34 protein-coding genes and 9 pseudogenes (1 of these 43 only partly in view) are annotated in these 57,671 nt (G+C 46.4%); 13 read left to right on the top strand and 30 right to left on the bottom strand.

Going from position 1 to position 57,671, the window contains the following annotated elements; translation table 11 throughout:
- Positions 1-2,114, top strand: partial view of a siderophore salmochelin receptor IroN gene (gene iroN / locus A31E_RS21150; RefSeq protein ID WP_001259003.1) — the 3' portion only. Its footprint begins 64 nt before the window's first position; 2,114 of the gene's 2,178 nt are visible here — the last part of the coding sequence; the start codon falls outside the window, past its left edge; the stop codon is at positions 2,112-2,114.
- Between the two features lie 44 nt (positions 2,115-2,158).
- Here the strand turns inward: iroN and iroE are convergent, their stop codons facing one another.
- From iroE to A31E_RS23720, 5 genes and pseudogenes are all read right to left on the bottom strand, one after another.
- Positions 2,159-3,115 (bottom strand): catecholate siderophore esterase IroE, encoded by a 957-nt coding sequence (gene iroE / locus A31E_RS21155; protein WP_016233124.1) that lies wholly within the window; start codon positions 3,113-3,115, stop codon positions 2,159-2,161.
- Positions 3,116-3,199: 84 nt separating this feature from the next.
- Entirely contained in the window at positions 3,200-4,429 is a 1,230-nt protein-coding gene (gene iroD / locus A31E_RS21160; protein ID WP_000933675.1) for a catecholate siderophore esterase IroD, read from the bottom strand.
- A gap of 103 nt (positions 4,430-4,532) precedes the next feature.
- Positions 4,533-8,192, bottom strand: coding sequence for a salmochelin/enterobactin export ABC transporter IroC (iroC, locus tag A31E_RS21165; RefSeq protein ID WP_016248308.1), 3,660 nt, complete (start codon positions 8,190-8,192; stop codon positions 4,533-4,535).
- A 139-nt stretch (positions 8,193-8,331) separates the two neighbouring features.
- Positions 8,332-9,447 (bottom strand): salmochelin biosynthesis C-glycosyltransferase IroB, encoded by a 1,116-nt coding sequence (gene iroB, locus A31E_RS21170; RefSeq protein WP_001318220.1) that lies wholly within the window; start codon positions 9,445-9,447, stop codon positions 8,332-8,334.
- A gap of 1,310 nt (positions 9,448-10,757) precedes the next feature.
- A pseudogene (locus A31E_RS23720) lies at positions 10,758-11,775 on the bottom strand (DDE-type integrase/transposase/recombinase); the annotation flags it as partial.
- A 559-nt stretch (positions 11,776-12,334) separates the two neighbouring features.
- Between A31E_RS23720 and A31E_RS23710 the strand changes: the two are divergent.
- Positions 12,335-12,534 (top strand): annotated as a pseudogene (locus A31E_RS23710) (lysis protein); the annotation flags it as partial.
- 57 nt (positions 12,535-12,591) lie between these two features.
- Here A31E_RS23710 and iss read toward each other — a convergent pair.
- Complete coding sequence (gene iss, locus A31E_RS21185; RefSeq protein ID WP_000738422.1) at positions 12,592-12,885, bottom strand: increased serum survival lipoprotein Iss; 294 nt, start codon at positions 12,883-12,885, stop codon at positions 12,592-12,594.
- Positions 12,886-14,644: 1,759 nt separating this feature from the next.
- Between iss and A31E_RS21190 the strand changes: the two genes are divergently transcribed.
- The 3 genes and pseudogenes from A31E_RS21190 to A31E_RS0122015 all read left to right on the top strand — a co-directional run bounded on the left by A31E_RS21190 (position 14,645) and on the right by A31E_RS0122015 (position 17,782).
- Complete coding sequence (locus tag A31E_RS21190) at positions 14,645-15,838, top strand: CobW family GTP-binding protein (protein WP_000450492.1); 1,194 nt, start codon at positions 14,645-14,647, stop codon at positions 15,836-15,838.
- A gap of 162 nt (positions 15,839-16,000) precedes the next feature.
- Positions 16,001-16,288, top strand: a pseudogene (locus A31E_RS26695) (hypothetical protein); the annotation flags it as partial.
- 181 nt (positions 16,289-16,469) lie between these two features.
- Positions 16,470-17,782, top strand: a pseudogene (locus A31E_RS0122015) (ISNCY family transposase).
- A 133-nt stretch (positions 17,783-17,915) separates the two neighbouring features.
- Here A31E_RS0122015 and A31E_RS26335 read toward each other — a convergent pair.
- Positions 17,916-18,200 (bottom strand): annotated as a pseudogene (locus tag A31E_RS26335) (hypothetical protein); the annotation flags it as partial.
- A 183-nt stretch (positions 18,201-18,383) separates the two neighbouring features.
- On the opposite strand from A31E_RS26335, the pseudogene A31E_RS26690 reads away from it, so the two are divergent.
- Positions 18,384-18,898 (top strand): annotated as a pseudogene (locus A31E_RS26690) (ISNCY family transposase); the annotation flags it as partial.
- Here the strand turns inward: A31E_RS26690 and A31E_RS26325 are convergent.
- The 5 genes and pseudogenes from A31E_RS26325 to A31E_RS21215 form a co-directional block, all read right to left on the bottom strand.
- A pseudogene (locus A31E_RS26325) lies at positions 18,898-19,060 on the bottom strand (SemiSWEET family transporter); the annotation flags it as partial. The pseudogenes A31E_RS26690 and A31E_RS26325 overlap by 1 nt on opposite strands.
- Before the next feature lie 374 nt (positions 19,061-19,434).
- Positions 19,435-20,805, bottom strand: coding sequence for a macrolide efflux RND transporter outer membrane subunit EtsC (locus A31E_RS21200; protein WP_016248307.1), 1,371 nt, complete (start codon positions 20,803-20,805; stop codon positions 19,435-19,437).
- A 3-nt stretch (positions 20,806-20,808) separates the two neighbouring features.
- Positions 20,809-22,749: a MacB family efflux pump subunit gene (locus A31E_RS21205; RefSeq protein WP_016233119.1), complete on the bottom strand. Its 1,941-nt coding sequence runs from the start codon at positions 22,747-22,749 to the stop codon at positions 20,809-20,811.
- Positions 22,746-23,933 carry a macrolide efflux RND transporter periplasmic adaptor subunit EtsA gene (locus A31E_RS21210; protein ID WP_001523410.1) on the bottom strand — a complete coding sequence of 396 codons (1,188 nt, stop codon included), beginning with the start codon at positions 23,931-23,933 and terminating at the stop codon, positions 22,746-22,748. Before A31E_RS21210 ends, A31E_RS21205 begins: the two co-directional genes overlap by 4 nt.
- Positions 23,934-24,044: 111 nt before the next feature.
- Positions 24,045-24,995: an omptin family outer membrane protease gene (locus tag A31E_RS21215; protein WP_016233118.1), complete on the bottom strand. Its 951-nt coding sequence runs from the start codon at positions 24,993-24,995 to the stop codon at positions 24,045-24,047.
- Between the two features lie 539 nt (positions 24,996-25,534).
- On the opposite strand from A31E_RS21215, the gene A31E_RS21220 reads away from it, so the two are divergent.
- Both A31E_RS21220 and A31E_RS21225 read left to right on the top strand, forming a co-directional pair.
- Positions 25,535-26,644 (top strand): SDR family oxidoreductase, encoded by a 1,110-nt coding sequence (locus A31E_RS21220; RefSeq protein WP_001523408.1) that lies wholly within the window; start codon positions 25,535-25,537, stop codon positions 26,642-26,644.
- Between the two features lie 89 nt (positions 26,645-26,733).
- Positions 26,734-27,636: an antimicrobial resistance protein Mig-14 gene (locus tag A31E_RS21225; protein WP_024193543.1), complete on the top strand. Its 903-nt coding sequence runs from the start codon at positions 26,734-26,736 to the stop codon at positions 27,634-27,636.
- Between the two features lie 681 nt (positions 27,637-28,317).
- Here the strand turns inward: A31E_RS21225 and A31E_RS21230 are convergent.
- From A31E_RS21230 to A31E_RS21310, 17 genes and pseudogenes are all read right to left on the bottom strand, one after another.
- Positions 28,318-28,857 carry a chorismate mutase gene (locus A31E_RS21230; RefSeq protein WP_001523402.1) on the bottom strand — a complete coding sequence of 180 codons (540 nt, stop codon included), beginning with the start codon at positions 28,855-28,857 and terminating at the stop codon, positions 28,318-28,320.
- Between the two features lie 926 nt (positions 28,858-29,783).
- Positions 29,784-31,196 (bottom strand): HlyD family type I secretion periplasmic adaptor subunit, encoded by a 1,413-nt coding sequence (locus A31E_RS21235; protein WP_001523401.1) that lies wholly within the window; start codon positions 31,194-31,196, stop codon positions 29,784-29,786.
- A gap of 13 nt (positions 31,197-31,209) precedes the next feature.
- Positions 31,210-33,321, bottom strand: coding sequence for a type I secretion system permease/ATPase (locus A31E_RS21240; protein ID WP_001523399.1), 2,112 nt, complete (start codon positions 33,319-33,321; stop codon positions 31,210-31,212).
- Between the two features lie 59 nt (positions 33,322-33,380).
- Positions 33,381-35,981: a hypothetical protein gene (locus A31E_RS21245; protein ID WP_016233116.1), complete on the bottom strand. Its 2,601-nt coding sequence runs from the start codon at positions 35,979-35,981 to the stop codon at positions 33,381-33,383.
- Positions 35,968-36,477: a toxin-activating lysine-acyltransferase gene (locus tag A31E_RS21250; protein WP_016233115.1), complete on the bottom strand. Its 510-nt coding sequence runs from the start codon at positions 36,475-36,477 to the stop codon at positions 35,968-35,970. The genes A31E_RS21245 and A31E_RS21250 overlap by 14 nt, the downstream gene beginning before the upstream one ends.
- A gap of 167 nt (positions 36,478-36,644) precedes the next feature.
- Positions 36,645-40,553: a S6 family peptidase gene (locus A31E_RS21255; RefSeq protein WP_016248306.1), complete on the bottom strand. Its 3,909-nt coding sequence runs from the start codon at positions 40,551-40,553 to the stop codon at positions 36,645-36,647.
- Positions 40,554-41,288: 735 nt separating this feature from the next.
- A pseudogene (locus A31E_RS21260) lies at positions 41,289-42,109 on the bottom strand (polysaccharide deacetylase family protein).
- Between the two features lie 254 nt (positions 42,110-42,363).
- Positions 42,364-43,344: a hypothetical protein gene (locus A31E_RS21265; protein ID WP_016233112.1), complete on the bottom strand. Its 981-nt coding sequence runs from the start codon at positions 43,342-43,344 to the stop codon at positions 42,364-42,366.
- Positions 43,345-43,433: 89 nt separating this feature from the next.
- Complete coding sequence (locus A31E_RS21270; RefSeq protein WP_016233111.1) at positions 43,434-43,994, bottom strand: fimbrial protein; 561 nt, start codon at positions 43,992-43,994, stop codon at positions 43,434-43,436.
- A gap of 22 nt (positions 43,995-44,016) precedes the next feature.
- Positions 44,017-44,538 (bottom strand): fimbrial protein, encoded by a 522-nt coding sequence (locus A31E_RS21275; RefSeq protein ID WP_024193541.1) that lies wholly within the window; start codon positions 44,536-44,538, stop codon positions 44,017-44,019.
- Between the two features lie 19 nt (positions 44,539-44,557).
- Positions 44,558-45,109 (bottom strand): fimbrial protein, encoded by a 552-nt coding sequence (locus tag A31E_RS21280; RefSeq protein ID WP_016233109.1) that lies wholly within the window; start codon positions 45,107-45,109, stop codon positions 44,558-44,560.
- Between the two features lie 11 nt (positions 45,110-45,120).
- A complete protein-coding gene (locus A31E_RS21285; RefSeq protein ID WP_016233108.1) occupies positions 45,121-45,708 on the bottom strand; it encodes a pilus-assembly fibrillin subunit in 588 nt (195 codons plus the stop codon).
- A 35-nt stretch (positions 45,709-45,743) separates the two neighbouring features.
- Positions 45,744-46,475: a fimbrial biogenesis chaperone gene (locus tag A31E_RS21290; RefSeq protein ID WP_016233107.1), complete on the bottom strand. Its 732-nt coding sequence runs from the start codon at positions 46,473-46,475 to the stop codon at positions 45,744-45,746.
- 128 nt (positions 46,476-46,603) lie between these two features.
- Positions 46,604-49,114 (bottom strand): fimbria/pilus outer membrane usher protein, encoded by a 2,511-nt coding sequence (locus A31E_RS21295; protein WP_024193539.1) that lies wholly within the window; start codon positions 49,112-49,114, stop codon positions 46,604-46,606.
- A gap of 146 nt (positions 49,115-49,260) precedes the next feature.
- Positions 49,261-49,845: a fimbrial protein gene (locus tag A31E_RS21300; protein WP_024193538.1), complete on the bottom strand. Its 585-nt coding sequence runs from the start codon at positions 49,843-49,845 to the stop codon at positions 49,261-49,263.
- A gap of 80 nt (positions 49,846-49,925) precedes the next feature.
- Positions 49,926-50,450 carry a fimbrial protein gene (locus tag A31E_RS21305; protein WP_016233104.1) on the bottom strand — a complete coding sequence of 175 codons (525 nt, stop codon included), beginning with the start codon at positions 50,448-50,450 and terminating at the stop codon, positions 49,926-49,928.
- Between the two features lie 54 nt (positions 50,451-50,504).
- Positions 50,505-50,783, bottom strand: coding sequence for a PapB/FocB family fimbrial expression transcriptional regulator (locus A31E_RS21310; RefSeq protein WP_001523382.1), 279 nt, complete (start codon positions 50,781-50,783; stop codon positions 50,505-50,507).
- A 904-nt stretch (positions 50,784-51,687) separates the two neighbouring features.
- Here A31E_RS21310 and A31E_RS0122005 point away from each other — a divergent pair.
- On the top strand, positions 51,688-51,897 hold the full coding sequence (locus A31E_RS0122005; RefSeq protein WP_410402907.1) for a serine/threonine protein kinase: 210 nt from the start codon (positions 51,688-51,690) through the stop codon (positions 51,895-51,897).
- A 120-nt stretch (positions 51,898-52,017) separates the two neighbouring features.
- The gene (locus A31E_RS21315) at positions 52,018-52,758 is read left to right on the top strand and encodes a tyrosine-type recombinase/integrase (protein WP_001066954.1); all 741 of its coding nucleotides are present in this window, start codon (positions 52,018-52,020) and stop codon (positions 52,756-52,758) included.
- A gap of 284 nt (positions 52,759-53,042) precedes the next feature.
- Here the strand turns inward: A31E_RS21315 and A31E_RS21320 are convergent, their stop codons facing one another.
- Positions 53,043-54,020 (bottom strand): RepB family plasmid replication initiator protein, encoded by a 978-nt coding sequence (locus A31E_RS21320; RefSeq protein ID WP_000361611.1) that lies wholly within the window; start codon positions 54,018-54,020, stop codon positions 53,043-53,045.
- An 871-nt stretch (positions 54,021-54,891) separates the two neighbouring features.
- On the opposite strand from A31E_RS21320, the pseudogene A31E_RS23675 reads away from it, so the two are divergent.
- The 3 genes and pseudogenes from A31E_RS23675 to A31E_RS21330 all read left to right on the top strand — a co-directional run.
- Positions 54,892-55,155, top strand: a pseudogene (locus A31E_RS23675) (group II intron maturase-specific domain-containing protein); the annotation flags it as partial.
- Between the two features lie 226 nt (positions 55,156-55,381).
- Positions 55,382-56,548 (top strand): plasmid-partitioning protein SopA, encoded by a 1,167-nt coding sequence (sopA, locus tag A31E_RS21325; RefSeq protein WP_016233103.1) that lies wholly within the window; start codon positions 55,382-55,384, stop codon positions 56,546-56,548.
- On the top strand, positions 56,548-57,519 hold the full coding sequence (locus A31E_RS21330; RefSeq protein ID WP_016233102.1) for a ParB/RepB/Spo0J family plasmid partition protein: 972 nt from the start codon (positions 56,548-56,550) through the stop codon (positions 57,517-57,519). The genes sopA and A31E_RS21330 overlap by 1 nt, the downstream gene beginning before the upstream one ends.
- Positions 57,520-57,671: the final 152 nt, after the last annotated feature.

Here is a 57,671-nt window from a genome sequence, read left to right as displayed (position 1 = left end):
CAGTAGCTAAATCCTCCGACGACGATAATGACGAGACTCTGGTGGTGGAAGCCACCGCTGAGCAGATATTAAAACAGCAGCCGGGAGTGTCGGTTATTACCAGCGAGGATATTAAAAAGTCCCCTCCGGTAAACGACATTTCAGATATTATTCGTAAAATGCCTGGTGTCAATCTTACCGGCAATAGCGCCTCGGGCACACGCGGTAATAACCGCCAAATCGATATTCGCGGTATGGGGCCGGAAAACACCTTAATTTTAATTGATGGTGTACCGGTGACGTCACGTAACTCCGTGCGTTATAGCTGGCGTGGAGAGCGTGATACCCGCGGTGACACCAACTGGGTGCCACCGGAACAGGTTGAGCGTATTGAAGTGATCCGCGGCCCTGCGGCGGCGCGCTACGGTTCGGGGGCAGCCGGGGGGGTGGTGAACATCATTACCAAACGTCCCACCAACGACTGGCACGCTTCGCTGTCGTTATACACCAACCAGCCGGAAAGTAGCGATGAGGGCGCTACGCGTCGCGCCAATTTCAGCCTTAGTGGGCCTATGGCTGGTAATGCTCTTACCACGCGTTTGTATGGTAACCTGAATAAAACGGATGCTGACAGTTGGGATATTAATTCTCCGGTCGGTACGAAAAACGCAGCCGGGCATGAAGGGGTACGTAACAAAGATATTAACGGCGTTGTCTCGTGGAAATTAAATCCGCAGCAGATTCTCGATTTCGAAGCCGGATATAGCCGCCAGGGGAATATCTATGCGGGCGATACGCAAAACAGTTCTTCCAGTGCAGTTACCGAAAGCCTGGCAAAATCCGGCAAAGAGACGAACCGCCTGTACCGACAGAATTATGGTATTACGCATAATGGTATCTGGGACTGGGGACAAAGTCGCTTTGGTGTTTATTACGAGAAAACCAATAATACCCGCATGAATGAAGGATTATCCGGCGGTGGTGAAGGGCGTATTTTAGCGGGTGAAAAGTTTACGACCAATCGCCTGAGTTCCTGGCGAACCAGCGGCGAGCTTAATATTCCTTTGAATGTGATGGTTGATCAAACGCTGACCGTTGGTGCAGAGTGGAACCGCGATAAGCTCGATGATCCTTCCTCTACCAGCCTGACGGTGAATGACAGAGATATCAGCGGTATTTCTGGCTCTGCTGCGGATCGCAGCAGTAAAAATCATTCTCAAATCAGTGCGCTGTATATTGAAGATAACATTGAGCCGGTTCCTGGCACGAATATCATTCCCGGCCTGCGCTTTGATTATCTCAGCGACTCCGGCGGGAACTTCAGCCCCAGTCTGAATCTTTCGCAGGAATTGGGCGATTATTTCAAAGTCAAAGCAGGGGTTGCCCGAACCTTTAAAGCCCCAAACCTGTATCAATCCAGTGAAGGCTATCTGCTCTACTCGAAAGGCAATGGCTGTCCAAAAGATATTACATCAGGCGGGTGCTACCTGATCGGTAATAAAGATCTCGATCCGGAAATCAGCGTCAATAAAGAAATTGGGCTGGAGTTCACCTGGGAAGATTACCACGCAAGTGTGACCTACTTCCGCAATGATTACCAGAATAAGATCGTGGCCGGGGATAACGTTATCGGGCAAACCGCTTCAGGCGCATATATCCTCAAGTGGCAGAATGGCGGGAAAGCTCTGGTGGACGGTATCGAAGCCAGTATGTCTTTCCCACTGGTGAAAGATCGTCTGAACTGGAATACCAATGCCACATGGATGATCACTTCGGAGCAAAAAGACACCGGTAATCCTCTGTCGGTCATCCCGAAATATACTATCAATAACTCGCTTAACTGGACCATCACCCAGGCGTTTTCTGCCAGCGTCAACTGGACGTTATATGGCAGACAAAAACCGCGTACTCATGCGGAAACCCGCAGTGAAGATACTGGCGGTCTGTCAGGTAAAGAGCTGGGCGCTTATTCACTGGTGGGGACGAACTTCAATTACGATATTAATAAAAATCTGCGTCTTAATGTCGGCGTCAGTAATATCCTCAATAAACAGATCTTCCGATCTTCTGAAGGGGCGAATACCTATAACGAGCCAGGCCGGGCTTACTATGCCGGAGTTACCGCATCATTCTGATCGTAGTGTTTCAGGCGTACTGCCCGCGTAAAAGCGGGCAGTGTTTAGTGGCTTAACTCATGACAACCTGCTGTGTAATTTGCGTTTTCACCACTGATATCTAACAGTGCCTGGCGAAAGGAGGCATTGAACATCGGCCCGTGTCCCAGGTTGGGGAAATCCCAAAATACGGCATTGACGCCTTTATCTTTCAGTATAGTGAGGGTGTTATGAATTTTCGACAGCACCCCGACAGCATGCGTTTCCCGGTTATCACCCTGTGTCGCCGAGCCTTCCATTATCGCCAGGTGTTTGGCGCAGAATTGCAGAGGCTCAACCGCCGTAACGCGGCTTAGCAAAGCATCATAACCTCTGCCCAACGACGGGCTGGCGCTGTAGTACGACCGGAAGTAAGAGGAGGACAGCCAGGAATCCAGCACGAAGAGGCCGCCGTAGGAGTGCCCCCATAAGCCGCGGCGTTGCCGATCGATATTCAGTCCCTGTTCCACTTTTGGGGCAATACGCGTTTCCAGTAACTGGCGGAAGTTGTTGCTGCCACCACTCTTACGGCTAAAACGCCCTGAGTGGAGATCTGTTTTTCTGCTTTCTGCTGCTGGCGTATAGTCGTAAGCCCTGCTGTTGAGATCGAAAGGGAGGTTGGTCTGATACCCGACAGCCACGATCACTGGCGGTGTTTTTTCTGACAATTGTTTGAGCAGTTCGTCATCCAGGCGATCCATAACTGCGTTACCGTCAAGCATATATAAAATCGGGTAACCCGATGCCGGTGCGGTTGTATTCGGCACGGCCGTCCATACCCGATAATAGCGTGTGCCATCGACAGAGTCGAAAGAGGTGACGCTGAAATGGTAAAACACGGAGCCTTTATCGGCTATATTCGGCCCCAGTGGCCGCATATCCGGCTTCGCATAAACTTGCGCACTACAGATAAGGGTGAGGCAAGAAAGATGAAAGAAAATCGCTTTATGCGGGCGTGTTGAGCGATACTCGCGGGCATACATCTGATGATTATTCCTTTTCCGCAGGTGACTATTTGATTTATTCAGGAAGTCTGTACCGTTTCCTGAAAGTGTTTGTGGGTCAACTCAACCCTGTAGTAAACCAATCCCGTCAATCAGTGCACCGCGCCACCATGCGTAATCGTGACCACCGGTGTAGATTGCGCAATGGCTTTCGACGCCAGCGGTAATCAGCCGCTGGTGAAGCTGCTGAACGTGAGGCACTGTCGAACCTTCCAGCGATCCCACGCACAGGCTGATACGTACGCCCTGCGGTGGGGCAGAAAGCAGATGCTCACTCACCCATGAGGTATCGGTTTCGCTGAACAAGCCTGGTCGACTGGTTCTTTCTGGCGTCCACCACATTGAAGGAGAGTGGCTGAGCACCAGACCGAACGTTTCCGGTGCGTAACGAGCCCCCATTAGCGCACTGATCCCGCCGAGGCTCTGCCCGGCCAGCACTGTGCGCGAACGGTCTGCCCACTGACGCTGCGGTTGTTCAGCGCGAATCATCGGCAGCAGATGTCCGGCGATATCCTTTATCAGTTTGCTGCGCCCGCCGAGTATCTCAGTGCGTTCATGTTCATTAATGTTGTCAATGCCCAGTACAGCCACGGGCACGATGCGTCCGTTATTTATGGCGGCGTCAATTGCTGCGCATACGCCAAGGTGATCAAACCATGTTTCACCATCGGGCAGCACGACCAGCCCGAGGGGCTGAGAAATATCAACGTCCGGAATATAGAGCCGAACCTGGCGAGATTTCCCGGCGATAATGCGCATGGAGGTAAGCAGTTGTCCGGTGTGGAAGCCGCCGTTCCATTCCGACAGGGCGGGAGCTTTATCAAGTGTCAGCACTGATTCCTTTGCGTTTCCCCGAACGTTGATCTCCGGCATTTTGTTTAGCGGATCGGCCTTTCCGGCAAGGGTGGCAAAACGGCCTCCGGACAGTGCAATCGTCTCAGCCGTAGTGCCGGGGGGGATTTCCAGCAGCGAATAGGAGCCGCAGTAACTTGCGGGTAAACGCAGTGTCAGTGTCCAGATATCCGTTTCGGGAAGGGCGCTCATCATTCCTTTTTCTACGTGCTCTTTATCCGTCACCCGGTTCAGACGCAGATAAACGCCCTGCAGAGGATGTCGGGCGCGCCACAGAAAGGTCACTTCTCGCTCATCTTCCGCTCCTTCGACTGGCGTCACAAGAGGAACATTCAGCGACTCAGCTTCGCGCCAGAAGTCAGTAAGGTTAGCAATGTGGCCCGCTGCCAGTTGGTTGCGCAGGCTGGCGATAGCAGAGGGGTGTTGTTGCATGTTCAGCATTCATACTCTTTAAAAATTAAGGATGTCAGTATAAATAATTAAAGCGGCTATTCACGGTACCGCCGCTTCTGACTGTGTTTTTAATACATTACGTGTCCAGTAACTATCCCGGGGTTTCCTCCTTCATGTTGTGCTGGCGATGGAGCGCAGTACTGCTGACGCTGTCATGCCATAAGCGGGTATAGAGGCCGCCCGCAGATAACAGCTGTTCGTGGGTTCCGTATTCCGCAAGTAACCCCTTATCAATAACGGCAATCAGATCGCAGCGTTGCGCGGTGGTCAGACGATGTGCAACAATCAGCGCCGAGTGCTTCCCGGCATGCACGACATCTGTTAACGATGACATCAGTCGTTCTTCGGATGTGCGATCCAGACATGACGTGGCTTCGTCGAGCAGCAGGATGTGAGTATTCGCCAGTTGCGCGCGGGCCAGCGCAATCAACTGGCGCTGACCTGCGGACAGATCGGCTCCGCCGTTATTCACCGGTGTCCGGAATCCCTGCGGCAGATTGCACACCATCTCATACAGCCCTGCCCGCTGTGAGGCAATTTCAACGTCTTCATTGGTGGCGGATGGCCGTGAATAACGAATGTTTTCTGCAATATCACTACTAAACAGTGCTACATCCTGATCGACAAGCCCAATCTGGCGACGATACTCAGTGAGCGAGGCATCATCGAGCATTTGCACACCGATTCTGATGTTGCCGTGCGTGGGGAAATACAACCCGGCAATCAGCTTAATCAGCGTCGACTTACCCGCACCGCTGCGACCGACGACCGCGACAACCATTCCCTCTGGGATCGTCAGGGTAAGTTTGTTCAGAGCTGGCTCGTGACTGTCGGGATAACTGAACGTGACCTCATCAAGATGCAGTGCACCGGTGACAGGGAGGACCGAAGAGGACCCGAGGTTCTCAGTGCCTTCTGTCGCCAGTAGTTCATCAATATGTTTGCCGCTGGCTGTCGCCTGCTGCCAGGCGTCGACAATCCCTGATAACTGCTGCACTGGCCCATAGAATTGCCCCAGCAACAGGAAGAAAGCCGCCAGTACCCCGGCAGTCATTTCTCCAGCGGCGACCTGCGAAGCTCCCACTAACAGAACAGCGGCATAGGAGGCCTCGGTGCAGAATGTCAGGAACGGAAAATAGACTGCAAGGTATTTTTGTGCTCGCACACGGGTTGCGCGGAAACGCTCCGATAACGCGCGCAGCCGGGCGCCCTCCAGTTCCTGCTGACCATGCGATTGCACGACACGCATGCCAGAGACTTTTTCCTGCAGGGTGCTGTTGACTTTGCCTATTTCCAGCCGTGCCTGTGCATAAGCAGGGGTACTGAGGCGGCGATAAATCATGGTTGCCAGTGCGGCCACTGGCACTGCGCTTAATGCCGTCAGCGCCAGGAACGGGTCGAGCCAGAACATGGTGGCGGCGATTGCGAACATCGTCACCAGACTGGTGGCCGCACCGGCAAGGCCGTTTTGCAGAAAGCGGGCGAGAGAGTCCACATCAACGGTCATGCGGGTCAGACGCGAATCGGCATGCTTTTCATGCCAGGGGAGTCCAAGACGCAGCATATGGCCGAAGCTGCGCAAGCGCACCGAATGCTGAACTGATTCCGCCGCTCTGGCGGCGAAGACCGTCTGCAGAGAATAACTGCACCAGCCCACAATGACCAGGCACAGGGCGAGCAGGGCACAGAGGCCGATGGTCGACATATCGCCTGCGGCGACACCGGAGTCAATGCCGTGCTGCAACAGTATCAGCACCCCTACGCCTGCCGCAGAATCGAGTGCGATCAGCAGAGCGGCGATGACGAACATCCACGCCACAGGCTTCAGTAGTGACGTGACTTTGCGACCTTTACCGGCCAGCGCCTGCTGTACTGCATTTTCCGGTACGCGGGTCATACGGGCGACAAAACCTTTATCCCCCGTATCCGTTACATCGTCTTGTGTCGCTGGTTCAGCCGGCCACAATTCGTTGTGGCTATTGTGGGACGTGGCCAGAAAATCGCTGTCGCCGGTCATCAGTGCGCGGAACGCCGGACAGCGCGCTTCAAGTTCTGCCGGGGTTCCGGTATCCACCATACGGCCCTTATCCAGCACCACAACCCGGCTGGCTAGCTGAAGCGTTGAACGCCGTCGGGCAATCACCAGCAGCATATGCCCTTCGTCAGCATAGCGACCCAGCGCGGTATTAATCTCCGCTTCCGTAACAGCATCAACCGCTGAGGTGGTATCATCCAGGATTAACACGTCCGGTGCAGTAATGAGCGCCCGCGCCAGCGCTATTCGCTGCCTCTGCCCGCCGGAAAGATTCGTACCCCGTTCGGTTAACAGGCTATCGAAGCCTTTCGGCAGGGCGTTGATAAAATCGCTGGCTCCTGCAGCAGCTGCCGCACGGCGAATGTCGTCCGCCGTTGCCTGAGGGTGGCCATAGGCGATATTTTCCGCCACCGTACCGGCAAACAGAAAAGCATCTTCAAATACGATGCCTACCCGGCGACGAAGCGCCTCCAGTCTGATATCGCGAAGATTTTGTCGGCCTTCGCTGGTGTTGAGCCATATCTTTCCGGAGCAGGGATCATAAAAACGCGCCAGCAGCATCAACAGGGTCGATTTTCCTGAACCCGATGCGCCCACCACCGCCACGGTTTCACCGGCGCGCAGGGAAAAGGAGATATCGCTGAGGATATGTCTGTCGCCATGGTGGTAGTCAAAGCTCATATTCTCCAGTTCCAGTCCGACAACCTGACTGTTAATCGACTCCGTCCCGTCCTCCATCTGTGAACGGGTGTCGATCAGTGCAAACACCCGCTCCACGGACGCCTGAGTGCGCTGTGCGATAACCAGAAACGATGCCAGTACGCGGGTTGGCCCGGTCAGCATCGCGAGGAAGCTGGCGAATGCAACGAAGGTACCGAGATCGATCCGCCCGTGCATGACCGACCACCCGCCGTAGCACAGTAGGACGATTTGCCCGAGCACCGGTAGCGCCAGCATGGTGGCCCCAGGCATCGCCTGCGAGATAACCGCACCGATGCGTACACGCACAATCTGCCGCGACTGCCTATCGAGCCAGTGCGTTTCACGCATCTCTGCCACACAGGATTTTACCACTGAGATCTGTGCCAGCACCTCGCGTATATGTTCGGTGAGATTCGCCAGTTGGTCCGAGGCCAGCCCGGTTTGCGCGAAGACCCTACGACGCGCACGAAGCGCGGTGATCGCCAGGCATACCAGTACGCACACGACGATAAGCGTCATGGCAGGGGACATCCACAGCATCACGGCAATGCCGGCAATGTAATAAGTGAACACTGCCAGCGGCACCGGGCACATCTGCAGCAGGGTATGCACCTGCTGCAGATCGCTGTTGGTCCGTGAAATCACCTGCCCGGTGCGCAGCGCATCCTGGCCTGCGCCGTCAAGTTTCTGAATACTGTCGAATACCCGTCCTCTGAGGGTATGCTGCACCCAGAGTGAGAGCATCCCGGCATAACCACGGCGCACATAGTTACCGATGAAATCAAAAAAAGCGATCAACAGTAACCCGCAGGCCAGCCACGGCAGGCGGGCCGGATTGCCCGCCAGTGCGTCATTCACAGCCTGTCTTGTCAGCAGTGGCGTCAGCGCAGCCAGCAAAATAGTCGATACTGACGCTACCACCACGATGACACTAAGTTTCTTACGTTCCCAGCACACGCGCGCTAGGCGAACTATCCATGACTGAGCCGGTGTGGGAGTGTGATTCGCAGGCATTAAGCCTCCTCCGTCTGTAAAATACGATCCACTGGCCGGATCGTTCCGCAAAAAAGCCAGCACGCTCCGGTCCCGCATTGTTATGGATGCATGACTCCTGGATGGGTGCTGGCATATGATTATCATGAAGGTGTAGTGGCTACCCTTTCTGTACCATTGTGATCAGGCTTTTCGCCACTTCACCTGGGCAGGGTTGCGCCGCCATTTCCGCTGCTACCTCTTCAGAGGCTTTGCGAAGTGAGCGATTGTTGAGGAAAGCATTGATCATGTTACTCGACAGGCCGACGTCGCCAGGGATAATCCCGCAGCCGCGTTCGGCAACAACGCGGGCATTTACCGGGCGATCGGCTCCTTGGCCGAAGACGATTTGTGGAATACCAGCGTGTAGCGCTGTCAGGGTATTGCCTGCTCCGCCATGATGAATGAAACCATCTGCGCCGTTGAGGAAGACACCCATGGGTATCCAGTCAACCAAGCGAACATTTGACGGCAGCGAGCGCAAATCGGACCGCGCATTGGCTGAAATATGCAGGATGATCTCGGCATCGACCTCACTGGCAGAATCCATAACCCAGGCGATTAGATCAAGGCCGTCAACCATCGGTTTGACAGTGCCGAGACTCACCAGCAGACGTTTACGCTCGGGCCTTCTCTCCCACCATGGTTCCCACACCGCGCCACCGTTATACGGGACGTACTGCATCGGAATAATGGGTTCACCGTCGTTTTCCAGAATGCTCATACTCGGCGGTGTTACGTCGATCCAGGCCATATCACGTGGTGTGGCCCCCACATTGTGGCGACGATAGGCGTCCGTGAGCGAACGCGTTACACCCTTGATATGCCAGGGGGTATGGCCGAAGCCTACGGTTTGCATCACGACCGGTATATCATATTTGGCGGCAATCAGCGGCCCGATGACTCCGAGCGGAGGGTAGATGATGAGGTCAGGCCGCCAGTGTCCGGCAAACTCCACCAGATGGTCGGCCATTTCTTCGCTGAAGAATGAGAAGTTGCCCATTTGGGTTCCGATATTACTTTTTTTCCGCTGTGCCTCATGGTGGCGGTAACCAGCTTCGGAATCCAGACCGGGTGCGGCGTCAAACACCACCAACCCGGCCTCTGCCGCTTTTTGTGCGAATTGTCCTCCGCTGGCGATCAGCACTTCATGACCGTTAACGCGAAATGCCTGCGCCAGAGACAGCACAGGATACAACAGCCCATAGAGAGGCGGGCCTACAAACAAAATACGCATGAGAAAATCCCTCTCCGCTTGACGATCTAAATCAGGCAGTCGACGCACTCATATGCCAGCAGCAGGACACTACTTTTCGTTAAACCTGCTTTACCAGATGCTGCGCCATTTGTGCTTCACCAGCGTTATGGACAGCTCAGTCAGAGACTTTTCCGTGACATACACAGGTGAATAGGGAACTCCGTATCCCCACTTCCATTAACGCTTACGCGCCATTGTCCTGTTGAACAGCCCAAATGGCGTCGGACAGCTACGCCGGGATGTTCTGACGCATTTGTGCAGTGTTAGACCGAACAACGAATCTGGAAAGAACCGTGATTTCTTAGACACACGATGCATCATCCTGATAGTCTCGCCTTCACTGGTCTGTAAGTAAAAACGCCGTTGTACAGGCGATGTTTGTTCCCTTTCAACCTTACCAGAAACAACACAGACACAAATGCTAATGATAATAATTACCAATATCATTTAACTATTGCAACGGTAATTAAAACTTAATAAAAAGGGAAGCTCCCAGAGGGCTATCTGGGGATATTTAAATTGAAACCTATGCTGCTACAGACCGTGGAGAATATCTTGCAAACGCTGAGCATGCTGTTCCAACTCACCGGAAGGCTGATAGACGTTAAGGCATTGGTGAGCGGTTCTGCCGTCGCCAAAAATGTATAGAGAACTCCGACCAGCAGCGTTTCATCCTCTGTCTATAGCGCAAGCGTGTCGAGAACTACTGCTGATATTACGCTGTTGGCGAATAATCCGATTTTTGCTCCTGACCAGGTGAGTTTTTTCGGCTTTTCGCTGCCAGTGTCAGGCTTTCACGTCATCATTTTGGATACGTTATTTCACTAAATGGTCATTGTTAGGGAAAAGAGAATGTGTGATTAGGTCGTTTAGCGTTGCTTTCCATCACACTCTAGCCAATTCACAACTATGGGCGGTTCTCGACGATTCCAGGTCGGGTTGACGGGACGCTAGTGGTTTCAAAGCTTGGTCAACAGATAACGATTGAAAAAGTCATGATCTTACTGAAGTTGTGCGGATAGTGAGTAATGCCGCGAGACGAACTGGCCGGGAGATTGATGGAACTTTAAAAATTATCTCTTAACGCATTTACGAATGCAAAAAGTCTATTTTTTGGTTAGCGGAGAATTTGTTAAAAGAATCCAGCATAGTGAATCCCCCTGCGCGGCTGTCTCTTGATCAGATCTCCTGATAAAGAGACTTCATCACCAGCCTCAACCATATCCTGAAGTCTGAACCAGCCATCCCACATATCTACCCAACCGGGGCGGCCTGTGCGTTTGCTGTGTATGGGTCCACCACATATTGCAATTTTTGTTCTCTTTTAAAATATATTCCACGGGCGTCATTAGTGCGGGCGCCTTGTGGAGTCTTTTGCTGTTATACAGCGCCAGATATTCCGCCAGTTTCAGGTTAAACAACGCCAGATCCTCAAAGAGTAAATTTTCATTAAATTCAATAAATTGCTCTCTTAATGCCCGGTTAAAACGTTCACAGATAGAGTTCATTTTTGGCGTGTAGGGATAGGTCCAGAGGTGTTTGATGGCGGCTTCCTGCAGCGTTTTGTCAAAGCTTCCCAGGAACTCTTTCCCGTTATCTGTGATGATCTGGCTGATACCGACAGGGAACAGCCGGGCTGCGCGGCTGAAAAAGTGATTGACGATATCACTGTTGAGCGACGGCACAGCCAGCGCCAGTACGTAATCGCTGTGTTCGTCGATCATGGTAATGATATAGCGACGCATTTCACCCATTCTGAGCTCAATGGCGTCCATCCCAATGAGCTCTCCGGTCTTTACCGGACGGTAGTGCTTTGGCCTGCGGGGTTTGGTGGTTCGCTTTTTGACAAGCAGAGCCTTACCCCGCGAGCTCAGACGTACTGGTATCATCCGCATTTTATCGTGTGCGGTGGCGATCATTCTGCCGATGGTGGAAACACTCGGGCAGGTCTGATGGCGTTATGCGCACCAGGGCTTCAGGCGAACAAAAATCTGCTCTTTACCGAGGTTCGGCAGCTCTGTCCTGAGGCGTCGAATCTCTTTCAGCACATCGGGATGCCAGTGCTTTTTTCGTCGCACCAGAGGTGCCTTACTGTGCGGGATTAGCCCCTCAGGTCCTCCCTTGTTCAGTAACTGACGCCACCAGTAAAGCGTGCGGCAGGATACGCCAAAGGCTTCAGAAGCTGCAGAAATACCGTGTTTATCCCAGAAGTGCAGAGCCTTCATTCTCATTGTTGCTATATCAGCCATCACTGAAAGCCTCAACGCATAATCGGCTGCTTAGGATAGCCAACCTCAGGTGCTGCATTTGCATAGTGCAATCTCCCCTTACTTATCCGGAGGCAATTGCAATATCTCTGTGAACTTACACTGTGTATCATCAGGTTATTATGTGAGCTGGTAAATCAGATTTTGCATGGACTGAAATGATGCTGTTATTTAGGGACAAAGAACCGACTTTTTCTCTTGCCTCCTCGCCAGTAATGATTAATGGGAATGCTTCCTCTGGGGAGGAGGACAGTAGAAAAAAGAACCCGCCAGCAAAAATATTGGGGATGAACAGCTTTCGCTACTCAGGTTGTTGGCGGGTAAATTTCCTCATGAAATAAGAATGCTACGCGCTCTTTTTAATGAAAATGATAATCACTGTCAACTAATTGCGCATATTTTCTTCATACATGATTGATAAAGGTGATTCAGACTATCAGTGTTTTGCTGATGGCCTTTTTGTCTTTAGAAAACACCAGCCAGGCTGGTTGGTTCAGTTAAGCTTTCAGCTTCGAGAATTTTATGAAAGCTATTGATTTGTTAAAATAAATCACAGTCTGGTGACTGCAAAAGTTAAACGAGAAATCAAAAGGTAGCCCAAATCTGAAAATGAAGCTCTGCGTGATGATGTTGCCGCTGGTCGTCGTCGGTTGCATATCAGATCAATCTGCCCATCCCCGCGTGAAGCCACCACCGCCTCGGGCGTGGATAATGCAGCCCCCCCGACTGGCAGACATCGCTGAACAGGATTATTTCCTCCCTCAGAGAGAGGCTTATCACTATGCAAAAACAACTGTAGGGAGCCCAGAAGTATATTAATGAACAGTGCAGATGAGCTCCCCATATCGATGGGCAACTATTGTGAGCAATATACCCGGGCTTCCAGCGGAGTATAGATGCCAAAAGTGATAAAACCGAGCAATCCATTTACGAATGTTTGCTGAGTTTCTGTTTTAACAACATTTTCTGCACCGCCACAAATTTTGGCTGCATCAACAGTTTTCTCTTGTCCAATTCCCGAAACGAAGAAATGATGAGTGATGGTTTCCTTTGGTGTTACTGCTGTCGGTTTGTTTCCAACAGTAAACGTTTGTTGAGCACATCCTGTAATAAGCATTGCCAGAGCGGCAGAAAATAACATTTTTTTCATCTTATTATCCTGCATTGTTAAAAACGGCAGAATCCTATGTGATAATAATTAAACGATAGCTAAATGAACGAAAATTAAAAGTATAAAAGTGGTTACTCAGACTTGGTAGGTACTCAGAATCATGGGAAATGAATAAACCGCTTCATCTGTCCATTACTCTTTTAGGTGTGTTGTATTGTCGCCATATTCCCCGCATTAACCATGACAGTAGCCCGACGGAGAACTCCTTCTGCAAGAGTATACGGGAATAATCAAAAACGATGCACATCAAGTGGTTCGGGTTGCTGTTTTACTAGTTTTCGCCACAAAAGCCACTATTTTCCCAGACAATATATCTCTGTCTGGGTTACATAACGTTTGTCCGTTTATTTCCTTACTGATTGAACAGACCTGATTTCGTATAGTGTAATGTATGTAGCATACAGCGACAGAATATCTTATCTCTGGCTACGGAGTATCGTACAGAGCGGGCAAAATGCGGCGGTTTCTCCACAAGCATGTGGAGAAACATTCTGCCTCTAGGATTCGTGCACCTCTCCACTCACACAATTTCTTAATATAAAAGATCCATTACATTGCTCTGCAACTATAACTGCGTATTACCGTGAAGGAGAACGGTGAGTAACGGCGTTTTTCAAGGCCATTGTCAACGACGGATGAAAAGCGAGAATCCTCTGCTGGGATTCAGCTCCTAATGCTACAAATCTCATTGATGGCTTGATGTAACTTCACATATGGTTTCAGCCTCAAAGAAATCATTTTTATTAATTTTAACGAAGGGTTGGACAAAATGAGGAGGTATTAGCTTTGTTTTATGACGCATTTCCGAAAATTTCCGTGCCATATAGTGAGCATCTTCGCAAGCTTCCATAACAATAGTTGTGTAGGAGGAATTAGTAAGGAATTCGAATAATTTCGAGCACTTGGATTCTGACAGTTAAGGACTCTGCCTGTTGCATCTTGGCAGTGGACGTTGAATGAATTTTTGCCTAGATAAATACCAATCAAAGATGACGTTATTCATAATGGTTCTCCCAAAAAAACACCGTCAGCGTACTGCTGCAGGGTAGGGTGATCATCTAATAAAATCCAGTATAACTGGATAAGAAAGATATTCCTGGTGAACTGGCTCCGCCACACTTACCAGGAAACACTATTCCCTGGTCGAACTTATCCTCCGGAAAAACCTCTTTTAAGTGGTTTGAAGTTTTTCGGAATATATCGCACACAGAAAAATGCGGATATCACAGACAGACTTCTGTCGGTTCCAAATAGTGCAGACCCAAAAGCTATGTATCTTAGTACAGAACGGGTGCCCGACATCCTCGGAACGGATGTCTTTTAGATACGACAACAGGGTGAATAGACAGGAAAAATAGAATGATGCAGCTCTCTTTTTTACAAATGACTGACTCTCTGATATCTAGAACAGATAACGCATCCGGAATATACTTTATCTAGGAGCTATCACTGATACGAAGAGACATATTCGAATAAAAATACAACAACTAGCAATCTGTAATTACTTTCAGGAGGTCACACCTCCCACTCCTGTTCAGAACAAATCTTCCCCCGGAGATAAAAATGGTGATAATTATGCTGATGGAGACTAAATACCAATAAATCCGGTGCGTTCTGTGGCAGGTTGAGACCTCACAGGAAAAACGACAACAACTCCCGTCGACGTTATGCGATTCAATCCGGATGCTCTTTGTACCACCAAGCGCCTTCCTCGCTAACTAACTGGTGTACTGCTGATATGGAAACAACATCTGTCATCATTCTCAATGGCTTCCTCGGCGCAGGGAAAACCACTCTGCTGAAAAACCTGCTCATACAGGCACACGAAAAACAGCTTTCAGTCTCTGTCATAGTCAATGACATGAGCGAACTGGATGTGGACGGCGTGCTGATCGCCAACACAGATATTGTAGATGCAAAAGACAATAATTTCGTAAGTATCACCGCAGACAGCATCAGCAGCCCCGCAGGCCTCAAAAAGATGGATCTCGCAATTAACCACCTGCTTGATCACAACAAGCCGGATGTGATGCTGATTGAAACCTCCGGAAGCAGTCATCCGCTTCCTCTGGTCAAATACCTGCGTCGCCATTCACGTGTACGCCTGAAGGCGTTTTTAACACTCGTTGATACTGTCATGCTCCATGAAGATTACAATGATGGGAAAAAACTGATCCCCACTCTTCAGGAAAATCTCCGGCATAACAAACGCGGCCTGGAGAATTTGCTGGCCGAGCAAATCATGTTCTGCAACAGGCTGCTGCTGACCAGAAATGACCGCCTGCCCTTTGACATTATCTCCGCTGTGGCAAAAGCCATACACCCACTTAACCCCTCCGTGGATGTGCTCGCGGTATCATGGGGAAATATTGAACTGAGCACATTACTGGCGATCCCGGACTACAATTTTGACCGTGTTGAGTTACTCATCAGTGAACTGGAAGCACTTGCAGGAAACATGGATACTCCGTGCAACAATGAGGAACTTATATGGCGCGTCATCAGGGACGACAGGCCATTCCATCCGCAAAGATTATGGGATACCTGTCACCGCTTTATGGGCATGGGCGTTTATCGCAGTAAAGGTTTTTTTTGGCTCCCCGGGAGAGATGATCTTGCCCTGCTCTGGAATCAGTCAGCAGGAAGCATCAGTCTGGCGCTCATTGGCTACTGGAAAGCTGGAGTACTGGAACATACTGACAATAATTTAACTCGTGAAGAACGTTCAGCGCTACAGCGACACATCGACACAGCCTCTGGGCGATTTGGCGATCGCTGCTGTCAGTTGACTATCATTGGCAATGCCACTGAAGTTAATGATTTTACACATGCCTTATCCCTTTGCTTGTTGACTGAAGAAGAAATTCAGTGGTGGATGTCGGGCGGAGTATTCCCTGATCCATGGCCACAGAAAGTTACCCGCCTGTCCTGACAGAAATTGCATTCATATCAGGCTTCCTGTTGCATCTGGTGCAGGCAGTGGCCCCAGAAGGGCTCTCCATACCATCTCGTATCATAGCCGGGGGAGAGCTGAAACACACGTCACGAGAATAGTTGCATTATAGTGGGTATGCAGAGTAGCTACCAGGGAGGTCTTTCGACCGCTGACTCTGACTACCGGGTTAATGAAACACGCCAGTTCGCTCGGATGTTGGGACTTAAATCGAAGAACACGGCGGTGCGGAGTCCGGTGAGTAATGGAATAGCAGAGAGCTTCATGAAAACAATAAAACGTGACTACATCAGTATCATGCCCAAACTTGTGGTCTGTTTTTTATGGAGCAGTTTGTGCTCAGTACTCAGAAAAAATATTTTAGAGCCTGTAGAGCAGATGAATGCGTGGATTAGGGGAGCGATTAATAAGAAAAAGAAGTGGAAATAGAAGCAGTAAGCTTCATGAAGTAAGTTAACATTCAATGTTATTTAACATAAGATAGATTATGCGCACCGATATTGTAACTGCAATATTCTAATGTCACTTTTAACCCATTTAAGTGATGTCACTTTTTCTGGCATAAAGGATCCAATCCTCAGTCTATGGAGACATCAGGATGCTTGTGACTATGTTAGATAAAGAGCTCAGCCGGATCAACGTCATTCAGTCAGTTGTCGAAAAGCGTATGCGCCGTCGTGATGCTGCGCACCAACTTGCTCTGACCGAACGTCAGACGCAACGTCTGATGAACCGCTTTCGTGAATCAGGTGCCGCTGGCCTGGTAAACCTTCGACGTGGACGCCCTGGTAATCACAGACTCCCTGAGTCACTGAAGCTGCGTGTACTTTCTTTACTTCACGATCACTACAGCGACTTTGGACCAACGCTTGCCGCAGAAAAATTGCGCGAACGCCATAACATCACGGTGTCTGTTGAAACGCTCAGAAAATGGATGACTGCCGATGGACTCTGGGTTCCATACTCACGTCGCAGACCCCGTGTTCATCAACCCAGATACCGGCGTGACTGCCTCGGAGAATTTGTTCAGATTGATGGTTCTCCACATGACTGGTTTGAAGGACGCGCCCCAAATGCTGCCTGCTTGTCTTCATTGATGATGCTACTAGCTGCCTGATGCACCTCCGCTTCGGCGAAACTGAATCAGCCTTTGATTACATGATGGCTACCCGAGAGTATCTTGAACAACATGGCAAACCACTTGCGTTTTACAGCGATAAGCACGGCATTTTCAGGGTAAATAAGGGTGGCTCCACTACGACCGGAGTAACCCAGTTTGGCCGTATGCTTTCTGAACTGGGGATCGAGTTGATTTGTGCCAACAGTCCACAGGCTAAAGGCCATGTGGAGCAAGCAAATCAGACACTTCAGGACCGGCTTATCAAGGAGATGCGTCTCGAGGGAATCAGCAGTATCGAAGCAGCCAATGCTTGGCTGGATACCTTCATCGCTGACTTCAATCGTCGCTTCGCAAGACCAGAAAAATACCCCAAAGATTTGAGGCTGAAATCAACGAAGAGCTCGATGATATTTTTGCCTGGCAGGAACAGCGTAAGCTGTCTAAAACGCTGACATTCCGCTATGACAAAATGATATATCTTGTTGAAACTACAGAAAAAAACTCTCGTATCGCTGGCGACAAACTCACAGTCTATGACTATACACTGGCATTCAAACACGGTTACCGTTCACTCAAATATTAGGTGTTCGACAAACTGGAATGTGTCGATCAGGGGCAAATCGTTGATAACAAACGTCTTGGGGCCGTGCTTAAACTGGCACAGTGTAAAATGGATGAACTTGAACGTGATGGTAAACGTGCCCGAAGTAAAAAGATGCCCAAACGACGCACTCAAGCAATTGAGGGCTATCAATCCCCTGCAGGCTAACCCTGAGGAATTCAGAGCCAGCCTTAAACGTTAATGCCCCCCACCCGCTTTAACACGTCAGTAGTTACTCTGACAGGTATGACACTATTTATTTCCATGCTACGGCTTTTTGTATGTTAATAATTAATGCTAATGTATGCGTACATTAGCATTAATTATTAGGTTAATCAGTCCTCGTGTTCTCTTGATGCCTTTACTCCTGTCTGATAGATACGCTTTACCCGTTCAATCTCAGCAAGCGTTGCCTGCCAGTGCCTCGCGGCGGCATGACGATATCTTGCTGCCACTTTTTCCACGTACTTCGGGTTACTGTCCGTGCTTCGGCGCTGTCGCCCCTTCTCCCCGAAAACCTCCACAATCAACCACTGGCTACCCGTTCGGCCGAAAAGCGCATTGCACAGTCGCTTAACAGTAAGCGGCGTTAAATCCGGGTCAGGGTCGTAAGCTACGGTGAAAGAGGTGACTTTTTAATCTTGCAATAACAGATATTGTAGTAGCTAAATTGAGATGAAGAAAACATGTCCGCGCTACAGTCTCACCATAGCGATCACTGCTTTCAAAGGATGGGACTCATGACAGCATACGGAACGGAGTTTATCTCAAGGAACGATGTAAACCGATTCAGGAGCCTCTAGGACGTCACCGACCGATGCCTCACTACTCGTCTCGCAGCCAGCCGGCTGGAGATGTCTGACAAACACTACCGCCGTCTGCATGAATGTTACCGCGAACACGGACCTCTTTTGCTGGTAAATCGCCGTGGACAGCCAGGTAATCCGCAACTGATGCCGGGCCTCGCTGAGCGTGCACTGCTTATTATCCATGAACACTACGCTGATTTTGGTCCGACGTTAGCCTGTGAGAATCTCGCCGAGCTCCATAGTCTATATCTGACCATAGAAACGGTACGGAATCTGATGATACAGACTGGTTTATAGATCCCCCGTATATTACGGCAACCGCGTGTACATCAGCCACATCCGCTACGTGCCTGTACCAGAGAGCTGATCCAGATTGATGGCTGTGAGCATTCGTTGGTTCGAGGAGCAAGGCCCGGCCTGCACACTTCTCATTTACGTTGATGATGCAACTTCTATTTGTTAATTCCGAGTCTACTTTCACCTATTTTGAAGCCATCCGAGGCTATATTCATACGTATTTTTTCCTATGGCTGAAAAGTGTTATTACAAGCACTGATGCAGCCAGAAACAGTGTGACAATATTTGCGGTCAGTACGGAAAAATCAAATCGCATAATGCCATACGTTATCCATGATAATTACACCTATCAGGAACATGACATACAATACCAAAATACAAGAAAGTAACAGTGGGGAAAAATTGGTGTAAATGCCCTTTTAAAGGGCAAGTTTTCAAGGGAGATATTCCAGTTAGAGATAACAACGAACAGCAGCGCGAACTCAGGAAAATAATCAGGGCTGCCCTTATGCTTTTCGGGAGCTACATTTTCCTGCATATCTCTTTAGTTCCGACTACTTATCTGGTGAGAACCTCTTTTTCAGACACATCAGAATATGATCGCTATTCTTGCTGAACATTGACTTCATTTTGGGCACTGAATCTTCATAATACTGACTATTGCCAAGAGTCTCTTCATATGCCTAGCTAAATAATAGCCTTAGTGTGGCTTGTTTTTCAAATTTCAGGCAGTACCGATTAGTAAGATCTAAGGAAATGCTGGAGCCCCACCAAACTCAAGATAAATTTTTGCTAAGTTCTGCAACTGATTGAAGCGATTTTCATCCAGCCGAAATTCCGCCTGACGGCGTTTTTCCTGAGCATCAAGCCAGAATGAAATACGTATTGCACCATGCCGGTAACGCACTTCGTTTAATCTCTCTGACTTACGTGCAAGTTCCAGTTCTTCCCTGAGTCTTGTCTCCTGAACCTGCAGCTGGTTACGTAATGAAAGCGCGTCTTCTATGCTGCTCATTGCCTTATAAAGTAGCTGTTTAAACTCCAGCACTCGCTGTTCATAATCGTTACGGGCAATTTTTACCTCGATGTCCCGCTGCCGCCACTCCAGAAACGGTAGAGTTAGGTTAGCGCCTACAGAACCGACCGGATTATGCAGTAATGCCAGTAGCGAAGTGCTGCTGGTACCCAAAGCGCCAGTCAGGTTGAAGGTGGGGTAATATTCACTACGCTTTATATCAACCGTAGCCAGCGCCTCACGCAACTGCCATTCTTTAGCGCTGATGTCAGGCCGACGCATCAGAACGCTGGCAGGAATATTCGCATTGACCTTAGGCAGGCTTCCTTTTGGCAGCGTTGTTGGCTCGACTATCTGCCCCCCCGGAACAATGCCGAGCAGAACTGCCTGCTGATTGAGTATCTGTAAACGTTCTCGTTGTAGCCCTGTGAGCTGGTTCTCTTGCGTGAGCAGGTTTTGCTGCGCGTCGATCACATCCAGCGACGAGGTGCTTCCTGCTCGATATCGAACCTCGGCCAGACGCAACGTCTCTTTTGCATAGTCGATACTCTGCTGGAGGATGGCAATTTGTTGATTTACAAAACCGATGCGCCAGTAATTATTGCTGGCTTCTGAAAGCAACATCAGGCGCGCGAAACGAAAATCTTCTTCACTGGCATGGACTGCCCACTCAGCAACGTCACGCTGACGGGCAATTTTGCCCCAGAGATCCAGCTCATAGCTGGTGCTGAGACTGGCATAACCGCTTTTTGTCCAACCGGACGAGTTATTCAGCTGTTTTTTCCCGTCCTCACCCAGTGAACCTTTTAATGCAGGAGAATTGGTGATGCCTGTTCTTTCCGCATCCAGCCGCACCCGATGCACTCGCAGTGCAGCTATAGCCATGTCGTTATTACTTGTCATCACCAGGCGAAGCCAGCTATCGAGATGAGGATCGTTAAATTCTTTCCAGTCAAACGGGGCTGTATTTCCGTCCATATCACTCTGGACCCAACTGATGGGATAGCCCACTTCGGGAGCGTGATAGTCACTTTTCAGCACGCTTGTGCAACTTGCACAGAGTGCGGTGGTAAGGCATAAAGCCAAAGGTGATAAAATTTTCATAGATTATTCGCTGACCAGTGAAATGATCGGATCCATCCTTGCTGCCTTGCGGGCGGGGAGATAACCGAAAATCATACCGATTAAGGTTGAGCAGAAAAACGCGGTGACAGCAGCCTGCCACGAATATATCACCGTGAACATTTCGTCCCCCAGGGCGGTAAAGAGCATGCCTGTGGCATATGACAATGCAATACCCAATGCGCCACCAATCAGGCAAACTAATACGGCCTCAATAATAAACTGCTGCATGATGTCGCCGTATCTCGCGCCGACAGCCATGCGTACGCCAATTTCATGAGTTCGTTCCGTTACAGAGACCAGCATGATGTTCATCACCCCGATACTGCCGATCATTAGTGAGATACTGGCGACCATCAGAATTAGAATGCTGAAGGTCATTGAGGTACGTTCGACAGATTTTTTGATTTGTTCAAAGTTGTAGACTTGGAAGTCTTTTACACCATGACGCCGGGTTAACAGTTGGGAGATTGCACTAATCGCTGCCTCGTTATTCACATTGTCTTTTAGCCTGACGCTAATACTGCTCAGAACCGGTTTGCCCACCATACGGTACATCACTGTGCGGTAAGGCATCCACACGGTAATGCGGTTTGGCATATCGCTATAGTCGCTGCTTCTGGCAATGCCAACCACTCGTGCAGGCACGGAACCAAGGAGGATTATTTGCCCCAGAGCCTGTAGCCCCGCATCGTCGAAAATAGCCTTGCGGGTGTTCTCATCAATAATGACTTCCTGTAGGGCATTACGATCATCCCTGAAAGTTGTCCCCTGTAACAACTCAATACCTTTTACCCGAAAATGCTCCCGCCCTACGCCGTTGATGGAAGCCATTGCCGATTTACCAAGAAAACGAATATTATCTGATGTGCTAACTTCCGGACTTACGCTGTCGACAAATCCTTGTTTCGCTAGTGCATCAGCGTCCGCAGGTATTAGTGTTCGAATACTCTCAACGCTGTCATCAAAAAAATCTCGCCCAGGATAAATGCGGACCACATTTGTACCCAGACTTTTAATCTCCTCCAGTGTCTTCTGCTTGGCACCTTCACCCAATGCCACTACAGTAACAACGGCAGCGATACCAAAAATAATCCCAATCATGGTAAGTGTGGTGCGTAAACGATGCGCATTCATCGCTTTTAGCGCCATTTGCAGCGATTCACGCGTACGATCGAACAGTGTTTGCCAATAGCTTTGCCGGATACTGTTGGTTTGTCGCCACGTTTTTGTTACAGATACGCAACTGCCGCTATCAGAGATAATTTCGCCATCACGCAGTTCGATAATGCGCTTCGCCTGCCGGGCAACCGTCATATCGTGGGTCACCATTACTACGGTATGACCATGCCGATTAAGCTCACTCAGGATGGCTAACACTTCTAGCCCGGATTGCGAATCCAGAGCGCCAGTTGGCTCGTCCGCCAGGATTATCTCTCCACCGTTGATCAGTGCCCGGGCAATACTGACGCGTTGCTGCTGACCACCTGAAAGTTCGCTAGGTTTATGATGCTCACGTCCTTTCAGCCCAAGTCTACCAAGCAGCGCGGTTGCGTACATCCGACGGCTGCCTCGTTCGCTGTTGGCGTAAATGGCCGGGATCTCCACGTTACCAAGTGCGCTAAGATCAGGAATCAAATGGTATCGCTGGAAGATAAAGCCAATATGTTCCCGGCGCGTTCTGGCCAGCTCATCGGGCGAAAGGTGGGCGGCGTTTTGCCCGTTGATGAAGTAATCGCCTTTATCTGGTACGTCAAGGCAACCCATTATGTTCATTAAGGTTGATTTGCCTGAGCCTGAGGCACCGATGATTGCCACCATTTCTCCGGCCGCGATAGTCAAATCGACGTTTTTAAGGACGGTTCGTGCCTGACTACCATTGCCATAAGTTCGGCTAATCCCTTTTAGCTCAATAATCTTTCTCACAGCACAATCTCTTCTTCGGTTGCTTTCTCTTCCGGCAACGACAACACAACATTCTCTCCAATCTTTAAGCCTTCGAGGATCTGAATATCCAATCCGTTGGTTATGCCAGTTGTCACATTCCTGGTTTCCAGCTTACCGTCAGCCGCCAGCACCTGGACCTGTTGCTTGTTTTCCCCGGTTCTGCGCACGGCCTGAAGGGGCACCAGCAATGTGTTTTTGGCTTCTTCAATAAGGAGTGTAACCTGCGCTGTCATGGCAATACGGAGTCGGTTTTCTGGGTTAGGCACATCGAGCAAGGCATTGTAATAAACAGAAGCATTTGAAGAACTGGCTCCTGAAACCGAACTGTTGCTGGCAAGAGAATCATCTTTCATCACTGACTCCGGTGCCAGCTCAACTGCTCGCAGCGTCGCATTATAGTGCGTGTCCGGTTCGGAAAAGATAGTGAAACGGGCTTTTTGCCCAGCGGAAATACGGGTGATATCGGCTTCGGAGATCTGCGCTTTAATGGTCATAACATCCAGACGTGCAAGCTTAATGATCGTTGGCGCACTCTGGTTTGAGTTAACGGTCTGTCCCTGCTGAGTGACGACGGCGATAACAATACCGTCCATCGGCGCTACAACTCGTGTATAGCCAAGAGCTAGCTTTTTCTTATCCACTTCTATCTGTGCCTGGACAAGCTTGGCATTCAGAGACAGTAATTCGGCGTGAGTGGTGGCAAGCATTGTCTCTGCAGACTCAAAATCTTCACGGGAGCTGGCATCTTCTCTTAACATTTGCTGCTGGCGCTTAAAACGCAATTCAGCCTGTTTCAGGAGCGCCTGCTTCGACTGAAGTTCGGCTTTAACCTCGCTGAGCGCAGCCTCAGCATTGCGCAAATCATTACGCTGAGGCAAGTCGTCAATTTCGGCAATCAGCTGCCCTTTAGTCACGTAGTCGCCCTGTTTTACTTTCAGTGATTTCACCTGGCCTGATACCTGTGCCCCTACGTTAACGCGTTCAATCGCATCAATGCGGCCAGTTGCCAGAACGGAATTTTCTATATCACCTTTACGCACTGGGGCCGTAACAAATTCTGGTATATCAGGACTTCTCAGAAAGAAGAGCAAAACGCAGATAAGAATAATGAACAGCGCTGCGATAAAGAACTCGGTGCGGCGAAAGAGACATTTCGTTATCATAGTCTAAGTTTTCCATGACGATGAAAGTGGTATTCCAGTTCCCTATAGTAAATGCTCCAGTATCTACTGGAGCTAATTTTAAAAGGTCAGTCCTGCAACCCACTCAGAGAATCAGAAATAATATTTAAGACCCGCTGTAGTTATGAAATTGTAGTTTTCAATACCGGCACTGTTTTTGTCGAATTCAGAAACGCTGCTGTTTCTATTATAACGAGATGTATCACCTTTCTTGTTAGTGATCCGATTCCACGTACCCTCAACATACACCTTGGCATTAGATGTTATATAATAGCCAGCATTGACGGCCACAGAATAATAATTCTGACTTTTTACTTTGTCACGATATGTGACTCTTTTCTCCAGGTCATAATGTTCATCGTTATCAGATGACTCAACCCAGTCACTGTATTTAAATGTGCCGCCCAGTTCAAAGTTGTCATAGCGGTAACTTCCAGTCAGGCCAATATAAGGCATCTTAAAACGCTGCTTGTAACCTATGGCTCTTTCGCCATCCGGGAATGTGCCAATAGCATCCCTAAACCCTTCATAAGAATAGATATAAGAGCCGCCTCTGGCGGTGAAACTGTAACGGTTTTCCTGATATCCCGCCATGAGCCCCAGGCGATAATCTGGTTCATTTAAGAGCCATCCTTTGATATTCAGGTCAAATTCATTGGCAAAATTAAGTCGGGTATCGGGATGCCTGCTCTCATCAGTCCAGATGCCAGGTTTATCTGAGTCCAACCAGTCACGGTCAACCATATTTCCCCCTTTCTGACCGATGGTTGTCCAGCCTGATGCATTGAAGGACAAACGGGGGAGTAGATCCCAGTTAATAGCACCTTTAATAATAGCGGCGTTGCTGTATTTCCAGTCCAGCTGACTGGCTTTTCGTCCACCCTCTTCAGGTGCGTAAACACGCTCTTTTGTTTTACCACTCAGTGTACCAAGATTCAGTTCCGTACTGATTTTCTCAGGGGTAAAAGTGAGAAATTCAGTAGTAGCAAGGGCATTGAATGTAATGGGAACAGATAATACCATTGCCAGAAACTTTAACCGCATAATAATGTGATTCCTTTAAGTCTGATTAATCAGATAAATATTCGTTGAGTCTTTGTTTCCACGTCAATCGTGAAACATTGTTTTGTTTATTTTTTGTTTAAGATTATTGCTGTCAGGTCTCAGAAATTAAGATGCTCAATTTGTTGTATGATTGATAATTAGCATGTTAATAATATTAAGTCATTTAAGTAATATATAAATATTTTTATCATCAGAAATGTAAAAACGGTGCTTGTGTTAATCTGCAATTTTAAAGGAGTGATGTAGCCCACAGAAACACCGGACAGTAGCTGTATCTCCAGATAAGATTAACCAAAATAAAACAACCAACTGAATGAAAAGAGGAATAGTGCTTCATGAAGATGTCGCGCCTTATCTATTTTTAACATATAAACTTAGGTTTTTTATTCTTTATGGTTATTATTCATTAATGGCTATGCATAATTTAACTCCATGCAAATAATTATTTTGTTTATGATTGGTTTATGCTAATCAAGTTATTTTCATAATGTTATTTTTATAAGTAAAAGAGGTTGAACATGGACTTATTATTACTCACTGGGGCCACTGGATTTCTCGGCGGTGCTGTGCTAGATAAACTGATGAACAATCAAAAAAATATAGAATTGCTACTTTTAGTTCGAGCCGATTCGCAACATACAGGACTTGAGAGGGTTAAAGACAATGGTCGCAAATTTAATATTTGCGAGGATAGATTACATTCTTTAACAATTGATAATATATTGCTCGGGGATTTAAATAACCCGGAGACCTTCCTCTATGACCCTCGTCTTGATAAAGTCACATATGTTATTAATTGTGCAGCAGTTGCTTCTTTTGGCAATAACCCTCTTATATGGAGTGTAAATGTTACAGGTACGCTTGCTTTTGCCAAAAGAATGACAAAAGTTACAGGGTTAAAACGCTTTATTCATGTTGGAACTGCTATGTCATGTACTCCGAATGCAAATTCGTTAGTAACGGAAGATGCTGCAGCATTAGATACAGGAGAGCATTTGGTAGAATATACGCGCTCAAAAGCAACAATAGAACTTTTGATGCGCAAAGAATGTCCCAACTTGCCCTTATTGATTGCCCGTCCATCCATTATTGTCGGCCACACCCATTTAGGGTGCTTACCTTCAACCAGTATTTTCTGGGTGTTCAGAATGGGATTAATGTTACAAAAATTTATGTGTTCACTGGATGATAGAATAGATGTCATTCCTGTGGACTATTGTGCTGATGCATTGTTAATGCTACTGGAAAGCTCGTTATCTAAGGGAGAAGTTATTCATATATCTGCAGGTAAAGAAGGCAGTGTAACATTTGCAGATATTGACAAATCTATAGCCTGTGCCCTGAATGGAACTCCCGTTGGTGATAAATATACTAAAGTTAGCTATGACGTGCTGGTCATGGAGAGACATGAATTAAAGAATATTTTTGGTCCCTGTAATGAACGTCTTATGCTAAAAGCCATTCGTTTGTACGGCGCGTTCAGCATGCTTAATGTCACTTTCAGCAATGAGAAATTACTGGGTATCGGAATGCCCAAACCACCAAAATTTACTGACTATATTAAAACTTGTATAGAAACGACTAAACATCTGTCGATCCCACAACAAATGGTAGTGGATTTTAAATAAATTTTATACTTTTTATAAACGGCCGTCGTTATGAACAATCAATATCTAACAGAAAGCTAAAATGGAAACGGAAAAATCTGGAGGATACTGTGCTTATAAAAAATTTTAAGCGAACCATTACATCCTGGAAAACATCTACATTCGAAATATATAAGTTGGCTTTTGAAAAATACGGCGGGAGCGTAAACATGCACCCGGATGTTGTTTCATTTTTTATGAAGAATCATGCATGGAAGATTGATTTTTTTCACTATGAAAAAAATGGTGATATTAAAGGCGCATACTTCCTGTGCAATGGAACGCAAGTTGGCATAATGGCTCGAAGGCGTTATCCTTTGTCATCTGATGAGATTTTAATTCCTTTTGATTCTCATACGAAATGCTTTTTTCCGGACAAAACGAATAAATTATCCATGATAAATAAACCTAACATAATAAATGCAACATGGAGTATAGCCAGAAAAAAGCAAAACTGCATAATAAAAGAAGAATTTTCCACGAAATTTGAAAAAACACGACGAAATGAAGTCCAGAGATTTATCAGAAACGGTGGAGAGATTAAATGCATAGAGGAGTTATCAGATAGTGAAATAGCCAGATTATACATATCACTTTTCCAGTCTCGATTTGGAAATATGTTACCTTGCTATAAATATGATGATTTATTGAGATTTGTTTCTTATCTGCGGAAAATGATATTTGGGCACGTGCTATTTTGGAATAATAAGCCTTGTGCTATTGACATTGTTTTGAAATCTGAAAGTTCATGTAATGTTTATTATGATGTCCCAAATGGTGCGATACTGAATGATGATGGCTGTATGAAACTCAGTCCTGGAAGTGTCCTTATGTGGTCAAATATTAATAGAGCCAGAAAATACTGTCATGAAAATAATAAAAAAATGATATATTCTATAGGAGCTTTCAGGCCTGAATGGAAGTATAAACTTCTGTGGTCAGCCCCCTTTAAACTTGGAAAATGTTTGTGCTGATAAATCTGTGTTAGGATAAATTGCTGTTAACAGTGCTATATTAATTTACGGATTTACATTAACTAAATGCTCCTCTGCTTTGTAGAGGAGCTAAAAAATATTTCATATGTAGGTTGTTTGAATTGTTAATTAGTGAGTAAACCTGTTATCACTCAAAACCGCACCAAAACTCAGAGGTCCCTAATCGATGTGTCCCCCAAAACACCTCATAGTCTTTACCAAGAATTGCAGCAAACTCTAATGCTTGCTCATAATTGCAAAATACACCAAATAAACACCATGGAGAACACCTTATTACCCCCCACCCAACAATTGAGTCGGACAAAAAAGGATCTTTTTTAAGTAAACAATCTGTAATCATGGCAACAACCTCCTATTACCGATGCGCAAATTTTGGCATAACCCTCTTGAATGTTTATTGGATATCATTTATTTTTTATTGGGTTAAAGCGTATTAGAATATGCATACGTTCAGTTCACAGAGACACAAATATCTATAAATAAACCATTATATCGCTGAGTTGTGTCAATTAAACAGAGCTCCTGATAGATAAATCTGGTGTAACTGAGTCATCCTGGCTTCGACATAAAAATAGAAATAAACACTACTTTTATGTATCAGAAGCCCTGTGTATTATCAGTTTATTTTTATCTTCATACGATTCATTCTCTGTATTCCCCTTATTTCAAAGATACTTTTCTCAATGCATTCCAAATCAACAATTTATCCATCTCATTTAAATTTTGCTGTTGGATATTCTGCATAAAGTGCACTTTTTCCCATTCAGTCAGCGATCCCTCTGACTTCAACCGTTTAGCCAAATCCTGCAGAATTCTATAGTTTAACTGAGCGATTTGTTCTCGAACATCCTTAAGTGGACGAGGTTTCCAGTCAGTTTCAGGAACCGATAGCCAGTCAGCACGATATCGGTACTGGATTGCTTTCGCAACATCCATTTGGGCCTGGATAAAAGGTATTGCGGTATCCTCTTTTATTCCTAGTTTTCCTGCATCAGCAATAGCATTTTGTAATACTTTTTTTTCTTGAAGCAAATCTTCTATCGCCTGATGGTGTTGAGCCTTATACCCGGCTACATCTTTCATATATGACAAACGTTCATTAATCAGATTGATAACTGAATAACTGCCTGCTAATGCTTTAGATGTTGCAAAAAAAATTGCAGCGATAAACATTAATTTAATTAGGTAAAGTTTTTTCATTACTGCTCCATCATTATTAATGAACATTGTCTGGTTTGAAATATAAAACCTCTACTTAAAAAAGGCGATAGTTATTCTTGCTTATTCGGAATAAAGTTTCTTTATTAATCTCCTAATGTATTTTACAACCTCTGAAAAAGATGAATAAATTGAATCAGAAGTAACAAATAAAGAGTGTTCCATAAAATAACTCATTGAATATTTATTATCTGTTGTAACCTCTGACTCATAGAATAAAGAAATATAATATTGTTGAGTGAATGCATCATGAACTAAATTGGTAACACTTTGCTTTATACTTGCGACTGATAACAGCACACAAAAAAATAACACTTTCATAAAGTTATTCGATATCCGCCCTGCTGTTGTATCAATAACATGTAGTACCGACAAATGTTATAACATAACATTTCTGTTATCAACAATAATCATACGCTCCTTCTCAGATAGAAGGATTTAGCCAGTTTGGTAGTAGCAGCTGCCAACACAGCTATGGATGTCGAGCGCTCCTCTATGACAGTTCAAACAATCGTGAGATGAACGTCATGGCAAAGCGTCAAAGGCCTCCCCCGATAACTCTGGAACAAATCGAAATTCGTTAGCTAAAGAAAAAACCACAAAGGATAGAAATGAAAAAGGAATATTATACGCTCTTGATGTCAGGACTCCCTGAAAAGTTCCTGATAATCAGGACGCTCAGTGTGCTTTATCCTGTAGTCATTCTCTGCCACATGTCTGGGGTTTACACTAGTTGTTGCAGCCTCTACCAGTCCGCCATGTAATGACATGGCCATATAGTTGAATATTCATGCATTCAGACCATCATTAATATTATGATGGATTAATACCGAACGAATCGGAAGGTAGATACTTGAAAATCTAGAATTGAGACCAGTTTTTGTTGGCTACTCCTGACATAGCAAGAATTAACGTTCAGTCATGCTCTCATGAATTGTTCCCTTTATAGGACTAAGAACAAAATCAATTACCCGACGATAACCTGTGATTATTTCTGCTGTAATGTTCATACCTGATGTCATCCTTACTTCTTTTCCCTCAACCATCATGACCGAATCAAGTAACATGATTTCCCCATCAAAATATAATCCTTTCTGGTTATCCTCGATAGCTTCACTACTTACCGTTTTGACGATACCATGCAAGTAACCGTGACGAGTATAAGGGAATGACTCGACTTTTATAACGACGTCCTGTCCGGGCGAAACAAAGCCGATATCCTTATTACTAATTTTAATTTTTGCATCAAGGTGATCGTGTTCCGGAACAATAACCATCAGTGTCTGTGCCGTTGTAACAACACCACCTTGTGTAAAGGTGGCCAGTTGTTGTACAACACCATCGACTGGCGATGTAATTTGTAATGCATCCAGCCGTTCTCGGTTCTTATCCAGCTCATAGGTTACTTGTTGGATAGTGTCCCGTAATTGATTAAGTTGCTCCATCAGGTCCCTACGGAATGTTTGTTTAAGAAGCCTGTACTCATTATGAGCGTGAGCAACAGCCTCACTGGCCTCTCTTATTTGACTCTTTAACACCTCAAGTTCATTTATTATTTCCACATACTGATTTTCCTGGTCCAGTAACTGATGTTTAGATATGGCCTGTTTTTTATAAAGAGAGCGCATATCGCTTAGTTTTATCTGGATTATACGTTTCTGTTGCTCCAGTTTAGCTATCCGGGATTTTATAGCTGCCTGTTCAGCCGTCTTCTGGCGAATAATGACCTGCTGCTGCTCACGGGATGTAGTCCATGCGACAAATTGCGCTTGCATCAACTGATTGGCTCTCTCGGAATCTGGTCCGGTAGGGGATGTCATTAATGGAGGCAAATCATTCTCCGTTGCGTTAAGGAGGGCCTCCAGCCTTTGTTCATCAAGGCGTGATTGCGCCAGAACGCTTTTATTTTGGGCATTCTCAGCTTCCGCACCTATCGCAGAAAGAGAGATCAACAACTGCCCCTTTTTGACCTTCTCGCCATTTCTCACATAGACTTTATTCACACGCGAAGTTTCCAGTGGCTGAATGACTTTACTACGGCCATTCAATATCAGCTGGCCTGGCGCTACAGCAACGATCTCAACTTTATAGAAGACGGAAATTAATATCGCCAAGACCAGAAAGATCATAATTGTGCGCGCTACAATCCGAGGAAGAGGTGATACCGGTTTTTCGGTCAGTTCAAGATGTGCCGGCAAAAAATCATACTCATCCCGTAGCCGTTTGGGAGCGTCTAACGACTTCCTTATTGACCAGGCTTCGCGGAAAACTACAAAATACTTCTTCACCAGGTCTGAAATACCCTGCATCCATAATTTCATGTTCATTCCCTTGTTAAGCAGATTGCAACTGATGAAGGTAGTGGTAAATGCCGTCAGGGCGAGCCAGCAATTCCTGATGGGTTCCGGACTCGGCTACGTTCCCTTTATCCATCACCATAATCCGGTCAGCCATCCTCACGGTTGAGAGCCGATGGGCAATAATGATCACAGTTCTGTTTTTACAGATGTTGTGCATATTCCGCATGATGGCGTTTTCAGATTCGTAATCCAAAGCACTGGTAGCCTCGTCCAGAATCAGGATTCTAGGGTCAGTAATCAGCGCACGAGCGATAGCTATACGCTGTCGTTGGCCACCAGACAGGCCAGAACCCTGCTCGCCAACCACGGTGTCGTAACCCTCTGGAAGTTCGCTTATGAAGTCATGAGCGCCAGCCAGGCGGGAGGCAGCAATGATTCTCTCCATTGCGATGCCCGGACAGGCCAGCGCAATGTTTTCTCGGATGCAGCGGTTAAGCAGAATGTTTTCCTGCTGCACGACGCCAATCTGGCGGCGCAGGGAAGCTGGGTTAACCAGGGAAATATCATGGCCATCAATCAATATCTGCCCCTGTTCGGGTACGTAGAGCCTCTGAAGAAGGCGAGTAAGCGTGCTCTTACCCGATCCTGAACGACCAACTACACCAATAATCTCACCGGCAGCTATATTAAAACTAACGTTCTCAAGAACGCGCGGGATCTCCGGCTTGTAACGGAAACTGATGTTCTTGAACTCGATATCCCCTTTGAGTGGCGGCAGATTAATACCGTTCCCTGACACCTCTGTCGGGTAGTTGAGGATATCCCCCAGGCGCGCGACGGAAATGCCCACCTGCTGGAAGTCTTGCCAGAGTTGGGCCAGGCGTAAAACGGGTGCCGTCACTTGCCCTGAAAGCATATTAAAGGCAATTAGCTGACCAATGGTCAGCTGCCCCTCAATGACAAGATGGGCACCTAACCATAACGTAATGATCATCACGGCCTTCTGGATGAGCTGTATACCTTGCTGCCCTACAGTAGCGAGATGAGTCACCGAGAAACCGGCAGAAACATAGCTGGCAAGCAGCTTGTTCCATTTGTGGGTAATCTGGGGCGTTACCGCCATTGCCTTAATCGTGCCTATGGCAGTTACTGTTTCGACAAGGAAAGATTGGTTTTCCGCATTGCGCGCAAATTTGGTGTCTAGGCGCTTTTTGAGAGGCGGGCTGATGAGTAGAGACCAGACGATATAAACAGGTAGTGACAGGAATACGACCAGCGTGAGTTTGTAGCTGTAAGTCCACATTACAGCCAGAAAGATAAACGAGAAAAGCATATCCAGAACCGACGTTAAAGCCTGGCCGGTCAGGAAGTTGCGGATCTGCTCAAGCTCCCGGACTCTGGCAACGGTGTCACCAACTCTCCGCATTGAAAAATAAGAGAGAGGCAGAGCTAACATGTGTCGGAATAAGCGCGCGCCCAGCTCAACGTCTATCCTGCTGGTTGTATGCGCGAAAATATAGGTTCTCAATCCACCGAGTATGACCTCGCACAAAACAACGACGACCAAAGCAATAACAATGACATTGAGGGTAGAGAAACCTCTATGAACAAGTACCTTATCCATGACAACCTGAAAGAATAAGGGCGTCATGAGTGCCAGCAGCTGCAATGCAATGGAAGCGACAATTACCTCAATAAAGATACGTCGATATTTTATTACGACAGGTATAAACCAACTGAAATCAAAGCGCGCCAGCTTACCTAAAACAGAACTACGGGAAGCGATGGAAATGACTTTACTGCTGTAACGTTCTTCAAACTCTTCTTTAGAGAGTGTAATTGGCCGATCTTCATGGAAATCATGAATAAGATATCGGTTCGTGGCTTTATCGATGGCAGCAAGAATAAAGTGCTCTCCATCATCGCGCCAAACGAGAAGGGGGAGAGTGAGGTAGGGGAGACGAGAGATAGGCTTATTGTCCAGTCGGCTTTTCAGCCCTACCTGGCGAGCTGCCAGAACCCAGGCATTTACACTTATTCCATTTTTTTCAGGATCAAACTGATGCTCTATATCTTTTGGAGAAACAGCAATACCGTGATACTGCGCAAGCATGACCAGCGCAGAAAGTGCGAAATCGTTAGTCATAAATAAACAGGAATAGATTTTAGGAAGTGGCAGCCCATAAAGGGACTGCCATATTAAAGTTAGAAGACAGGGTTAACAGCAAAGAACTTGCCTATGTCCTCTTCGATTATCTGGGGCTTGTCGACTTCGGATACTTTGAAGCCGACTTCAGACATCTTCTCGATAAGTGCATCAATTTTCTTAGATGAGATTACCAAACCATCACCAGTGATAATGGATTCAACCTTCATATCTCTATGTTCAGAAATGACGTTATCTTTCAGTCGATCATAAAGGAACCAGTTGTCGAAGGTAATAGCGTCTGTACTACCCTGAACGGTCAATTCCAAGTTATCGCCATCAGTGTTGCGTCGGAACGAGAGATCTTCGGCCTTTATGCCATTAAGGAACAGAATATCGTTGGTTCCTTTTCCCTCATGAATGTGGTCGTGTCCATCGCCTTTACTGAAGAGATAGACATCGTTCCCTTCGCCACCATACAGAGAATCATTTCCGGCTCCACCACTTAGCAGATCGTCACCGTCACCGCCCCAGATAACATCGAGGCCGTCGCCGCCATACAGCAAGTCGTTCCCACCATTACCATAAATAACATCTTGACCTTCACCGCCGTAGAAGTAATCGGTATGTTCTCCTCCCTTGAACATATCACGACCATTGGTTCCAATAATCTGCTCTACCGAACGCAGTTTATCCTCTACGTTATAGATGCCTTTTGCGACCAGAACATCGCGGTATTCAATGCTTTCGGTATTTTTGCCGACATTATTATTCTGAGTTGAGATAACCTCATGATAGACGTCACTGTTGACGCCACGTTTAACGTCATAGTCGCCCGGTCGTCCGTTAACAGCCTCTATCTGTGACCATAGCACTGGTGAACGTGCATAGCTGACAGTATCAAAACCCTCACCGCCTTCAATAACAGACTTGCCCTGACCGACATAAATAGTATCATCACCACCGCCCATATACGCGGTTATACCTACGTCATGGATGTTTTTGTCACGGAAAACTATTCTTTGCACAACGTTCGAGAAATCGGCAATCGTGCTGGTATTACCTTTATCGGTAATTTCCCAATCTTTAGTTTTCCCTAATGAAAGCGACAGCCATGAGTTTTTACCTGTCTGCACTCGAATACGTGATTCTGAAGTGGGCGTCATCAGAGGCGTCAGGAAAGTTAGTGCCTGAGACGGCGACTTGGAGTTCAGAGTGATGCTGCCCTCTACGTCGTCGAGCCTAACTTCTTTTTTGTCTGTGCTAAGCTTTCCGTCCTTTAGGATGGATGCGTATACCTTGCCACTGGAGATATTATCTCCCATACGGGTAACAGCGGCCAGTTCGCCCAGCATGGAATCCCAGCCTTGCTGGGTAATGGTTACAAGAGACTTAACCCCCATATCCTTAGCCAGCTCATTCAGCTTTCCGAGGTTTTCTTCCATGAAGGCTGCATAACGGGAATCGTATCCGTATTCGAAATAATTCTGCCCCGGATGGATTTCCTGCCACTCGATGATTTTTTGGTGATATTTGTTGGCGATGTTGTTGATCATCCCTTGCTTCGATGCTTCAAGGATGGCCGCAACAACGCCTGCTACAGTACCGATAACCAAAGCTACAGGGGCTGCGACGACAGAACCGGCTGCCGCAGCACCAAGTCCGGCCGATACGGCACCGAGCGCTGTAGATACCGCGGTCGTGGATGCTTCAACTGCGCCATATTCCTTGTTAAAATTGGCAAGCAGTTCATCGCCGCTATAGCCGTATTTTTTGTACTTTTCCGCGACTTTCAGAATTTCATCTGCGTACTCGAATTTCTTCGCTACGTTATAAAAAGCCAGAGGGCTGATAGCGAGAGAAACTGACGAAGCGATAAAACCGATCACCGGCGCGGTGACGGACAGCCCGGCTGCCAGCCTCTGCGCCACCATGATTTGAGTTACCGTTTTAGCGACGTTCCCAAGAATTTTTGAGGTCATCTCCACGCCTGCCGCAGCCTTCTGCTCCGTACTGGCCGTTGGCGAGCCTAAGACCATACCGGCGCTGATTCCCCCTAGCACACCGGCAACACCACTAAGAACAGCTGTACCCGTTTTAAAATCGAGGCCTTTGATGCCCTGCAGGACAGACGAAACACTCTGAAGCCCACTAACTCCCTGGAGTTTTTCCCCCAGATTAGAAAATGAGTCAGCGAACTTACTGATTGACCCTACCGAACTGACCGCCATTTTCAGCGTTTCACTGGCTACGTTCAGGGCACTTTTGGCAATGGTAAAGCTGTCAGTATTCCCCGAGTTAACCAGAGCATTAAGATTCACTCCAGCTAAAGAGGTAGAAAGAACAGACTGAACGGTTAATAGCAGGGAAGTAAACTGGCCAACGCGATTATTGATATCGCCAGTTGTGATGTTTTCCGTTGTTGTATGTTTTTTTAAAAGCGAGTCTAAGTATTCAGCAGAAATCGCAACCCCCTTACTGGTAACAGTAAGGACTCCGCCAGCCACGGCGATAGCATCTTTTGCTATAGTTAGATCTGATGACTTTTCAACTGAGATTCCCAGCTTTCTCGCTGCGAGCGCCAAATCTTTCATACTTCCAACAAGTCCTGTTGTTGAAGCCACATTCAAAACAAGACTGGGGGATTCATTCGTCGACATATTCACCTCGGATATTTCTTAATGCTTCTGATAGTTCATAGTGATATTGAATAAACTGTTTTTTAGCTACTATTTTATCGACCTTACCTCCATGAAACTCTGTGACTTTACTTGTTGGTGAATTTTGAGAAACTCTTATTGCTCTGAAAAGAGAATAGGAAAAGTGTTTTCTCATATACTGATATAATTCATGTGTATGACCAAATGGTGCTATCCAGTCAATAAACCATTTTCTGTCACCCGATACCCACTCATCAGTCGTCAGTGAGTTGGTATCCATGATATATTTAACTTCACATTCAATACTCAAATTAGCCCAGCTACACCATGCCACCGGATAATCGTTCTTCATCAAAAGAACATACTGCTTGTGAATGATTGCCGGGAGTATGTTGTTATGGAATATAGATATAGGCCAGCTTTTATGAAGTGAAGAACATCCCCAAAGCCAGGCGGCTTTACCAACAATTTCAAAATCAATGTCGTATCTGTCCATATACGTAAAATTTAAATAATTTTATTTTTCAACATGCAGCCTAGCCTGCCATCCTTCTCACTTGAGAAATTCAGAGTGACAGGATGGCAAGGCGCAGAATTATATCAAAGTTGTTATTTTGTTATTTGCATTCAGCGTAAACAAATCAATCCCGAATATAAGTATAATCAGAACTCATATCGAATACCGACAATACCTTCATAATTGTTTTTGAAGTAACCGTCAAATTTCGCATTAACACCTGCTTTAATGTGTAAATTTTCAGTTGCTTTACCTTCGACTTCTACAGAAGATGTGATTCGCTCCAGGTTCTTCGACTTGTATTGGTGCTGTGACCAATTATCGCTCAGAGAAATTCCGGACATCTCGTTAAGGTTGTTATTACTCCACACACCTGCTTTAAGCTTAACGTCCTTAATTTTCTTCTCAGCCTCAACTCCGGTTTTAAGCCAAAGAGCATTACCCCCGCGAAGCTCTGCACTGCGGCCTTTGCCTTTTAAACGGCTGTCACTCACCTTGACGCCATTAAGCGAGACAGTAGGCGTGATTGAGAAGTCTGCGTTTTCAAAATTGAATTTGTAGCCAGCTCGCAGACCACCTGTGAACACATGACTTTTCACCTTTCCTGACAGATCGCGCAATTCGCCATGAACTTTAAAGTCCTCGGTTAACTGGCCAAATCCTGCGGCCCCATCAACAAACAAGCCTTCCATGAGTTGCTGCCTGACGTAGACGTTCACACCCCACAGGTTATAGCCGTTTCGGTAATAATCGGCTTTGGCTTGTCCACGATTAAGATCTGCGCCAACGCCCCACCATGAACCGGAATCATTCGACTTCTTGAAGCCGATGTTCAGGCCGCTCTGACTAAGCGTGAAGTCGCCATGTTTGCCGTAGCTTTGCTCCGTCAACGCCCACGCTCCGTTTGCTGCAGTCCCATCCACAACCTGTTGCCAACGGTCTGCTCTATCACTCAGGATGTACTCATGAGAGATAAAGGTATCTCTGGCCTTATTTAACAGGGCCGTATTCGAGTGTCTTGTTAAAGCCCTATCTACCGTAGTTTCTTGAGTTTTCTCACTATTTTTTTTAGTAGAACTGTCAGATCCCGAAAATGTCAGTTCCTCATTCTGCGAATCTGGTTTCGCATCTTCCGTTCCACTCTCGGTTTCTTTCTCCACAGGGGGGGCCGTAGATTCCGAACCGTCGTCAGTAACCACTTTCTCTGGTTCTGGCGTGTTTTCCTCTTCACTGCTGGACACAACTTTAGCAAGCTGCCACATTACTTTTCCGTCAGCTTCTTGTACTTGGGTTTCAGGTGTGAAATCTGAAAAACCGCGTGTAAAGCTGCCAAAAGAAAACATGTTATGTGCTGTACCTGCTGGCGCAGAAACGACTGTCAGATCATTTTTGAGGCGCGCATTCTCATCAAAGAACAGAGAAACATCCAGGATGTTATTTTGCCCTTGCGCACGTTCAATAATTTCAATTCGGTCGCCAATCCCTTTGCTTACATCTGCGCCTAAAGAAATATGCATATCGGTGGCGTCCATTTCACTGATGCGTAATGTCTTAGGATTCCAGTCTGAGCCTAGCATTGACAGAGATCCGCCATGACTTACAAACTTACCTAATGAGGAATCTCCGGCTATGTTCCATTTGCCGCGCCGATCTAATTGCACACTTGAAGAGTCGTCGCCAGTGATAGTGCCATTGAATACAGCATGAAGAATATTTAACTCAGTATAGTCTTTAAGCATCGCATGGCCATTGAAGACGCTCTTGTCAGATTCTTTTTCGGCCACAGAACTACCTTCTTCCAGTGAGAATGCAGTACCTTTACCATCTTTTGTATCAATGAATACTTTGTTATCTCCAAGCGCAATAACAGAGTTATTGGCATCGAGATTAGTGCTCAAGGTAGCATTGCGGGCAAGCCGGAGGTACGCGTTGTTCAAAACGAGTTGACCAAACGTAAAGTCTCTGTTTTCCCAATCTTTCTGCTCGAAAGACGTTGGCTGTGTGTGTACAGAATCGTCGCCTTTCGCTGATAAATGTTCAGCTGTTTGCTGGGAATTAAATGCATGGATGACAGGATGTCCCTGTAAAACCAGGTGCCCGTTGTCTTGGGTGAAAGTCCCTTTGATATTCGCGGACCCATCGAGAACCAAAGCGCCTCCATATTCTGAGGAAACTCGGTTCTCCACGTTCATGTTGCCTTCCAACCTGCCGTGAAACACGTAACTCTTATCATTCGTTCTCTTAGCTATTAGTTTTTGAGCTGCATCGAGTTCATGGCCTAAGTATTCCCAATTATCATCACTGATTTGAGTAGTAGGAAAATACCCATACTTGCTCTTTTTGAGAATGAAGTAGTCGGTTGTTCTTGTGTAGGTGTTATTGTATTCGTATAGATCGCCTACTGTCCCTCTATTAGAGGAATCCCATTCATGGGTAGTGATATCTCTCGGCTTAAGCTGATAGTCAAGTGTGATGGTTGAAATATTTTCATTATCATCGTTAGCAAGCACTGCACCGTAATCGGCGGCCTTTAACTTGTGGAAAGTCGCACTTGTACCATTGAGGTCAAGTTTACCGCCCCGATATCCCCATGAGACACTATCTGGGTTAATTTGTCTTTCATTACCGAGAATAACAGACGATGTGCCCCCTGCGATGTTAACGCTACTAAAGGCTTGCGTTGACCCTTCTTCATTGGACTGTTGATTAAGAACAACAGTACCGGCACCGACTTTTAATCCCCCCTCGTTGATTCCAGTACCCTCAACGATGAGCGTACCTTCGCCGATCTTATGAAGATTATCTCCTTTTAATCCGTTGAGCTGCCAGTTTACCGTTGAAAGCTTGTCAACGATGATGCCAGCACCAGTCCAAACGCTATTGTTTATGGCTGTGACTGTATAGTTGTCTAAGAATCTTAAATAACCAGCCCCCTGGAACACATCATCAACAAGCTTTACTTCCCCTCCTTTTCCGGAGAAATGAATATTTTTTCCTGCATTAAGATCGGAGCCTTGTTTACCTTGCATTTTATAGGTGACATTGCCCTGTGTAAGATTACCAGTCCCAGTTTGCGGGTCGAAACTCCATGTCAAAGGCGCATCATCAGAAGAGTCGAAAAGAACAAACGGACCATCATCTTCAGTCATTTTTTGATGAACAAAATTCAGTGGTGTAATAGCCCAGTTGTTTGCTCTACCGCCCGGACCATTGCCTGCTGTGAGAACGCCAACTAAAACCCATTTTTGTAGGGTTGTGTCCCAGGCAAAGAGCGGAGAACCGCTATCACCAGCCTCACCATAGATCGGTAATACGTCATTCCTCGTGTAGTCAAAAACTAATCCAGAGGAACTTGATAACATCTCTCCGTTCTGATACGAAGAAGGATTACCCACTGTACCGCCAGTAAGCCAGTTATAGGCACTGGAAAGGTGATCAAGGGCGTTATTACGGTCTTTAATGTACTGATTACCGGAGCCCAGGCGATAAAAAACAGGGTATCGTACTTTATCTAAGTACGCGCCACTAACAGCTCCCTGGGAAGTTATAGAAGTTGGAGTAACTTCAGTAACGAGTTTATTTAGTCTTGGTATATGAAAGTCAAGGTCAGGTGCGTTATTACGATCTACAATACTATAGTAGTTATCGCCATCACCAAAACTAACTCCTTTATAGCCCCCATTATGCTTAACACTCACAACATATTGAGGGTCAATTAATGTTGCTACACCAATACCTGAATCTACAGAACTAAAATCTGGCATCGGGGCTTTATCTAATTTTCCCACCAACTCACCACTCTTGTTATGAACTGGAATGTTGGTGGAACCTGGTTTAAAGAGGCCTTTATTTTCAGCAAAATCTCGAAATAACTGATATGATATTTCGCTGTTTACCGTTCCTGCAAAACTATGCCCTGTATATAAAAGAATAGATATTAAAGAAGAAAGAAGAAGTACCTTAACCTTTTTTTTATTCTTCTTTTTTGTGAGTTCAGAAACCGCGATTAAACAGCCAGCAACTTTACTGTAACGAAGAGAATATATTAAGTTCATGATTCATTAACACGCTTATAGTTCAATAGATAGTGAAAAATATAAGGAGTATAATATTAGAGAAAGTCAAACACTGACTATGTTCTTACACTTTTAAAAAAATCAAAAGATAAAGAATTGGAATCCATTTCACAATGGGCGCACATGTTTGTATTTAAAAAATAATATCCCTGCCCTCCCCACAAATCCAGTTCAACAGACATCTTATGATACACTTCATTTTCAATTTTCTCAGCTATAACATGAGGGGTAAATTATTTTATTCGTTTAATTGCTTCTGATATGGTGTGATTTTCTATGTTATGCTGCAGGAAGCATTTATCTAATTTTATAGCATGATAAGGTCTCTTGATAACTGCAGACATTGTTGCATTACTACTTCCAAAATCATCAAGTCAGATGTATCCAGACAAACAGAACAAGAAATCTATCACACTATCATCCATATCAAGGTTAGGATGATTTTCTGATATCTCAAAAGCGATAAAATTATTCTCCTTTATTTTTCTAATCAGTCGACTCAGTTTAAGGATGGAAGGGACATGAAGACTATTCCTGAAAGGGATAAACGTATATCAATTCCTCTTTTTATAACCTCCTGAGCAATTTTACTTTTTTCTCTGCAGGCAAGCAAAACAGAGTGTCTCAACCCTCTGAGAGCCAGCATTTGCTCAAGAGCCTGCAACTCTTACCCACCAATATTTGGTGAAGATTCTGTAAATAAAGTTTTCATAATTAATTATTGGGTAGTCTGGGGCCTTTGTGAAGAGCCAGTAAGGAATAGAAAAAGAAAGTGGTGCAATAAAAAAGCGTCGTTTCAGCCATCCGGAGTGCTCACGTTCCTTAGTACTGATTCGTCCAATTTTCAATGAGCCATTTTCGGGAAAGTTCATTCTTCTTTCTGTTGTATATAAATAAGAGAAACCAAGTTCTCTGGCAAGATTAATATAGTCTTTATTATAATATCCTTCTGGCCAGCACAGATGAGAGCTGCAGGAACCAAGTTTTTCTGTAAGACATCGTTTTCCTTCCAGTGTATCTTCTCTCACATACCTGCACCGCTCTGTCCTTGATGCAGAAAGCCTGTCCCAGCGTTTATATGAATGAGTATATACATGAAATTCAACCAGCCCGGAATCACGCATTTTTCTGATTTCAGACCAGCGAAGCATAACCTCATCAGGACGGTTATCCGCAATCAGTTGCTCACACTCAAGATGAGAATATTCTTTCACCTGTGTATGGCACACTTTACCTTCACCAATCAATCCGCTTATAAAAAAAATATGTGCATGCAGATTATATTCCTTAAGAATCGGCCAGGCCTGGAGCCAGTTATCAAGATAACCGTCATCAAATGTTATCATGACGCTTTTTCTGGGGAGCTTTTCTCCCTGATAAAAAGACTCGAGTTCTGCAGATGTCACCGTTCGCCAGTTATTTTTTGCGAGCCATTTTATCTGTTCACAAAATATTTTCGGTGAAAGAGTAACAAGTCTCGGACAACGACTGATGTGATGATACATAAGAACAGGAAGATGTTTTACATTCAACATGATATTTTTCAAATAATAATTTGAAATCACCCCTATGCACAATAAAGTAGATGATTCAAATATATGATGCATACTTAAAATAATCACCATAGCATCAGGTGATATTTATCTATACCTTTTTCAAAACTTTTATCATGAATCTCTTTAATATTATTTTTCCGGTTTTATTTTGCTACGTGCCATCTCATGCTCTTTACTTTCTCTCTTGGTTAATATCAAATCGAAGCTATAAAACTATTTTAATGACATATATGTCAATTAATATCAACCTTTAAAACAGCGCTATCTTTAAACACCCCTGGTGTTGGACTTTCCGATTTCAACACAACATTTATTGGAATCTTAATTTCTCCACTGCCTGATGGTTGAAAATAATTATAACCAAACTCCAAAAAACGCTGGTTCTTATTATCCCCCATAGATATTTTACAATTCATTTCTTTTGATGTGCTTCCACACTTTTTTTCCGTCATTGTTTTTTTTGTATCAGCAAAGTATATTTTTACAGATACAGGATCATTCTCACAATACATCGATAGATTCTGGGTTTTACTAACTCCGGTTCTTACTTGACTCGATGTTATTTTTCCAAAATCGATAGAAATGTCAGAGTATTTACATGTAGGTGCTTTTATTTGGAGGTTCCATGAATCAACTGATATAAACGGAGCCTCTTGAGAATACTTGGCCACTAATGCTCTGTTCCCACCATAAAAACCTTTATTCTCTTCATAAAATAATCTGACTGGAATTTTAAAATTAGAAAAATTGTAATAACCGTATGACAATTCTTTATCAAACTCTACGCGTAAAACAATACGAGTGCTCCCCCCCCAGTTAAGATTTTGCCCTGGAGATATAACCGTACATCCATTGGTCCAGGTGTTATTAACAAAACTCAGAGCCATCTCATATTTATCTTTTCTACCATTTATGGAAATTATTTTGAAATTGTTCCCTACTTCAAATGGAACACTTTGTGAGGTAAACAGCCCCCAGTATGAAGCAACGCCTTCAAGAGGAGTGTAATAGTACTCTGAAACATTTTTGGTTACCTTAGACACCAGAGTCATGTTGGGGTCTGTTACTATTGTCAAATCATATGTTTTATTACCAACTCGTTTGAATGATTCAGCCTTGAAGTTATTAATTCTCCAAATTAAAGCACAATATGCATCATCGGATGCATATACTTCCATAGATAAAAACAATAGCAAAAGGATAACTCTTTTCATTTAAACATCTCTTATATTACAGGACTTAATAATACACCATCGATATATCATGCATTGTTTGTAAATATACCTGAACGATATCTATTAAATTAAGTGTAAGTGATTTCAATTCTTGCTGAGGATATAAATGAGCCGATTGATATATTTTTCTCTGCGTCCTTAAAAGGAATTGCTGTAAATGTAAAAACACCATTCTCTTTACCAACCAACCCCGTTTGGACAGGGTATCCTATTGACTCGCCTTCGCGATATTCACCATCACCTAAAATCAATTCTGTAGTATTACCATCTCCTTGATAAAGAGCTATACCAAAGTTTTTAATGTTAGTTTGCAATACATTTCTGTTATTGTTCATTTGAGGGCCAATTATTTTCACATATGCGCTGCCATTGGCATATTCACAACTAACAGGAACATCTATTTTTCTCCAATTATGAGCACTTGAAATACTGGCTACTGATATATTCCCAAAATCAACTTCAATAATTTTCCCTTTATTGATTTGACAAGGTGGCACCAATATCTCACCTGTAATTTGAATAGGAACATCCATAGCTGCAACTTTTATTGATATCAATAATAAGCCCACAAAAAACAAGGCTCTCAATCTGCGTTTACTTTTCTCACATTCTATTCTCTCAATAATCATAGTTTCTAACCTCAAATAATTATTATTCATAACTTAACGTCAATGAAGCCGCTGCAGTAAATGGACCGGGTTTCAAATCTTCCATTCTTTTATAATATCCAAGTGAGGCATACATAGTCAGAGTTTTATCAATCCCAGCCCCGCTAATGCTGTCAGCAGGGATGTTTTGCTCGGTGTTATAAGAAACCCAGTCACTAGCATTTTTAGTACGCAAATAAATGAGCAGTCCTTCATTATATTTCGAAGTCTGTAGTCCTTTTGGAACGGATGCTGTATGCGCAGCCCCAGTAATTTTCATTTTTGGTGTACCGAGAGAATATGGGCATTTTACAGGAATACTCAATTGTTTTTCATGTGAAGGAGTATTAGGATTTCCTAACGTCTGGATCTCTACCTGTCCCCAGTCTGTTTCAATTGGGCTGTCATTATTGATAGTACAACCTGGAATAATCAGATTTCCTCTAAACTGAAGATTATCTGTGGCCTGCGCAGATACTGCAGAAAATAACGTTGCAGATAACATAATGCTCGTGATTCTTTTCATATTTACAACACCCAATTCATCAATTATACAAAAGTTCAAATGTTGCAACAGAGTTGTAAATTCCCGGCTGAACGGCCTTGTTTGCAATGGCTTCTGATGTGGCCTGCACAAACGCTTTAAAATTCAGCGTCACGCTGTCCTTTTCCACCTTACTGCCCTGTCCACCGTTATGGACTTGATTCAGCTTCAGAAGGCTGCTGCCGTCAGTATCAATAATCCCTATCCCCAGTTTCCCGCTGTTCACACCACTGACCTGTAGATATCCGGGTAAGCCCTTCTCTTCTGCACCTTTGAATGTCAGTCGTACCACCTTCCCCATTGTGGTGGCATGGCAGTTAGCCAGCTTTATCTGAAATTTCTCTTCATAACTTTTGCCGGGCCAGGCATGATAAAGATGCGTAGCCGTATCCATAAACGTCACATCCTGTACAGCTGAAGACGGGTCAATCTGGCAGGGTCTGTCCAGCAAATTACCCTTAAATCCCAGTTCCGAGGCACAAACGGAGACAGGCAGGAACACCACTGATAACAGAACGCTGAATAATGCTCCGTGCATTCTGTTTTTATTCACCCTTCTCCTCCTTATTCATAATCCAGTTGCAGACGCAACAGAGCTGTGTTACCCCGCGGGTTCATGCACGGTTTCCCCTGCGCACGGTCTGTCGCCTGCAGACCCGCCAGTGCCTGCTGCTGAGCCTCACTCAGCCAGTAAGTGAACTGATTCGCACCACCATACACAACAGCACGTCCTGTGCTGACCATCCGCTGTTCCGGCAGCAGCACGCCATCCTCCACTCCCGTCAGCAGGGCACTCTGCATCACCATCATGCTGTCACGCCCTGCCACCGAACCGGCTGATGTCACTGCACCACCGTCACCACACCCCAGCAGATTCAGCTTCAGCACATAACGCGTCATGATGCCCTCCTTCTGCTCCGGCAATGGCAGCTCCACTTCATTCGTCTCCAGCGTGCACGGGGATGACAGCAGCGCACCACTGACTGTCAGCATCCCGGTACGGCCATTGTGCTCACTCACCCACTGGTGACGGGTCTCATCTGCCACAAAAAAGTTATCCCGCATGACCAGCTCATCTGCCCGCAGCACACTGTTCATGCTGCAGCTCACCAGCAGCGCAGCCAGACAGAGTCCTGTTGTTGTCCTGTTCATCTCCGGCACCTCCGGTTAATCCTGTCACTGCGCGCTTATTTCTTCACCGCCGTACAACGGTCTCCGCTGCAGCTGAACTGCAGAACCGGACGTCCGCCGTAGTCGTTGATGTAGCTCAGGTACGGCGTGCTGTATGTTCCTGATTTCACCGTCTGCGTGGACTTCGGTGCCAGCATCACGGCCTCAAACTCGCCTTCCTTCGCCTGTTTTTCACTGCCGCCAAGGCCAATCACCGTCACGTAATACGGTGTCGGGTTTTCAATCCGGTAACCTCCGCTGGTTTTGTTCAGCACCAGCTGGTCCTGCCAGACTGCATTGGGGGTCGCCTCAATGGCTTTCGGGCGGTAAAACAGCTTGATTTTGGTCTGCAGAGCTATCTGCAGTACATTCGCCTTATCACTCTTCGGAGGAATTTCACGAAGGTTGAAGTAGAACAGGGATTCCCGGTCCTGTGGCAGTTTGCTGATATCCGGGGTGCTGGCCAGACGGACCATACTTTTGGCTCCCGGCTCAAGACGCTGCACCGGCGGCGTGACCACAATAGGTCCGGTGGTGATTTTTTCCTGCTTCTCATTCTCTATCCATGCCTGCGCCAGGTACGGAAGCTGTTTGTTGTCATTGGCCACATTCAGCGTCATCGATTTCTCACCACCATTAAAAATCGCACGCGTACGGTCCAGGGAGATGGCAGCCTGGGCTGCCGGTACTGCGCTCAGGCACGCTACCGCCATCAGCGTTTTTTTCAGCGCCGGTTTCATTTTCAGCATCTTTTCTTCTCTCAGTTCTGGTTCCGGTGTCGTCTGTGGTGCAACACCGTCCACTTATCGATTTATGCCTGTATGGGGTTACTGACTGCCGGCCAGTGAAGATGACCGGCAGTCAGCCCCTCGTTCCGTCAGTTCGCCTTACGGCAGGGCAGCAGCAGTTGCTGTGCCGGGTCCAGTTTTGCCGGGATATCCACCACACACTGTGTCCGGCCGTCCCAGCCGACATTCAGGGTTTCACCCGGATTCACCCCGCTCAGCCAGGCCAGACCGCTGTCTGCCACCATCCCCAGCTCTCGGCCTTTCGCGTTAGTCACGCTGGCACCAAACGGCGGATGACTGTTGTCTGCCAGACGCAGCACGGCAAACAGACGACTTCCTTTCAGGACTTCAAACTCCCTGTAACCAATGGCCCCTTCCGTCAGGACCGATTCCACCACCGAGCGGGTGGCTTCCATGTCTTCCGGCAGCTTGTTCAGGTCCACTGAGGTGATGTTGCGGTAATAGCTGCTCACATCCGTCACCACACCAATTCCCCACCGGTTGGTGGAGACCCGGCCGCCGTCGACAGGCACGCCTCCGACACCATCGGTGTCCACCAACAGCCGGGTTCCTCCGTTCATGCCCCCTGCATGCAGGGCCGCGCCTTTCGCGGTTATCGTTGCACCACCGGATGCGCTCATACCGAATGACGTGTAACCGTTCTCCACGGCAGAGAAATTCGCTGACAGGTTGGCCAGCGGACTGCTGTGGTTGTAGTACGCGCTCATCTGACTCTGCGATGGCTGACCACCGCCACTGCTCACACCGGCGTTCAGGCTGTAACTGCTCAGCCCTTTGTTCAGCGTGTCGCTGTACCCCACGGTGTTGGTGTAACGGTCATTGCTCATGCTGCCGCTGTAGCTGGCCGTACCGGTTCCCCACGGCACGGACAGACGTACAAATGCCGAATCGTTATCCCGGTTCTGGTATTTCGAACGGGATGCGGACAGCCCCAGGGAAATGTTCTTAAACCCGAAGGCATCGAAGTAACGGTTCACCGACAGCGTGTAATAGTCAGATGTCCGGCGGTCCCAGTAGGTCTGATGGCTGTACTGCAGGTTGACCGAGGTCTTCCAGTCCTCGAAGTTCTTGTTGAGCGTGACGGTGTACAGCTCCTTCTCACGTCCCGTGAAGTCATTCCGGTAACGGGCATTGAGGTACTGGTCCATCGTCATGTAATTGCGTTCAGAGAAGCGGTAGCCCGCAAAGGTGATATCCGCATTCACGTCATCAAAACGTTTGGAGTAGCTCAGACGCCAGGATTTACCCTGCTTTGTATCTTCTCCCGGAATGCGGGCCACGGACTGGGTCACGTCAGCAGATACCGTACCGAACTCATTCAGGTCACGACCCAGACCCACTGCCAGGGCGTTGTAATCCCCGGCAACGATACCGCCACCGTAAAGTGACCACTTGTTACTGATACCCCAGGATGCCTCACCGGCAGCAAAGACCGGGCCTTCCGTGGTGTGCTCGTAGTTACGCGAACGACCGGAAACCAGCTTGTAACGAATCTGACCCGGACGGGTCAGATACGGCACATATGCCGTGTCCACCTGGAACGTTTTTTTCCGCCCGTCCTGCTCGATAACCTCAACATCCAGCCGACCACGCACGGAGCTGTCCAGGTCCTGAATGGTGAACGGACCTGCCGGCACGGTGGAGTCATAGAGGATGCGTCCCTGCTGCGAAATCACGACGCGCGCATTCGTGTCCGCAATCCCTGAGACCTGCGGTGCATAACCGCGCAGTTTTGGCGGCAGCATGCGGTCATCACTTTCCAGGCTGGCACCGGTATAGCGCCAGGAGCTGAAAATCTCAGAATTGATGTAGTTCTCACCCAGTGTGAGATTTGCGCGCCAGCGCGGGATGGCGCGGTACATGTAGAAACGGCTCCAGGTGAACTGGCTGTCCGTCCCCTGCGCACTGCCGGTGGTGTGATTCAGGTTGCCCTGATAATCCGCACGCAGACGCCAGGCACCGAAGTTAGCCCCCGCAGTCCCGTTATAGTTCAGCGACTGGGACTGCTTTCCCTGATGTGGCTTATTCACTGTCCCGTTGATGTTGTAGTCAAACAACAGCCCCGGAATACCGTTATCCCAGCGGGACGGCGGCAGCCAGGAGGCGTCGGAATACTCCAGCCAGGCCTGCGGCATATTGATGTACAGCATCCCTTCAGCCGGATTCGGGCGTATCTCCACCCCCGGCAGCTGACTGAGGTCCGCACACTGCCCGTTATTCCAGTATGTAACTTTTTCTTGTGACGCCTCAGTCAGTCCCATATGACCAACCATCTCCGGTGTCAGACAGGGCTGCGGTAACGGTTTCTCGTTATCCGAATCCGAAAAAGGTGGTTCAAGAAACGCAATCTGAAATGCCGATGGTGAAATATCCTGACCATTCACCTTTATTTCCATCTGGTACTGACCGGGCATAATATAGCCGGCCCGGGAGAACCGGGAAATATCAATATTCTGTCTGTCTGCTGCATCCAGAACATCCGTATTAAAATCGACGGCATACACTGGAATACCTGATAAAGCAAGCATCAGAGCATATGCAATCCTGTTGATTATGAAAGTGCGTCTTTTTTTCTTCATTATCTGAAGCAGTATGCAATACGGAAAACATGCCACAGGAATGGCATATAAACCACCTCCCTGCGTTCAGGAAATAATTTTATTTTCAGCTAATAATGACAATATCAAAAATACTGTTTTTATTTGCCAATATATAAATATATCAATTACTCATAATTCACTATAAACCGTAATATGGTATAATAATTTCCTGCCTTCAGCGGATAACCATTCCGGACAATCCGCAGCATATACTTCAGTTCGTCTTCATTTCCGTTCAGTAATAGCGGCGGCATAACTTTTCCAACACGAGCCGGATACCCTTGATTGTCCAGTATCTGCAGACTGATACCTTCTGCTTCACCGAGTAGTGAGAATTTATCTGGCGTTTCACCCCGCAGACCATCAAATGTCATCCTGACACGGCTCGCCGTATAAATCCGTTTACCTGTTCCCGCCAGCTCACAGTTACGCAACCGCAGACGGAATTTCTTTTCAGGCACCGCAGCACTGTCCTGTAAATCACGAACCGGAGTCTCTCCCATATCAATTACCTGCCAGGTGTCTTCCATGGCCAGCGTGCAGGCCGGAGCGATGACCTGCCCCTTAAAACTCGTCCGTCCATGCCACCAGACAAGTCCTTCTCCCCAGTATTCAGGGAGAGTCATACCGGGAGGAGGAAATGCCGGTGATGCTGTAGCCTGAAAAGCAGTACCCACATAAAAAATTACTGACAGCAACCATCTGCACATGCGGTATATCTTTAATTCTCACCAGAAATAGCAGGGGGATTTCCCCCTGCGTATCTGACACTAAAATCAAAATGAGTCAATTACTCGTAAGTCAGATTGAAGTTAGTAACTGCAGTAAACTCACCTTCTTTCAGGGTGCCATTTGTGGCCTTTTTAACCCATGAGTTATAATGCAGAGTGTTATCACCCGCTTTTAATTTTGTTGCGCCACTGGGGCTTGCACCATCAAAGGTAACCAGAGTGCCATCGCTATTTGAAACAACAATCGCTGTGCCGGTGTTACCCGCAGTCCCTAGCTCACTGGGCTGTCCATTAACAGTCGTTCCAGAAAAAGCCACTTTTACTGTCTTAAGCTTATCGTTTTCAAAAGTACAGTTTACTAGTTTAATATCTAGGTCTTTTTTCACTGAAATACCATCAGCAGCCAGATGAGCTTTGGAAATCTGGCCAAAATCAATGGACTGATCGGCAGATTCCGGAGCAATCCCGCAGGGTGCATCAATTACGGTTCCTTTAAAATTTACTTTACCTTGTCCCTGATCCGCCGCATTTGCTACTGAACAGAAAGCAATTGCAACAGCTATGCCAAGAACCGATTTCATCATGGAAATAACCTCCTGATTATAGTTAAAATATCCTGTCAGTTATTACTGATGGATTTACCTTACATAATACCGGGTCAAATGTGACACGGTATTATTTACTTTAATGAATTTTCTCATGCTTATTGAGAAATAGCCCTGAGCGACCTTGTGTTTGTCACAGGCTTCTTTTCTTGTCATGCCGTGGACAAAAAAATCTTCCAACGCACAAATAACTTTTCGACTGTTTATAGAAGAAATTTCAACCAGATGTCGAAAGTGCTCAACGGACATACTACCAGCTTGTCTATAATGTTCTCCCGATAAAAAATCAAAGTTTTTTTTATGAAAAAACACATCCCCTCCTGCTTTTCCAAGGAGACATCAATATCAGAAAAAATAAGTTTTTTTATTTATACAAGAAAAAAGAAAACGACAAAACAGAACAGCACAACACATTAAACCCATCACAAAGCATAAAACAGTGAAAAAGAATGATTAAGAAATAAGTAACAGCATAAAACACTGGAAAATGGTGTTTTTTTTAGTGTTGATATCTTTTTTTTGTTAAAGGGAAAAATATCAATACCATTAATAATCAATAACATAGACAAAGCGAGTTTTAATTAAAAATAGTAAATTGCTTATTTTTTGGCATTTATTGCCACTCAATAAATTACGCAATTTACTAAATAATACCTCTAAAAGAGTAAAATCTAAGAAATTTTCCTATATTACTAAGACTGGTAATTTTATGACAAAACAATAGAATATATCGATATATGAAATATATATTTTACATGCACATTTAAGCGCCGAGATTCCTTTCCCTCCCCATGTTTTTAGGCCCCAGAGGTTAAGAGAAACAACAATATTTTTTCAGTCTTGGCTCTATAACCATCAATATTCAGAGTTCAGATTATGTTTTATCGTTAATTTAAATCTATAAAATGAATACATGCGAAAGGTCCCTTGTTCAAATTAACTTTGTTTTTTTCACGTTAAACATTTTATCAATAGGCTCTCGAGTAATTAGTGGAAGATTATTGGGGATAAAAAACACTATTAAACGCTTATGAAAAGACGTTGTTATTCAATTCTCATTGAATAACAAAAAATAATCAGTGTCCTGATCTCCGAAGAATACTTAAAAATAGCAGGAAAACTCTTGCTCCTCAGAGGGCAGAGCGACATTACATCAGAGATGTGTGTGAAGCAATTACCAGCAAGATTGAGCTTGTGCTACGTGAAAAATGACAGGATGAAAGGGGCACAAGTAAGACAGAATTCACGCCCTCCCTCCCTCCCTGTTACCTCTCCCTTGCTTTCTGTTTTCAGATCTCGTTCGCCCTGGCATTACCCCAATTCTCCCAAAAACGGCAAACCAGCTCTCAGGCCGCGCTATGACTGGCTTAAGACGGGATCCCTGCTGCAAAACATGCCTTTACGTATTTTGTTTTACCCGCAATAATGCGTGATAAGCAAACAAAAGGATCCGCGCGCTGCGATTTATTGTCGTGGAAGGATCCGGACGTTCAGGTCAGAATACCTGTATCCATAAACAGTGCGTGTGCTACGTGAAAAATAACTCATGAACAATGTCATTCCCCTGCAGAATTCACCAGAACGCGTCTCCCTGTTACCCATTGCGCCGGGGGTGGATTTTGCAACAGCGCTCTCCCTGAGAAGAATGGCCACTTCCACGGGGGCCACACCGGCCTACCTGCTGGCCCCGGAAGTGAGTGCCCTTCTTTTCTATATGCCGGATCAGCGTCACCATATGCTGTTCGCCACCCTCTGGAATACCGGAATGCGTATTGGCGAAGCCCGGATGCTGACGCCGGAATCATTTGATCTGAATGGAGTAAGACCGTTTGTGCGGATCCTGTCCGAAAAAGTGCGTGCGCGACGCGGACGCCCGCCAAAAGATGAAGTGCGCCTGGTTCCGCTGACAGATATAAGCTATGTCAGGCAGATGGAAAGCTGGATGATCACCACCCGGCCCCGTCGTCGAGAACCATTATGGGCCGTGACCGACGAAACCATGCGCAACTGGCTGAAGCAGGCTGTCAGACGGGCCGAAGCTGACGGTGTACACTTTTCGATTCCGGTCACACCACACACCTTCCGGCACAGCTATATCATGCACATGCTCTATCACCGCCAGCCCCGGAAAGTCATCCAGGCACTGGTTGGTCACAGGGATCCACGTTCGATGGAGGTTTATACCAGAGTGTTTGCACTGGATATGGCTGCCACGCTGGCAGTGCCTTTCACAGGTGACGGGCGGGATGCTGCGGAGATCCTGCGTACACTGCCTCCCCTGAGGTGACGGCATACGCGCTTCCTTATATAAGCTGTGGTCAGCAGAACAGACATAACATAAGCTGGAGAATGTATATAAGCTGTAGTGAGTAAGTCATGTTTTATGAAGGGAGCAATGCCTCAGCATCAGGTTACGGGATCACTTACGTAAGGGGCAGGCGGATGGCAGCTCAGCTACAGACAGCACTGCAGGAAACAGAATATAAACTGCAGTGAGCAGACCACTCACTGCACCGGTTAATATAAGCTGTAGTCAGTAAAGGAGCGCTCTTCACTGATTACAGTTTATGTTCAGCGGGATTTGAAGAGTTTTTCCAGGTCATCCAGCGTGATGCCCAGTTTCTCAAGCAGGGCAAGCTTCTCCGCCATCTCCGGACTGACTTTTTCCGCAGGTGAAGGTTGCAACGGATTTTCCTTACTCTCATCATTCGGCGCTTTTAACCGGGGACGCCGGTAGTGAATACAGAAGAATTTTGTCCGCCCCCGCTGGATCTCTGTGTAATCAAGATATCCAATCTCGCGCAACTGCTCCATTGCCCGTCTGACTGTCTGGTTCTGGGAAAATACAGGAGACTTCAGATTGAGGCGTGCACGCAGCCGCGCCAGCGATATCGGTGCCGGATCCCGGGGCAGGCTCTCTATAAAGGTGTAGAGTGCCTGGGCGGACTCCCGTCGCTTCAGGGCATTAATCGCCTTAAGCTGGAGAAGGACTTTTCTGTCAAACTGGTACAGTTCAAACAGGCGGGGATCGGCCTGTAACTGCACAATATCCCGCTCAGTATCGTAGTAAGCTGACTGTACCAGATGGGTGATATATTCCCGGGTGTGCTTCTCATCGGTACGGGAAAACGAAATCACGGTACCGGCAATGCGCTTCAGGGAAGGGCTGATACGCTCACGCAGCCTGCGGGATGACTGGCTTGAAGGTATACCACACAGTTTTGCAAACTCGACAAAAGGCAGTTCAACTTTGTCACCAATCACGTTATGGCGGGCAAAGGAATGAATGATCCCCACCCAGGTCTTGAAATCGTTATCCATATCCAGGCGGGGGCCGGTGATCTCAACCTTATCGAATCCCTCAGCACGGGCCAGGGAAAGACGTGTCAGCTCTTCCGTGGCATCAGTACGTGACAGTGTATTTTTTTTACTGTTCTTCAGTGATTTAAGGGTTGGTACAAAGACGCCCAGACGCATCAGCGCCACAGGTTGTACGGTGTTGTTATTGTTTGGTGTCAGTGTCACCAGCTCACCGGACGACTTATCCACCTCGCCGAACAGTTTTTTGATGTCTGAATTTTCGTTTTCCAGAAAGCCTCCAGCCTGTGGACAGTAAAAGAATAAACAGAAAATCGTGTGTCAGAACTCCGCTAACTGACTGAAGAAAAACCTGCAGCCTGTATTTAACAACTGAGTCTGGCGTACTGACCATAGTTTATGTCATTAACTTACTTCAGTATATGGATTACTGAATACAGCTTATCATTAGCATGTTACAGTTTATCAGTAACATGCCACAGCTTATGTGATCGTGGTCCCGGCCCATGAGTGACAAGGTTTGCAGCGATATGGGGATCTTTAATGGATCCTTTGTTGATCATTTATGGATCTGTTTACTGGATCGGGCCGCCGGATATGTGGATAAATCATTCAGGAAAAACAGCATACACTACCGATTATGAAGGCTTCAGGGCGTACCTGCTCACTGTGATTACAGATCCATTGCGCTTCCTCGCCGGTTCGCGGGCTTCGCCCGGTCACCGGTCTGCGGCGAGCACCGTTTTTTCTGAAGTCTGTCTTTACAGGTAATTTTTGACGGAATCTGCAGTACTTCCTGAGCGTACGGTCATATCCGAAGTACACTTCATATGTGTGTTTCAATGCCAGGGATTGTGTATACAAACTACAGGCAAAGTTAGGTTATCACCGGTGGTAGGCTGCTCCGATGGAAAAATTATGAACTGATTGACACCATGCCTGATAACTCTGTCGTGTTTGTCAGCTCCAGTGATATAAAACGCTCAAACATCGTGGCATTGACAAAGGCGCTCGACACCGGCTCATCACCAGATGCGTTGGAGGCCAGGGCATGAGCCAGATTGCCGAACAGATGCGGATATATCTTTGAGGCTGGAAGTCCTACTTCCGGCTGGCACAAACTCCGAAGATATTCAAAGATCTGGACTCGTGGATACGTCACCTACTCCGGGCTTTCCGGCTTAAGCACTGGCGCACGGGAACGACTGTCTATAATCACCTCCGCAATCTCGGGGCTATCTATGAGCAGGCCGCAGGACTTATGGCAGGAGGCGAGGGGCACTGGTGGAAACACAGCGAAGCTGGACTGAACCGTATACTTACAGTCTACTACTTTGATGCTTTAGGCTTCCCTGGACTCGCATAACCTCAAATTCTCGAACCGCCCGGTGCGAACCCGCATACCGGGTGGTGTGGCAGGGCTGCCCCCTATGCCAATCGATAAAGTATGTTCTTCTTATATTTTTTGTTTTGTTGCTCTCATTTTAAAGAACTTTGCGGTTTTTTGATGGCTTTGCAATTTTTTTGTTGCTTTGCAATAAAATGCAAGATTTAATGAAAACTTGCAAAGTTATGATTAAAGGATGTTCAGAATGAGACTCATGGAAACACTTAACCAGTGCATAAACGCTGGTCATGAAATGACGAAGGCTATCGCCATTGCTCAGTTTAATGATGACAGTCCGGAAGCGAGAAAAATCACCCGACGCTGGAGAATAGGCGAAGCAGCGGATTTAGTTGGGGTTTCTCCTCAGGCTATCAGGGATGCTGAGAAAGCAGGCCGGCTACCGCACCCGGATATGGAAATACGAGGACGGGTTGAGCAACGTGTTGGTTATACAATTGAACAAATTAATCATATGCGTGACGTGTTTGGTACGCGACTGCGACGCGCTGAAGACGTATTTCCGCCGGTGATCGGAGTTGCTGCTCATAAAGGGGGCGTTTACAAAACCTCTGTTTCTGTTCATCTTGCTCAGGATCTGGCTCTGAAGGGACTACGTGTTCTGCTCGTGGAAGGTAACGACCCCCAGGGAACAGCATCGATGTATCACGGCTGGGTGCCAGATCTTCATATTCATGCAGAGGATACTCTCCTTCCCTTCTATCTTGGGGAAAAGGACGATGTCACTTATGCAATAAAGCCGACTTGCTGGCCTGGGCTTGACATTATTCCTTCTTGTTTAGCTCTGCACCGCATTGAAACTGAGTTAATGGGCAAATTTGATGAAGGTAAATTGCCCACCGATCCACACCTAATGCTCCGACTGGCCATTGAAACCGTCGCTCATGACTATGATGTCATTGTCATTGACAGCGCGCCTAACCTGGGTATCGGCACGATTAATGTCGTATGTGCTGCTGATGTGTTGATTGTCCCCACGCCTGCTGAGTTGTTCGACTACACTTCCGCTCTTCAGTTTTTCGATATGCTTCGTGATCTGCTCAAGAACGTAGATCTTAAAGGGTTCGAGCCTGATGTACGTATTTTGCTTACCAAATACAGTAATAGTAATGGTTCTCAGTCCCCGTGGATGGAGGAGCAAATTAGGGATGCCTGGGGAAGCATGGTTCTAAAAAATGTTGTACGTGAAACGGATGAAGTTGGTAAAGGTCAGATCCGGATGAGAACTGTTTTTGAACAGGCTATTGATCAACGCTCTTCAACAGGTGCCTGGAGAAATGCTCTTTCTATCTGGGAACCTGTCTGCAATGAAATTTTCGATCGTTTGATTAAACCACGCTGGGAGATTAGATAATGAAGCGTGCGCCTGTAATTCCAAAACATACGCTTAAGACTCAACCGCTTGAGGATACTTCGTCATCGGCACCAGCTGCACCGATGGTGGATTCGTTAATTGCGCGCGTTGGAGCTATGGCTCGTGGTAATGCTATTACTTTACCTGTATGTGGTCGGGACGTGAAATTTACCCTTGAGGTGCTCCGGGGAGATAGTGTTGAGAAGACCTCTCGGGTATGGTCAGGTAATGAACGTGACCAGGAACTGCTTACCGAAGACGCCCTGGATGATCTTATCCCTTCTTTTCTACTGACAGGTCAGCAGACACCAGCATTTGGTCGAAGAGTGTCTGGGGTCATAGAAATTGCCGATGGGAGCCGCCGTCGTAAAGCTGCTGCACTTACAGAAAGTGATTATCGAGTTCTGGTTGGCGAGCTGGATGATGAGCAGATGGCTGCATTGTCCAGATTGGGTAATGATTATCGCCCAACAAGTGCTTATGAACGTGGGCAGCGTTATGCAAGCCGATTGCAGAATGAATTTGCTGGAAATATTTCTGCGCTGGCAGATGCGGAAAATATTTCACGTAAGATTATTACCCGCTGTATCAACACAGCTAAACTGCCTAAATCAGTTGTTGCTCTTTTTTCTCATCCCGGTGAACTATCTGCCCGGTCAGGTGATGCACTTCAAAGAGCTTTTACAGATAAAGAAGAATTACTTAAGCAGCAGGCATCTAACCTTCACGAGCAGAAAAAAGCAGGGGTGATATTTGAAGCTGAAGAAGTCATCACTCTTTTAACGTCTGTGCTTAAAACGTCATCTGCCTCAAGAATTAGCTTAAGCTCACGACATCAGTTTGCTCCTGGAGCGACAGTGTTGTACAAGGGCGATAAAATGGTGCTAAACCTGGATAGATCTCGTGTTCCAACTGAGTGTATAGAGAAAATTGAAGCCATTCTTAAGGAACTTGAAAAAACGGCACTTTGATGCGGCACGTTTTAGTCTACATTTATCTGTCTTTACTTAATTTCCTTTAGCACAGGCTAGAAAACATAACTAACTGGTCTGAATATTATATATGGGACCACGGTCCCATTCATATTGTTGATCTGATAATCAGTCTGGGACCACGGTCCCAC

Source organism: Escherichia sp. KTE159 (assembly GCF_000408805.1).
Lineage (GTDB): Bacteria > Pseudomonadota > Gammaproteobacteria > Enterobacterales > Enterobacteriaceae > Escherichia > Escherichia marmotae.
Note: the sequence above shows the minus strand (reverse complement) of the source record. Positions and strands in the feature narration are given on the sequence as shown.

Excerpts from the sequence above, each read along its gene's own strand:
- iroE (WP_016233124.1), bottom strand. The coding sequence starts at position 3,115 with ATGTATGCCCGCGAGTATCGCTCAACACGCCCGCATAAAGCGATTTTC.
- iroD (WP_000933675.1), bottom strand. The coding sequence starts at position 4,429 with ATGCTGAACATGCAACAACACCCCTCTGCTATCGCCAGCCTGCGCAAC.
- iroC (WP_016248308.1), bottom strand. The coding sequence starts at position 8,192 with ATGCCTGCGAATCACACTCCCACACCGGCTCAGTCATGGATAGTTCGC.
- iroB (WP_001318220.1), bottom strand. The coding sequence starts at position 9,447 with ATGCGTATTTTGTTTGTAGGCCCGCCTCTCTATGGGCTGTTGTATCCT.
- iss (WP_000738422.1), bottom strand. The coding sequence starts at position 12,885 with ATGAAAAAAATGTTATTTTCTGCCGCTCTGGCAATGCTTATTACAGGA.
- A31E_RS21190 (WP_000450492.1), top strand. The coding sequence starts at position 14,645 with ATGGAAACAACATCTGTCATCATTCTCAATGGCTTCCTCGGCGCAGGG.
- A31E_RS21200 (WP_016248307.1), bottom strand. The coding sequence starts at position 20,805 with ATGAAAATTTTATCACCTTTGGCTTTATGCCTTACCACCGCACTCTGT.
- A31E_RS21210 (WP_001523410.1), bottom strand. The coding sequence starts at position 23,933 with ATGATAACGAAATGTCTCTTTCGCCGCACCGAGTTCTTTATCGCAGCG.
- A31E_RS21215 (WP_016233118.1), bottom strand. The coding sequence starts at position 24,995 with ATGCGGTTAAAGTTTCTGGCAATGGTATTATCTGTTCCCATTACATTC.
- A31E_RS21220 (WP_001523408.1), top strand. The coding sequence starts at position 25,535 with ATGGACTTATTATTACTCACTGGGGCCACTGGATTTCTCGGCGGTGCT.
- A31E_RS21230 (WP_001523402.1), bottom strand. The coding sequence starts at position 28,857 with ATGAAAAAACTTTACCTAATTAAATTAATGTTTATCGCTGCAATTTTT.
- A31E_RS21235 (WP_001523401.1), bottom strand. The coding sequence starts at position 31,196 with ATGAAATTATGGATGCAGGGTATTTCAGACCTGGTGAAGAAGTATTTT.
- A31E_RS21240 (WP_001523399.1), bottom strand. The coding sequence starts at position 33,321 with ATGACTAACGATTTCGCACTTTCTGCGCTGGTCATGCTTGCGCAGTAT.
- A31E_RS21245 (WP_016233116.1), bottom strand. The coding sequence starts at position 35,981 with ATGTCGACGAATGAATCCCCCAGTCTTGTTTTGAATGTGGCTTCAACA.
- A31E_RS21250 (WP_016233115.1), bottom strand. The coding sequence starts at position 36,477 with ATGGACAGATACGACATTGATTTTGAAATTGTTGGTAAAGCCGCCTGG.
- A31E_RS21255 (WP_016248306.1), bottom strand. The coding sequence starts at position 40,553 with ATGAACTTAATATATTCTCTTCGTTACAGTAAAGTTGCTGGCTGTTTA.
- A31E_RS21265 (WP_016233112.1), bottom strand. The coding sequence starts at position 43,344 with ATGAAAAGAGTTATCCTTTTGCTATTGTTTTTATCTATGGAAGTATAT.
- A31E_RS21270 (WP_016233111.1), bottom strand. The coding sequence starts at position 43,994 with ATGATTATTGAGAGAATAGAATGTGAGAAAAGTAAACGCAGATTGAGA.
- A31E_RS21275 (WP_024193541.1), bottom strand. The coding sequence starts at position 44,538 with ATGAAAAGAATCACGAGCATTATGTTATCTGCAACGTTATTTTCTGCA.
- A31E_RS21285 (WP_016233108.1), bottom strand. The coding sequence starts at position 45,708 with ATGAACAGGACAACAACAGGACTCTGTCTGGCTGCGCTGCTGGTGAGC.
- A31E_RS21290 (WP_016233107.1), bottom strand. The coding sequence starts at position 46,475 with ATGCTGAAAATGAAACCGGCGCTGAAAAAAACGCTGATGGCGGTAGCG.
- A31E_RS21295 (WP_024193539.1), bottom strand. The coding sequence starts at position 49,114 with ATGAAGAAAAAAAGACGCACTTTCATAATCAACAGGATTGCATATGCT.
- A31E_RS21300 (WP_024193538.1), bottom strand. The coding sequence starts at position 49,845 with ATGTGCAGATGGTTGCTGTCAGTAATTTTTTATGTGGGTACTGCTTTT.
- A31E_RS21305 (WP_016233104.1), bottom strand. The coding sequence starts at position 50,450 with ATGATGAAATCGGTTCTTGGCATAGCTGTTGCAATTGCTTTCTGTTCA.
- A31E_RS0122005 (WP_410402907.1), top strand. The coding sequence starts at position 51,688 with ATGAAAGGGGCACAAGTAAGACAGAATTCACGCCCTCCCTCCCTCCCT.
- A31E_RS21315 (WP_001066954.1), top strand. The coding sequence starts at position 52,018 with ATGAACAATGTCATTCCCCTGCAGAATTCACCAGAACGCGTCTCCCTG.
- sopA (WP_016233103.1), top strand. The coding sequence starts at position 55,382 with ATGAGACTCATGGAAACACTTAACCAGTGCATAAACGCTGGTCATGAA.
- A31E_RS21330 (WP_016233102.1), top strand. The coding sequence starts at position 56,548 with ATGAAGCGTGCGCCTGTAATTCCAAAACATACGCTTAAGACTCAACCG.